General features: G+C 71.8%; 61 protein-coding genes and 1 pseudogene (1 of these 62 cut by a window edge). 36 read left to right on the top strand and 26 right to left on the bottom strand.

The window, feature by feature from the left end; all coding sequences use genetic code 11:
- Positions 1–306: the 3' end of a DEAD/DEAH box helicase gene (locus MFF21_RS09835; protein ID WP_238310976.1), read on the top strand. It extends 1,164 nt beyond the left edge of the window; the window shows 306 of its 1,470 coding nt (coding positions 1,165–1,470); its start codon lies beyond the left edge, outside the window; the stop codon is at positions 304–306.
- 74 nt (positions 307–380) lie between these two features.
- On the opposite strand, the gene MFF21_RS09830 is transcribed toward MFF21_RS09835, so the two are convergent.
- On the bottom strand, positions 381–884 hold the full coding sequence (locus MFF21_RS09830; RefSeq protein ID WP_238310975.1) for a pyridoxamine 5'-phosphate oxidase family protein: 504 nt from the start codon (positions 882–884) through the stop codon (positions 381–383).
- Positions 885–1,034: 150 nt separating this feature from the next.
- Between MFF21_RS09830 and MFF21_RS09825 the strand changes: the two genes are divergently transcribed.
- From MFF21_RS09825 to mobA, 3 genes are all read left to right on the top strand, one after another.
- On the top strand, positions 1,035–1,340 hold the full coding sequence (locus tag MFF21_RS09825; RefSeq protein ID WP_238310974.1) for a hypothetical protein: 306 nt from the start codon (positions 1,035–1,037) through the stop codon (positions 1,338–1,340).
- 139 nt (positions 1,341–1,479) lie between these two features.
- Positions 1,480–2,610, top strand: a complete 1,131-nt coding sequence (locus MFF21_RS09820; RefSeq protein ID WP_238310973.1) for an Mrp/NBP35 family ATP-binding protein — start codon at positions 1,480–1,482, stop codon at positions 2,608–2,610.
- Between the two features lie 7 nt (positions 2,611–2,617).
- A complete protein-coding gene (gene mobA / locus MFF21_RS09815; RefSeq protein WP_283206521.1) occupies positions 2,618–3,217 on the top strand; it encodes a molybdenum cofactor guanylyltransferase MobA in 600 nt (199 codons plus the stop codon).
- Positions 3,218–3,291: 74 nt separating this feature from the next.
- On the opposite strand, the gene MFF21_RS09810 is transcribed toward mobA, so the two are convergent.
- The 8 genes and pseudogenes from MFF21_RS09810 to MFF21_RS09775 all read right to left on the bottom strand — a co-directional run bounded on the left by MFF21_RS09810 (position 3,292) and on the right by MFF21_RS09775 (position 9,991).
- The gene (locus MFF21_RS09810) at positions 3,292–5,289 is read right to left on the bottom strand and encodes a methyl-accepting chemotaxis protein (protein ID WP_238310972.1); all 1,998 of its coding nucleotides are present in this window, start codon (positions 5,287–5,289) and stop codon (positions 3,292–3,294) included.
- Positions 5,290–5,578: 289 nt separating this feature from the next.
- Complete coding sequence (locus tag MFF21_RS09805) at positions 5,579–6,040, bottom strand: peptidylprolyl isomerase (RefSeq protein WP_238310971.1); 462 nt, start codon at positions 6,038–6,040, stop codon at positions 5,579–5,581.
- Between the two features lie 210 nt (positions 6,041–6,250).
- A complete protein-coding gene (gene tolA, locus MFF21_RS09800) occupies positions 6,251–6,730 on the bottom strand; it encodes a cell envelope integrity protein TolA (protein ID WP_373324977.1) in 480 nt (159 codons plus the stop codon).
- Positions 6,731–7,282 carry a peptidylprolyl isomerase gene (locus MFF21_RS09795; protein ID WP_238310970.1) on the bottom strand — a complete coding sequence of 184 codons (552 nt, stop codon included), beginning with the start codon at positions 7,280–7,282 and terminating at the stop codon, positions 6,731–6,733. It abuts the gene before it with no gap.
- 53 nt (positions 7,283–7,335) lie between these two features.
- A complete protein-coding gene (coaD, locus tag MFF21_RS09790) occupies positions 7,336–7,836 on the bottom strand; it encodes a pantetheine-phosphate adenylyltransferase (RefSeq protein WP_238311235.1) in 501 nt (166 codons plus the stop codon).
- Positions 7,837–7,896: 60 nt separating this feature from the next.
- On the bottom strand, positions 7,897–8,808 hold the full coding sequence (locus MFF21_RS09785; protein ID WP_238310969.1) for a metallophosphoesterase family protein: 912 nt from the start codon (positions 8,806–8,808) through the stop codon (positions 7,897–7,899).
- 93 nt (positions 8,809–8,901) lie between these two features.
- Positions 8,902–9,378, bottom strand: a pseudogene (locus tag MFF21_RS09780) (VIT1/CCC1 transporter family protein); the annotation flags it as partial.
- A gap of 205 nt (positions 9,379–9,583) precedes the next feature.
- On the bottom strand, positions 9,584–9,991 hold the full coding sequence (locus MFF21_RS09775; RefSeq protein ID WP_373324976.1) for an exopolysaccharide production protein YjbE: 408 nt from the start codon (positions 9,989–9,991) through the stop codon (positions 9,584–9,586).
- A 239-nt stretch (positions 9,992–10,230) separates the two neighbouring features.
- Between MFF21_RS09775 and MFF21_RS09770 the strand changes: the two genes are divergently transcribed.
- The 3 genes from MFF21_RS09770 to lpxK are packed head-to-tail and all read left to right on the top strand — an operon-like array spanning position 10,231 to position 13,321.
- Positions 10,231–11,004, top strand: coding sequence for a lysophospholipid acyltransferase family protein (locus tag MFF21_RS09770; RefSeq protein WP_238310967.1), 774 nt, complete (start codon positions 10,231–10,233; stop codon positions 11,002–11,004).
- Positions 11,001–12,305: a 3-deoxy-D-manno-octulosonic acid transferase gene (locus MFF21_RS09765; protein WP_238310966.1), complete on the top strand. Its 1,305-nt coding sequence runs from the start codon at positions 11,001–11,003 to the stop codon at positions 12,303–12,305. The genes MFF21_RS09770 and MFF21_RS09765 overlap by 4 nt, the downstream gene beginning before the upstream one ends.
- A gap of 14 nt (positions 12,306–12,319) precedes the next feature.
- Positions 12,320–13,321, top strand: coding sequence for a tetraacyldisaccharide 4'-kinase (gene lpxK / locus MFF21_RS09760; RefSeq protein WP_238310965.1), 1,002 nt, complete (start codon positions 12,320–12,322; stop codon positions 13,319–13,321).
- Here the strand turns inward: lpxK and MFF21_RS09755 are convergent.
- A complete protein-coding gene (locus tag MFF21_RS09755; RefSeq protein ID WP_238310964.1) occupies positions 13,318–13,539 on the bottom strand; it encodes a DUF2093 domain-containing protein in 222 nt (73 codons plus the stop codon). The two genes, lpxK and MFF21_RS09755, sit on opposite strands and share 4 nt — an antisense overlap.
- Before the next feature lie 141 nt (positions 13,540–13,680).
- Between MFF21_RS09755 and MFF21_RS09750 the strand changes: the two genes are divergently transcribed.
- The 6 genes from MFF21_RS09750 (at position 13,681) to hydA (ending at position 19,276) form a co-directional block, all read left to right on the top strand.
- Positions 13,681–14,082, top strand: a complete 402-nt coding sequence (locus tag MFF21_RS09750; RefSeq protein ID WP_238310963.1) for a cytidine deaminase — start codon at positions 13,681–13,683, stop codon at positions 14,080–14,082.
- Positions 14,079–14,888: a purine-nucleoside phosphorylase gene (locus tag MFF21_RS09745; RefSeq protein WP_238310962.1), complete on the top strand. Its 810-nt coding sequence runs from the start codon at positions 14,079–14,081 to the stop codon at positions 14,886–14,888. Before MFF21_RS09750 ends, MFF21_RS09745 begins: the two co-directional genes overlap by 4 nt.
- Positions 14,889–14,901: 13 nt before the next feature.
- The gene (gene deoC, locus MFF21_RS09740) at positions 14,902–15,630 is read left to right on the top strand and encodes a deoxyribose-phosphate aldolase (RefSeq protein ID WP_238310961.1); all 729 of its coding nucleotides are present in this window, start codon (positions 14,902–14,904) and stop codon (positions 15,628–15,630) included.
- A complete protein-coding gene (gene deoA / locus MFF21_RS09735; RefSeq protein ID WP_238310960.1) occupies positions 15,627–16,937 on the top strand; it encodes a thymidine phosphorylase in 1,311 nt (436 codons plus the stop codon). The genes deoC and deoA overlap by 4 nt, the downstream gene beginning before the upstream one ends.
- A gap of 82 nt (positions 16,938–17,019) precedes the next feature.
- Complete coding sequence (locus tag MFF21_RS09730) at positions 17,020–17,748, top strand: aspartate/glutamate racemase family protein (protein ID WP_238310959.1); 729 nt, start codon at positions 17,020–17,022, stop codon at positions 17,746–17,748.
- Between the two features lie 103 nt (positions 17,749–17,851).
- On the top strand, positions 17,852–19,276 hold the full coding sequence (gene hydA, locus MFF21_RS09725; protein ID WP_238310958.1) for a dihydropyrimidinase: 1,425 nt from the start codon (positions 17,852–17,854) through the stop codon (positions 19,274–19,276).
- A 259-nt stretch (positions 19,277–19,535) separates the two neighbouring features.
- On the opposite strand, the gene MFF21_RS09720 is transcribed toward hydA, so the two are convergent.
- Complete coding sequence (locus MFF21_RS09720) at positions 19,536–20,507, bottom strand: GlxA family transcriptional regulator (protein WP_238311234.1); 972 nt, start codon at positions 20,505–20,507, stop codon at positions 19,536–19,538.
- 75 nt (positions 20,508–20,582) lie between these two features.
- Between MFF21_RS09720 and MFF21_RS09715 the strand changes: the two genes are divergently transcribed.
- Positions 20,583–21,242, top strand: coding sequence for a DJ-1/PfpI family protein (locus MFF21_RS09715; protein ID WP_238310957.1), 660 nt, complete (start codon positions 20,583–20,585; stop codon positions 21,240–21,242).
- Positions 21,243–21,661: 419 nt separating this feature from the next.
- Here the strand turns inward: MFF21_RS09715 and MFF21_RS09710 are convergent, their stop codons facing one another.
- The gene (locus MFF21_RS09710) at positions 21,662–21,916 is read right to left on the bottom strand and encodes a hypothetical protein (protein WP_238310956.1); all 255 of its coding nucleotides are present in this window, start codon (positions 21,914–21,916) and stop codon (positions 21,662–21,664) included.
- A gap of 189 nt (positions 21,917–22,105) precedes the next feature.
- Between MFF21_RS09710 and MFF21_RS09705 the strand changes: the two genes are divergently transcribed.
- The gene (locus tag MFF21_RS09705) at positions 22,106–22,330 is read left to right on the top strand and encodes a hypothetical protein (RefSeq protein WP_238310955.1); all 225 of its coding nucleotides are present in this window, start codon (positions 22,106–22,108) and stop codon (positions 22,328–22,330) included.
- Between the two features lie 27 nt (positions 22,331–22,357).
- On the opposite strand, the gene MFF21_RS09700 is transcribed toward MFF21_RS09705, so the two are convergent.
- The 3 genes from MFF21_RS09700 to mgtE form a co-directional block, all read right to left on the bottom strand.
- Positions 22,358–23,032, bottom strand: a complete 675-nt coding sequence (locus MFF21_RS09700) for a metal ABC transporter permease (RefSeq protein WP_238310954.1) — start codon at positions 23,030–23,032, stop codon at positions 22,358–22,360.
- A 180-nt stretch (positions 23,033–23,212) separates the two neighbouring features.
- Complete coding sequence (gene lanM / locus MFF21_RS09695; protein ID WP_373324989.1) at positions 23,213–23,623, bottom strand: lanmodulin LanM; 411 nt, start codon at positions 23,621–23,623, stop codon at positions 23,213–23,215.
- A 143-nt stretch (positions 23,624–23,766) separates the two neighbouring features.
- Positions 23,767–25,134, bottom strand: a complete 1,368-nt coding sequence (gene mgtE, locus MFF21_RS09690) for a magnesium transporter (RefSeq protein WP_238310952.1) — start codon at positions 25,132–25,134, stop codon at positions 23,767–23,769.
- A gap of 306 nt (positions 25,135–25,440) precedes the next feature.
- Here mgtE and pqqA (MFF21_RS09685) point away from each other — a divergent pair, with 306 nt between their 5' ends.
- Positions 25,441–25,530 carry a pyrroloquinoline quinone precursor peptide PqqA gene (pqqA, locus tag MFF21_RS09685; protein ID WP_091970034.1) on the top strand — a complete coding sequence of 30 codons (90 nt, stop codon included), beginning with the start codon at positions 25,441–25,443 and terminating at the stop codon, positions 25,528–25,530.
- A gap of 56 nt (positions 25,531–25,586) precedes the next feature.
- A complete protein-coding gene (gene pqqA, locus MFF21_RS09680; RefSeq protein ID WP_109951178.1) occupies positions 25,587–25,676 on the top strand; it encodes a pyrroloquinoline quinone precursor peptide PqqA in 90 nt (29 codons plus the stop codon).
- Positions 25,677–25,849: 173 nt separating this feature from the next.
- Here pqqA (MFF21_RS09680) and ldtR read toward each other — a convergent pair whose 3' ends face one another.
- From ldtR to MFF21_RS09665, 3 genes are all read right to left on the bottom strand, one after another.
- Positions 25,850–26,362, bottom strand: a complete 513-nt coding sequence (ldtR, locus tag MFF21_RS09675; RefSeq protein ID WP_238310951.1) for a transcriptional regulator LdtR — start codon at positions 26,360–26,362, stop codon at positions 25,850–25,852.
- Between the two features lie 163 nt (positions 26,363–26,525).
- Entirely contained in the window at positions 26,526–26,999 is a 474-nt protein-coding gene (locus tag MFF21_RS09670; RefSeq protein ID WP_238310950.1) for a DUF6163 family protein, read from the bottom strand.
- 14 nt (positions 27,000–27,013) lie between these two features.
- Positions 27,014–28,075, bottom strand: coding sequence for an enoyl-CoA hydratase/isomerase family protein (locus MFF21_RS09665; protein WP_238310949.1), 1,062 nt, complete (start codon positions 28,073–28,075; stop codon positions 27,014–27,016).
- 191 nt (positions 28,076–28,266) lie between these two features.
- Between MFF21_RS09665 and hemB the strand changes: the two genes are divergently transcribed.
- From hemB to MFF21_RS09645, 4 genes are all read left to right on the top strand, one after another.
- Positions 28,267–29,319: a porphobilinogen synthase gene (hemB, locus tag MFF21_RS09660; protein ID WP_238310948.1), complete on the top strand. Its 1,053-nt coding sequence runs from the start codon at positions 28,267–28,269 to the stop codon at positions 29,317–29,319.
- The gene (locus tag MFF21_RS09655) at positions 29,312–29,698 is read left to right on the top strand and encodes a hypothetical protein (RefSeq protein WP_238310947.1); all 387 of its coding nucleotides are present in this window, start codon (positions 29,312–29,314) and stop codon (positions 29,696–29,698) included. The genes hemB and MFF21_RS09655 overlap by 8 nt, the downstream gene beginning before the upstream one ends.
- Positions 29,699–29,779: 81 nt before the next feature.
- Positions 29,780–30,259 (top strand): RDD family protein, encoded by a 480-nt coding sequence (locus tag MFF21_RS09650; protein WP_238310946.1) that lies wholly within the window; start codon positions 29,780–29,782, stop codon positions 30,257–30,259.
- Between the two features lie 124 nt (positions 30,260–30,383).
- Positions 30,384–31,130 (top strand): arginyltransferase, encoded by a 747-nt coding sequence (locus MFF21_RS09645; protein WP_238310945.1) that lies wholly within the window; start codon positions 30,384–30,386, stop codon positions 31,128–31,130.
- 10 nt (positions 31,131–31,140) lie between these two features.
- On the opposite strand, the gene MFF21_RS09640 is transcribed toward MFF21_RS09645, so the two are convergent.
- Together MFF21_RS09640 and MFF21_RS09635 are read right to left on the bottom strand one after the other, a co-directional pair.
- A complete protein-coding gene (locus MFF21_RS09640) occupies positions 31,141–35,196 on the bottom strand; it encodes a Pls/PosA family non-ribosomal peptide synthetase (RefSeq protein WP_238310944.1) in 4,056 nt (1,351 codons plus the stop codon).
- 202 nt (positions 35,197–35,398) lie between these two features.
- Positions 35,399–35,995, bottom strand: a complete 597-nt coding sequence (locus tag MFF21_RS09635) for a histidine phosphatase family protein (RefSeq protein WP_238310943.1) — start codon at positions 35,993–35,995, stop codon at positions 35,399–35,401.
- A 114-nt stretch (positions 35,996–36,109) separates the two neighbouring features.
- On the opposite strand from MFF21_RS09635, the gene MFF21_RS09630 reads away from it, so the two are divergent.
- Positions 36,110–37,090 (top strand): polyphosphate kinase 2 family protein, encoded by a 981-nt coding sequence (locus MFF21_RS09630; RefSeq protein ID WP_373324975.1) that lies wholly within the window; start codon positions 36,110–36,112, stop codon positions 37,088–37,090.
- A gap of 279 nt (positions 37,091–37,369) precedes the next feature.
- Positions 37,370–38,542 carry an AAA family ATPase gene (locus tag MFF21_RS09625; RefSeq protein WP_238310941.1) on the top strand — a complete coding sequence of 391 codons (1,173 nt, stop codon included), beginning with the start codon at positions 37,370–37,372 and terminating at the stop codon, positions 38,540–38,542.
- 3 nt (positions 38,543–38,545) lie between these two features.
- Here MFF21_RS09625 and MFF21_RS09620 read toward each other — a convergent pair whose 3' ends face one another.
- Positions 38,546–39,109 (bottom strand): helix-turn-helix domain-containing protein, encoded by a 564-nt coding sequence (locus tag MFF21_RS09620; protein WP_238310940.1) that lies wholly within the window; start codon positions 39,107–39,109, stop codon positions 38,546–38,548.
- A gap of 114 nt (positions 39,110–39,223) precedes the next feature.
- Here MFF21_RS09620 and MFF21_RS09615 point away from each other — a divergent pair, with 114 nt between their 5' ends.
- Entirely contained in the window at positions 39,224–39,907 is a 684-nt protein-coding gene (locus MFF21_RS09615) for an MOSC domain-containing protein (protein ID WP_238310939.1), read from the top strand.
- A gap of 6 nt (positions 39,908–39,913) precedes the next feature.
- Here MFF21_RS09615 and fabI read toward each other — a convergent pair whose 3' ends face one another.
- The 3 genes from fabI to MFF21_RS09600 form a co-directional block, all read right to left on the bottom strand.
- Positions 39,914–40,774, bottom strand: a complete 861-nt coding sequence (fabI, locus tag MFF21_RS09610) for an enoyl-ACP reductase FabI (RefSeq protein WP_238310938.1) — start codon at positions 40,772–40,774, stop codon at positions 39,914–39,916.
- 137 nt (positions 40,775–40,911) lie between these two features.
- Complete coding sequence (locus MFF21_RS09605) at positions 40,912–41,853, bottom strand: DnaJ C-terminal domain-containing protein (protein WP_238311233.1); 942 nt, start codon at positions 41,851–41,853, stop codon at positions 40,912–40,914.
- Between the two features lie 165 nt (positions 41,854–42,018).
- Positions 42,019–42,582 carry an RT0821/Lpp0805 family surface protein gene (locus tag MFF21_RS09600; protein ID WP_373324974.1) on the bottom strand — a complete coding sequence of 188 codons (564 nt, stop codon included), beginning with the start codon at positions 42,580–42,582 and terminating at the stop codon, positions 42,019–42,021.
- Between the two features lie 91 nt (positions 42,583–42,673).
- On the opposite strand from MFF21_RS09600, the gene pdxH reads away from it, so the two are divergent.
- Complete coding sequence (gene pdxH / locus MFF21_RS09595; RefSeq protein ID WP_283206518.1) at positions 42,674–43,315, top strand: pyridoxamine 5'-phosphate oxidase; 642 nt, start codon at positions 42,674–42,676, stop codon at positions 43,313–43,315.
- A 3-nt stretch (positions 43,316–43,318) separates the two neighbouring features.
- Here the strand turns inward: pdxH and MFF21_RS09590 are convergent, their stop codons facing one another.
- On the bottom strand, positions 43,319–43,690 hold the full coding sequence (locus MFF21_RS09590; protein ID WP_238310937.1) for a response regulator: 372 nt from the start codon (positions 43,688–43,690) through the stop codon (positions 43,319–43,321).
- 294 nt (positions 43,691–43,984) lie between these two features.
- On the opposite strand from MFF21_RS09590, the gene MFF21_RS09585 reads away from it, so the two are divergent.
- From MFF21_RS09585 to MFF21_RS09565, 5 genes are all read left to right on the top strand, one after another.
- The gene (locus MFF21_RS09585) at positions 43,985–44,707 is read left to right on the top strand and encodes an SDR family NAD(P)-dependent oxidoreductase (protein WP_238311230.1); all 723 of its coding nucleotides are present in this window, start codon (positions 43,985–43,987) and stop codon (positions 44,705–44,707) included.
- Positions 44,700–45,845 carry a hypothetical protein gene (locus MFF21_RS09580; RefSeq protein WP_238310936.1) on the top strand — a complete coding sequence of 382 codons (1,146 nt, stop codon included), beginning with the start codon at positions 44,700–44,702 and terminating at the stop codon, positions 45,843–45,845. Before MFF21_RS09585 ends, MFF21_RS09580 begins: the two co-directional genes overlap by 8 nt.
- Complete coding sequence (locus MFF21_RS09575) at positions 45,842–46,300, top strand: NUDIX hydrolase (protein WP_238310935.1); 459 nt, start codon at positions 45,842–45,844, stop codon at positions 46,298–46,300. Before MFF21_RS09580 ends, MFF21_RS09575 begins: the two co-directional genes overlap by 4 nt.
- A complete protein-coding gene (locus MFF21_RS09570; protein ID WP_238310934.1) occupies positions 46,297–46,761 on the top strand; it encodes a TIGR02301 family protein in 465 nt (154 codons plus the stop codon). The genes MFF21_RS09575 and MFF21_RS09570 overlap by 4 nt, the downstream gene beginning before the upstream one ends.
- 165 nt (positions 46,762–46,926) lie before the next feature.
- The gene (locus MFF21_RS09565) at positions 46,927–47,178 is read left to right on the top strand and encodes a hypothetical protein (RefSeq protein WP_238310933.1); all 252 of its coding nucleotides are present in this window, start codon (positions 46,927–46,929) and stop codon (positions 47,176–47,178) included.
- A 63-nt stretch (positions 47,179–47,241) separates the two neighbouring features.
- Here the strand turns inward: MFF21_RS09565 and MFF21_RS09560 are convergent, their stop codons facing one another.
- The gene (locus MFF21_RS09560) at positions 47,242–48,594 is read right to left on the bottom strand and encodes a dihydroorotase (protein WP_238310932.1); all 1,353 of its coding nucleotides are present in this window, start codon (positions 48,592–48,594) and stop codon (positions 47,242–47,244) included.
- A gap of 92 nt (positions 48,595–48,686) precedes the next feature.
- Here MFF21_RS09560 and ygfZ point away from each other — a divergent pair, with 92 nt between their 5' ends.
- From ygfZ to MFF21_RS09530, 6 genes are all read left to right on the top strand, one after another.
- Positions 48,687–49,544 (top strand): CAF17-like 4Fe-4S cluster assembly/insertion protein YgfZ, encoded by an 858-nt coding sequence (gene ygfZ, locus MFF21_RS09555; protein ID WP_238310931.1) that lies wholly within the window; start codon positions 48,687–48,689, stop codon positions 49,542–49,544.
- Positions 49,545–49,550: 6 nt separating this feature from the next.
- A complete protein-coding gene (locus tag MFF21_RS09550; protein WP_238310930.1) occupies positions 49,551–50,177 on the top strand; it encodes a DNA-3-methyladenine glycosylase I in 627 nt (208 codons plus the stop codon).
- Positions 50,178–50,224: 47 nt separating this feature from the next.
- Positions 50,225–50,812, top strand: a complete 588-nt coding sequence (locus MFF21_RS09545; RefSeq protein ID WP_238311229.1) for an HD domain-containing protein — start codon at positions 50,225–50,227, stop codon at positions 50,810–50,812.
- 3 nt (positions 50,813–50,815) lie between these two features.
- Entirely contained in the window at positions 50,816–51,328 is a 513-nt protein-coding gene (locus tag MFF21_RS09540) for a tyrosine phosphatase family protein (RefSeq protein WP_238310929.1), read from the top strand.
- A gap of 133 nt (positions 51,329–51,461) precedes the next feature.
- Positions 51,462–51,752, top strand: a complete 291-nt coding sequence (locus tag MFF21_RS09535) for an exodeoxyribonuclease VII small subunit (RefSeq protein WP_238310928.1) — start codon at positions 51,462–51,464, stop codon at positions 51,750–51,752.
- Positions 51,753–51,843: 91 nt separating this feature from the next.
- The coding region (locus tag MFF21_RS09530; protein ID WP_283206517.1) for a 1-deoxy-D-xylulose-5-phosphate synthase N-terminal domain-containing protein at positions 51,844–52,105 on the top strand (262 nt) is incomplete at its 3' end.

Here is a 52,105-nt window from a genome sequence, read left to right as displayed (position 1 = left end):
AGCCGCACCCGCAGCCGGGGCCGGCGCGGGGAGAGCGGGCGCGCCCCCGCCCGCACCGAGAACGGCGGCGCGCGCTCCAGCCGGGGCCGTCGCGGCAGCGCGCCTGCCCGCCGTCCCGAGGCCGAGCCCGAGACGCCGGCCGTGGTCGAGGCGGTCAGGGACGGGTATCGCCCGCCGCGTCCGGCGGAGAACCGCTCCCGCGGCCGCCGGCACGATCACGAGGACGACGGCGACACGCCGATCGGCCTCGGCGCCCATGTCCCGGCCTTCCTGCTCCGCCCCACCGGCATGAAAAAAGGGAAGTGAGCCTCCGAGGCTCCCTTCCCTTCGTGACCGCTCGCCGCTGAAGCGCTTCGCGCGACGCGGCGGCGTGCGGATCCTCAGGCCAGATTGACCTTCTTCACCTCGGTCTTGGGGCTCTCGCCGGTGAGCGTGGCTTTCACGTAGCCGTAGAGGTGGACCATCGTGCTGCTGGGGCTGTCCCAGTACTCGCCCTTCTCCGGATGGACCCGGATCAGCGCCACCTCGGGATCGTCCTTGCCCTTGGGGAACCAGGTCTTCAGGCTCTCCTGCCACTTCGCGTCGATGGTGGCCCGGTCCTTCACGATCTCGGCCTTGCCCGCCACCGAGACGTAGTTCTGGCTGGAGGGATCCGCGTAGGACAGGTTGATCTGGTTGTCGCGGCTGATCTCGGCCGTCTTGGGCGAGTGCAGCTTGGTGAAGAACCACAGGTCGCCGTTCTCGTCGGCCTCGTTGTTCCACATCGGGCGGCTGTTGAGCGTGCCGTCGGGATCGGCGGTGGTCATCATCGCGATCTTCACGTCCTTGATCAGCTCGAACAGCTTCTTCGCGCCCTCGTGGTCGCGGTGGTTGCCCTGATGCATGAAAGCGGTCTCCTGCGCGTCGCGTGACTTTGCCGAAGTCGGGCGCGGCGGCGCGTTCGCGCGCCTTGCCCCGAAGTCGTCCCGACAACGGGCGAGGCGGGGCTTGGTTCAGCCCCCGCCGAGGGGTGGGCGATACGGGAGGGAGAATCGATGGGCGGCAGAGGGTCGCGGCTGCGCTGCCTCATCCCGCAGTGCCTTGTGGGGATTGGCCTCGTCCTGGGGCCAGCGCCGGCCCTCGCAGAGGTGCGCTACGGGCAGGGCGTGCGCATCGGCGGCCACGATGTCGCGAACCGCCGCTCTCGCAGCGTGCATATCGCCCGGGTGCGGAGGTTGCCCGGCCCGCCCGGCTGCCGCCATGTCCGCAACGGCTCCTACCGGCGCGGGGACGGCTCGCTGGTGCGGGGGCGGATGGAGGTCTGCAACCTCGTGGCGATCCCGCCCGGACCGCGGCGCTGAGCCGGGCGTCCCACCGGCCGCCGCCGCGCCGAGGGCCGACGGCTCTGGGGTCGGGGGTCTGGTGTTCTGGGACCGCTTGGTTACATGCAGGGGATGACCCGGCCGGGCGCTCCCGGCCCGTGCCCGTTGGAGAAGTACCTTGGCGATCAGCCGCGACGACGTGATCAAGGCGCTCGAAGGCGTCGCGGTCGATGCGGGTGGCACCTCCCTGCCCGGCTCCGGCCGTCTCTCGCAGGTGGTGGTCGACCCGACCAACCGCGTGATGTTCTCGATCCTGGTCGATCCGAGCGAGGCCCCGCGCTTCGAGCCGATCCGCCGCCAGGCCGAGGGGCGGGTGCTGGCGCTGCCCGGCGTCTCCGGCGTCTTCGCGAGTCTCACGTCGGAGCGCGGGCCGAACGCTCCGGCGCCCCAGGCCCCGCGGCGATCGGGCGGCCCCGGCGCCCCGCAGCCCCCGCGCCCTTCCGGCCCGGCCCTGCCCGGCGTGCGCCACATCATCGCGGTCGCTTCCGGCAAGGGCGGCGTCGGCAAGTCGACCACCGCCTGCAATCTCGCCCTGGCGTTGCACGCGCAGGGGCTGAAGGTCGGCCTGCTCGACGCCGATATCTACGGGCCCTCCATGCCGAAGCTGCTCGGCATCGGTGGCAAGCCCCGGGTGATCGAGGACAAGCTGCTCGAGCCGCTCACCGGCTTCGGCCTCAAAGTGATGTCCATCGGCTTCCTGATCGATGCCGACACGGCGATGATCTGGCGCGGGCCGATGGTGCAGTCGGCGATCACCCAGATGCTGCGCGAGGTCGCCTGGGGCGAGCTCGACGTGCTCGTGGTGGACATGCCCCCGGGCACGGGCGACGCCCAGCTCACCATGGCTCAGGCGACGCCGCTCTCAGGCTCGGTCATCGTCTCGACGCCGCAGGATCTCGCCCTGATCGATGCCCGCCGGGGCGTGGCGATGTTCCGCAAGGTCTCGGTGCCGATCCTCGGCGTGATCGAGAACATGGCGACCTTCGTCTGCCCGAATTGCGGCCACACCTCCCACATCTTCGGCCATGGCGGCGCCCGGCTCGAGGCCCAGCGCCTCGACGTGCCCTTCCTCGGCGAGGTGCCCCTCGACATGACGATCCGCGAGACCTCGGATGCGGGCCGTCCCGTCGTGGCGACGGATCCGGACGGGCCGCATGCCAAGGTCTATCGCGCGATCGCGGCCAAGCTCTGGTCCAACCTGACCGGCGCCTCCGCCACCCGGGCGGCGCCGCGCATCGTCATCGAGTGAGGCGCGCGTGGCCCCGCCGGTGCTGGGCCTGATCCTGGCCGGCGGCCAGGCGCGGCGGATGGGCGGGGGCGACAAGCCCCTGCTGCGGCTCGGCGGCCTCACCCTGCTCGAACGCATCTGTGCGCGGCTCGGGCCGCAATGCGGCGCGGGACTGGCCCTCAGCGTCCATGGCGAGGCGGGGCGGTTCGCCGGGTTTCCGGGGGCGATCCTGCCTGACCCGCTGCCGGGCCGGCTCGGGCCGCTTGCGGGCATCCTGGCGGGGCTGGAGCAGGCCGCCGCGCAAGGGATTTTCGAGATCGTCAGCGTGTCGGGTGACGCCCCCCTTCTGCCGGGGGACCTCGTCGCGCGGCTGCAAGCGGTGCGTCCCGAGGGCGGCATCGCGCTGGCGGCTTCGGGCGAGCGGCGGCACCACACGATCGCCCTCTGGCCCGTCTCGCTCCGGGGCGACCTGCGGCGCTACCTGGATGCTGGCGAGCGCCGGGTCGGCGGCTTCATCGCCCGTCACGAGGCGGCGGTGGCCTCCTGGCCGGTCGATCCGGTCGATCCCTTCCTCAACCTCAACACGCCCGAGGATCTGGCGATGGCACAGGCGCTGGATCTCGGCTGAGAGCCGCGGCGCCCGACCACCTGGGGCAATCGGGCGGGCGTTCCCGGTCTTCGAGGCGGCGGGTTTCCCTCGCCTCACGCGGCCTGGATGTCGCGCAGGAAGCCGTCGACCTCGCGCTTGACGGTGAGGGACTGCGTGGCGAGCTCGGCGGCGGCACCGAGCACCTGGGTCGCGGCGCTGCCGGTCTCGCCCGAGGCGGCGAGCACCCGGGCGACGATGGCCGAGACGTCCTGGGTCCCGCGGGCGGCCTCGCCGGCATTGCGCGAGATCTCGTTGGTCGCGGCGGCCTGCTCGGTCACCGTGGCCGCGACCGCCTCGCTGATCTCCTTCATGGTCGCGATGGTGCGGCCGATCTGCTGGATCGCGGTGGCGGCCTGGCCGGTGGTGGCCTGGATCGCCGCGATCTGGTCGCCGATCTCGCTGGTCGCCCGGGCGGTCTGGCCGGCGAGTTCCTTGACCTCGGCGGCCACCACCGCGAAGCCCCGGCCCGCCTCGCCGGCCCGGGCCGCCTCGATCGTGGCGTTCAGGGCGAGCAGGTTGGTCTGGCCGGCGATGGCCGAGATCGTGGTCACGGCGGCGCCGATCTGCTCCGCGGCGGCGCCGAGGCTGACCATGGCGGCGTTGGTGATCTCGGCCTCGTGGGCGGCGTGGTTGGCGACGTCGTTGCTGCGGATCACCTGCCGCTCGATCTCCTGCAGGGAGGAGACCATCTCCTCGGAGGCGGCGGCCACGGTCTGGACGTTGACGGCGGTCTGCTCGGCGGCGGCGCTGGAGGCGACGGCCTGGCTGTTGGTGTCGTCGGCGACCTGGGTCATGGAGCGGGCGGTGGCATCGAGCTCCGTGGCGGCGGCGGTGACGATCTCCAGGGATCCGGCGACGCGCTGCTGGAAGGTCTTCACGAGCTGGTCGACCCGGTCGGCGCGGCGCTGGCGGGCGGATTGCTCGGCGACCTGAGCGGCTTCGAGTTCGACCCGGGCGATGGCGTTCTGCCGGAACACTTCCACGGCCTGGGCCATCTCGCCCATCTCGTCGACGGCGTCGCGGGAGGGGACGTCGACGGCGTTGTCACCGGCGGCCAGGCGCTTCATGGCGGCGGTCATGCCGGCGACGGGGCCGATGATGCTGCGGGCGATCAGGAAGGCCAGGGCGGCGCCGAGAGCCAGGGCAACGGCGATCAGGCCGAGCTGCACGGTGCGGGCGGTGCCCACCTGCGCGGTCGTCTCCGTCGCGATCGCTTCCACCGCGTTCTGGATGTTGTCGCGCACGGACGCTCCGGCTTCCGTGATCGCCGTCGTGCGCGGCGTGATGCCCGTATCGTACACGGCCTGGCTCTCGCCCAGGGCCGCGGTGGTCGCCCGGAACGCGGCGGCGTAGCCGGCGAGGGCCTGTTCGACGGTCTTGATCGGCTGCGCGAAATCGCCGTCCGGATCGAGGCCGCGCAGCGCCTTCAGGGCGCCTTCGGCCTTGCCGATATTGGCGGCGAAGGTGGCCGGCCCCTTCGGATCCTGGGTCGCGAGGAAGCGCCAGTTCGCGACCCGGACGAGCAGCACGGCGCTCTCCGCTGCTGCGGCCTGCCCGATCTGGGCATCGCTGCCGCGGGCGCGCATCTCGGTCAGGAGCGCGCCGGTGGCCCGGGTCAACTCGTCACCGCCCGTGAAGAGCTTGTTCTTCGCGTCGAGGATGGTGGAGCCGGCGGTCCCGAGACGCTGGACCTCGCCCTTGAGCTCGTGGGCGCTGTCACGCAGCTGGACATAGATCCGCAGTCGTTCCTGCGACACGGCCGTCGCTGCGAGATTCGCGCTGACGTCTTCCAGGGATTGCCGGGTCTTTTCCAGCTCGGCGAGCCGCTCCGGCTTGGGCGAGGACCAGTAATCCTCCGTCTGTGCGATGAGCCGGGCCGTAAGGCTGTTCACGGTGAAGATGGAGCGGGCGACCCCCTCGAGGCGGCTGCGCTCGTCGTACTGGCTCACGACGCTGCCGAGCTGATGCTGCGCGAAGCCGCCGAGCCCGACGGCGATCACCATGAGGCTGCCGAAACCGGCGTAGAGGCGCGAGCGTATGCCGAGATTCATGGGAGGTCGCTTTGCTGATGCGGTGACCTCTGTTTGCAAGGGCTTATCTAAGAACCACTTAAATTTGCCGCAGAGTACAATGTAGAATCGTAACGTTGTTTCCCTTAATAATTGCGTTTGATTTATAATATCTCGCAAGAGTTGTGTCTGGACACGGTGACGGGTGGGCCTGGCCTTGTGCGCCGAGGGGCACCGCCCGTTGCGATCGCACCCGGAAACCACCCGCCCTCTGCCTTCGGCGAGAGGGCGGGTGGGTGACGCGTCCTGAAAGCCGGCCGCGGTCTCTCGTTCAGGCTGCCGCGACGGTCGCCTTCACGATCCGGTCGGGCTCGCGCACGGGCTCGCCGCGCTTGATCGTGTCCACGACCTCCATGCCTTCCACGACCTTGCCCCACACGGTGTACTGCTTGTCGAGGAAGCGGGCGTCGCCGAAGCAGATGAAGAACTGCGAGTTCGCCGAGTGCGGGAAGTTGGTGCGGGCCATGGAGCAGGTGCCGCGCACATGCGGCTCGTCGTTGAACTCCGCCTTCAGGTCCGGCAGCTCCGAGCCGCCCGAGCCGGTGCCGGTCGGGTCGCCGGTCTGGGCCATGAAGCCGTCGATGACCCGGTGGAACGGCACGCCGTCATAGAAGCCCTGGGCGGCGAGCGTCTTGATCCGCTCGACGTGGTTGGGGGCCAGATCCGGCCGGAGCGCGATCACGACGCGGCCCTTGGTCGTTTCCAGAACGATGGTCTCGTTGTTCTCTGCCATGTCGTCACGACTCCTTTTGTTCTTGAACGTCGTTCGTTGCGGGGAAGCCGCTTCGGCGGCCGGCCCGCGCCTGTCTCGTCCCCGATCCGAGGGACGCGTCTGTCGGCGGCCCGCCGGGAGATGGCAGGCCGATCCAGGCCACGCCCCCGTCTACGTGCTGGGGCCGGTCGATCTCAAGCCCTGAACCGTCCGAGGCCGCGGCCGGGTCCCTCACAGGTCCCTCCCCCGCGGCCCTTCGTAGACGAAGCGCAGGGCGATCGGCCGCCCCGCGATGGCGCCGCCGAGCCCGGGCGTGACCCGGGCCGGGGTGCAGCGCCGGATCGCGGAGAGGGCGGCCTCCTCGAGGAGCGCCCGGCCGCGGGCATCGGCCGGCGCCTGCGCGAAGGTGATCCGCGGAGGGCCGATCACGGAACCGTCCCGGCGCAGGCTGAAGCGCACGGTGATCTCCGTGCGCTCGAACCGGGCGAGTCCCTCCGGTGCCCGCCAGCAGGCTGCGAGCCGGGGATAGAGCTGCTGCAGGGTGTCGGCCGGGGCCTCTCCGCCCGGCGATACCGGCACCTGCACGGTGCCGCGCAGGGTCTCCGGCAGGGGCAGCGGGGGCTGGTAGAAGCCCCGGGCCTCGGCGCTCAGGCCGATCAGGAGCGGCAGGGCGGCCCGGAGGGCGGGTCTCCCGTGCCGCTCCCCGGGCACCTACTTGGCGCCTTCGGCGAGCTGCATCTTCACGATCTTGTCAGGGTTCTGGACCGTCCCCCCCGGCGCGCCGCTCGCCGCCTTCTTGATCTTGTCGACCACGTCCATGCCGCTCGTGACGACGCCGACCACCGTGTACTGGTTGTTCAGGAAGGGCGCGTCGGCGAGGCAGATGAAGAACTGCGAATTGGCGGAGTTCGGATCCTGCGAGCGGGCCATGCCCACGGTGCCGCGCTTGAACGGGGCGGAGGAGAACTCGGCCGGGATGTTGGGCAGGTCGGAGCCGCCGGTGCCGTTGCCCTTCGGATCGCCGGTCTGGGCCATGAAGCCGTCGATCACCCGGTGGAACTTCAGCCCGTCATAGAAGCCGCGCTTGATCAGCGTCTTGAGCTGCTGGGCGTGCTTGGGGGCGATCTCCGGGCGCAGCTCGATGGTGATGCGGCCGTCCTTGGTGTCGAGATAGACGGTGTTGGCATCCGCGGCCCGTGCGGGCGCGGACAGGCCGAGCCCGGCGGCGAGGGCGAGCGCGAGGACGGCGTGGCGACGGTTCATGCGGCGTCTTCTCCTGTCGATCCGCCATGTCCAAGCGGTCGTTGCGGTGAGGCTCACGATTTCGCGAAGCGGGCGGCGAGGCGTTCGGCCACGATCCGCGGCACGAAGGGCGAGACGTCCCCGCCCATGGCCGCGATCTGGCGCACCAGGGTGGCCGTGATCGGGCGCACGCCGGTCGAGGCGGGCAGGAACACGGTCTGCACCTCCGGCGCCATGGCGCCGTTCATGCCGGCGAGCTGCATCTCGTAGTCGAGGTCGGTGCCGTCGCGCAGGCCGCGGATGAACAGGCTGGCGCCGCAGCGGCGGGCGGCTGAGACGGCGAGGTCGTCGAAGGTGATGATCTCGAGGGCCGCGCCCTCGGCCTGGGCGAGCGGCGCGCAGGTCGCCCGCAGCAGCTCGGCGCGCTCCTCCGCCGAGAAGGTCGGTGCCTTGCCCGGATGCACGCCGATGGCGAGCACGATGCGGGGCACCAGCCGGCAGGCCTGGCGGACCACGTCGAGATGGCCGTTGGTGACCGGATCGAAGGAGCCGGCATAGAGCGCGGTGCGGGTCATCGCCGACAGCGCGTAGAGCATTTTGCGGGCGCAGGGAACAGCCGCGCCGCCGATCGGGTCTCACCCCAGCGTCAGCGGGAAGCTCGCGAGCTCGGCGATCGCGCCGGCTTCGTTCAGGCCCCGTTCGATCGCGCGGATCCGGTAGCGGCCGCCCGCGGCGGCGCCCGTGGGAGCGATCGTGTAGAGATAGTAGGAGGCTCGCCGGTTGAAATGCGCGCTGCGGGCCGAGGCCGAGGGGGCGCCGGCCACCGGCACCCGGCTGCCGCGGGGCCCATCGACATAGGCGAGCATGCCCCGGTGGTTGTGGCCGTGCAGGACGAGCTCGGCACCGGCCCGGCCGATCATCGCCGTGAAGGCGGCGGCGTCCTTCAGCTCGCGCCCCGGCGCGGCGCCGCCGGGATGGGGCGGATGGTGGATCATCACGACCCGGCAGGGCGGCGCGGCCTCGGCGCCGAGGTCCAGCAGCAGGCGCTCGGCGGCCGCGATCTGGGCCGGCCCGAGCCGGCCCGTGGCGGCGAAGGGTTTGGTGGGGATCGCCGAGGACAGGCCGATCAGGGCGAGGGGCCCGCGCCGGCGCAGATAGGGAAAGTGGCCGGTGCCGCCGGCATCCGCTCCCGTCCAGGGGCCGCAGGCCGCGAGAAGGCCCTCCAGGGAGCCGCGGACATAGGCGTCGTGGTTGCCGGGTACGAAGCTGACCCCCTCGGGGCCGCCCAGCGCTTCCAGGAAGATGCGGGCCGTCTCCCACTCGTCCGGCAGCCCGAGATTGCACAGGTCGCCGGTACAGGCGATGTGGTCGCAATCCTGCCGCCGCAGGTCGGCGACGAGGGCGGCGAGCAGGTCCATGTCGTGGACCTTGCCGCGCCCCCGCCGCCAGTTGACGTAGCCGGTGGCCCGCTTGCTCAGGAGCTGGCGCAGCCGCGGCCGGGGCAGCGGCCCGACATGCGGGTCGGTGAGGTGGGCGAGACGGAACATCGGGTCCGGATCGGGCCGCGGGCGGGAACGGGATTGCCCGCAATCGCGGCGGATGCGCCGCGCGTCAACCGTCCCGGCTGCGTGAACGCGGTTCTAGGCGTTCCCGATCAGGACGCCGGCCCCGAGGACCAGGGCGCCGCCGAGCACCACCTGGAGGGCGGCGCGGACGAAGGGCGTCGCCATGTAGCGGGTGCGCACCGCGGCGATGGCGACGAGCTCCACCAGCACGACCAGGATGGCGAGGCCGGTCGCCAGGCCGAAGGCGTTCGGCCAGGAATCGGGGATCGCGTAGGGCAGGGTGTGGCCGAGGCCGCCGAGCGCCGTCATCACGCCGCAGACGATGCCGCGGGTGAGCGGGGACCCGCGCCCGGTCACCGCCCCGTCATCCGACAGGGCCTCGGTGAAGCCCATGCTGATCCCGGCGCCGATCGAGGCGGCGAGACCGACCAGGAAGGTCGCCCCGTTGCTGTGGGTGGCGAAGGCCGCGGCGAAGATCGGCGCCAGGGTCGAGACCGAGCCGTCGATCAGTCCGGCCAGGCCCGGCTGGATATATTGCAGCACGAAGGCGCGCTGCTTCTCGGCACGCTCCACGGCGGACAGAGGGAGGGAAGGAGCGGACAGGAGCATGAGGGAACCTCTTTAGAACAATTCCAGATATACACTTTGGAATCGTTCCAGACAAGAGTTCTTGCTCGGGTCCGGCCCCCCGACACGAAAAGCCCGCCGCGGCCGGAGCCGGGCGGGCGAACGCGTCACAGGTGAGAGGCGGAGCGGATCAGCAGTCGTCGCCGCCCTTGCTCGCCTGGGTGCCGACATCCTGCTGGGCGCCGGTGCTGTTCATGGCGCCGACGGTGCCGGGCGCGGCGGGCTGCTGGCCGCCGGCGAGATTCTTGCTGCCGGGATCAGAGCCTTCCTTCTGGTTGCCCTTGTCGCCGACCTGCTGATTGGCACCCACGTTGTTCATGGCACCGACCGTGCCGGGGGAGCCGGGCTGCTGGCCGCCGGCGATGTTCTTGCTGGACTGGTCCGTGTCCGAGCTCTTCGCGTTGGTCTGCTCGTTCGGGCTCTTGCCCTTGGTCGAGCCGGTGCTGCACGGTGCGGCGAAGGCCGTGGACACGGAGAGCAGGAGCGCCGCGGCGCCCACGCCGATCGAAAGCTTCTTCACGAGTTTCCTCCGAATCATTTGAACTGCGGGAAGAATCGGAAAAGCGGAGGTCCGGTTCCCCAAAAGGCCGGGTGAAAGACGGGAATCTTTTACCAGGTTTTGTGGCAGAGGACGGCCGTTGCGCCGCCAAGGGGTTCGGGGATAGACAGCCGCCGATCTCCGCGGACTCGCCGCGGGGCCCCCTCCCCGGTCACCGGATCCACCTCCGACCACGGCCGGCGCGGGCGCCGGATCGCCTCAGGAAACGACGCTCCCGCATGGGCGTGATCAAGACCATCGGCCGCACCCCCCTCGTCCAGCGCCTGCTCGCACGCGTCGCGTCCCGCTATCTCGCCTGGGTGCGGCGCTCCAACCGGTTCACCGTGGTGCCGGGGGACGCCTATGCCCGGCTCGACGCGATCGGGCCCTTCATCGCCGGGATGTGGCACGGCCAGCACATCATGGTCCCCTTCCTGCGCCGGCCCCAGGATCGTGTCGCGACGATCATCTCCCGCTCGCCGGACGGCAACATCAACACCATGGCCCTGGAGAGGCTCGGCATCCGGGTGATGCGCGCCTCCGGCGCCCGCGGCCGGGTGGTGCGCGACGTCCGGGCCAAGGGCGGTGCCGAGGGCCTGCGCGCCATGGTGAAGGCGTTGAAGGGCGGCGAGACCGTCGCCTTCTCGGCCGACGTGCCCAAGCTCTCCCGCATCTGCGACGCGGGCATCATCATGCTCGCCCGTTTCTCGGGCCGTCCGATCGTGCCCGTCGCCGTGGTGACGAGCCGGCACATCCGCTTCAACAGCTGGGACCGGGCCTGCCTCGGCCTGCCGCACGGGCGCGGCGCCATGGTGTTCGGCGAGCCGATCCACGTGCCCCGCGAGGTCGAGCCGGCGGAGGTCGAGGCCCTGCGCCTGAAGGTTCAGGCCGAGATGAACCGGGTGCACGATCACGCTTATGCCCTGGTCGGCCGTCAGGATCGGGTCGGTTACCGCGGCCATGCCGAGCCGCCGGCCGCCCTGGAGAACGACGGCTTGAGGAATCCCGCGTGAGGGTCCCCCCGATCCCGGTCACGCTCCGGGCCTATCGCTGCGGCCTGACCCTCGGCGAGCCGGCCATCGCGGGCCTGCTCGCCTGGCGCTCCCGCCGGGGCAAGGAGGATCCCGGCCGCCTTCCGGAGCGGCGCGGTCGCCCGGGCCGGGCGCGGCCGGTGGGCAATCTCGTCTGGATGCACGGGGCGAGCGTCGGCGAGGCCCTGTCGCTCATCGGCCTCGTCGAGGGCATGATCGCCCGCGGCCTGTCGGTGCTCGTCACCACCGGCACCAAGACGGCGGCCGAGCTGCTCGGCACCCGCCTGCCGGCCGGCGCCGTGCACCAGTACATGCCCCTCGACGCGCCGCGCTGGGTGAGCCGCTTCCTCGATCACTGGCAGCCCGACCTCGCCGTGATCGCCGAGTCCGAGCTGTGGCCGAACACCATCCTCGGCCTTCACGAGCGCAGGATCCCCCTCGTCCTCGTCAACGGCCGCATGTCCGAGCGTTCGGCCAAGGGCTGGGGGCGCTCCCCGCGCACGGCCCAGGCGCTGCTCTCCCGCATCGCCGTCTGCCTCGTGCAGACGAACGACGATGCCGCCCGCTTCGCCCGGCTCGGCGCCCCGCGCATCAGCGTCGTCGGCAACCTGAAATACGATTCCGCCATGCCGCCGGCGGATGCCCAGCAACTCGCCTATCTCGGCGACCTCGTCGGCAGGCGCCCGGTCTGGGTGGCGGCGAGCACGCATTCGGGCGAGGACGCCCTCGTCGCGCGGGCCCATGCCGCGCTGAAGGAGCGCCTGCCCGGCCTGCTCACCATCATCGTGCCCCGCCATCCCCGCCGCGGGGACGAGGTCGCCGCCTGCGTCGCGGCCGAGGGCCTGCGGGCGAGCCGCCGCTCCAAGGGCGGGCGGCCGCACGGCCAAGTCGAAGTCTATATCGCGGACACGATCGGCGAGGTCGGGCTGTTCTACCGCCTGAGCCCCCTCGTCTTCCTGGGCGGCTCGCTGGTGCCGCACGGGGGCCAGAATCCGATCGAGCCGGTGCGCCTCGAGGCGGCGGTGCTGCACGGCCCCCATATCGGCAACTTCCTCGAGCCCTATCGCGCCCTCGACGCGGCCGGGGGGGCCCTGGCAGTCACCGACGCGGCGGAGCTGACGACCGCGGTCGGCGATCTCCTGTCGGATCCCGCCCGCATGGCGGCCATGGCCGAGCGCGGGCATGCCGCCCTGGCCCCCCTCGAAGGCGCCGTCGCTCGGACGCTCGCCGTGCTCGACCCCTATGTCGCGCAGATGAAGCTCGCGGCCCGGGGCCTCTCGTGACCGGGGCCTGAGGGGTGAGGCCGCCCCGCTTCTGGTCGGCCCCGCCCGGGCACCCGGCGGCGCGCCTGCTCGCGCCGCTCGGTGCGGCCTACGGCGCGCTGACCGCCGCGCGGATGGACCGCCCCGGGATCGCGGCCCCCTGCCCCGTGCTCTGCGTCGGCAACTTCACCCTCGGCGGGGCCGGCAAGACGCCGACCGCCCTCGCCCTGGCGGATCTCCTGCGCGAGGCCGGGCTGCGACCGGCTTTCCTGAGCCGCGGCTATGGCGGCCGTCTGCCCGGTCCCGTCCGTGTCGTGCTGGAGCGCCACCGGGCGGAGGAGGTGGGCGACGAGCCGCTGTTGCTGGCCCGGGCGGCCCCGACCGTCGTCGCGCGGGACCGGCCCGCCGGGGCCCGGCTCTGCGCCGGGCTCGGCGCGGACGTGATCGTGATGGATGACGGCCTGCAGAATCCGAGCCTCCTCAAGGATCGGGCGCTGGCCGTGGTCGATGCGCAGGTGGGGCTCGGCAACGGCCTGCCCTTTCCGGCCGGCCCGCTCAGGGTGCCCCTGGCCCGGCAATGGCCGCACGTGACGGGCCTCGTGCTGATCGGCGAGGGCGCCGCCGGTGCGGCGGTGGCGGCCGAGGCGCAGGCGCGCGGGCTGCCGGTGCATCGCGCCCGCCTGGAGCCGGACGCGCCGGATGCCTTCGCCGGACGAAGGGTCTTCGCCTTCGCGGGAATCGGGCGGCCGGAAAAGTTCTTCGGCACCCTCGCCGCCGCCGGCGCGGAGATCGTCGGGCGCCGGCCCTTCCCGGACCATCACCCCTTCCGCCAGGCCGAACTGGCCTCCCTCGCCGAAGCGGCGGCGCGGGCGGGGGCGGCTCTCGTCACCACCGAGAAGGATGCCCTGCGCCTGCCGCCGGGCTTCCGGGAACGCGTTGCCGTGCTCGCCGTCAGGCTGCGCTTCGAGGATCGGCAGACCCTCCACGCGCAGCTCGCCGGGCTGAGCGGGTGGAGGAAAAGCGCTGCGTCGCCTTAGGCTTCGCCGGCTTCCTTCATGCGCTGCATCACCGCCTCCGGCGTCGCGTAGGCCTCCTGGCGGTCGACGCTCCAGTAGCGCAGGTCATCGAGGGGGATGGCCTCGCCGGTGACCGCGCAGCGCACGAAGCTGCCGGGCTTGATCACGCGCATGGTGCCGTCGCCGTACTCGACCTTGGCCTCGCCGGCCGGCGTTCCGCGGTCGTATCGACCGAGCATGGGCTGACTCCGTTCCGGATGAAAGGATCTCGCGAGGGTTCATAGGTCCCGGCCGAGGGCTTGTCGATGCGGCTCTCGACAGGGGCGCCGACGGCGGGCCAAACATCCCTCGTCGGAGCGTGTTGCCGAGGTGAGGAGCCGATGACGGAAGAGGTCGCCGCCCTGTTCGAGGCGGCTCGGGCGGCCCGCGCGCGGGCCTATGCGCCCTATTCGCGTTTTTCCGTCGGGGCGGCCGTGCTCGATGGGGAGGGCCGCATCCATGCCGGCTGCAACGTCGAGAACGCCGCCTATCCCGTCGGCACCTGCGCCGAGGCCGGTGCCATCGCCGCCATGATTGCCGGCGGCGGTCGCGCGATCCGGGCCATCCTCGTGCTCGGCGACGGGGACGCCCCGGTCACGCCCTGCGGCGCGTGCCGCCAGCGCATCCGCGAATTCGCCCGGCCCGAGACGCCGATCCACGTGGCCGACCCGAACGGCCTGCGCCTGTCGCTCACCCTCGACGCGCTCCTGCCCCACGCCTTCGGCCCGGAGAATCTCGCGTGAGCCCGGAAGCGGCCCTCGCCCGTGTCCGGCAGGCGGGGTTTTCCGGCGACTATGCCTGTGCCCTCGTCTGCGGCACCGGCCTCGGTGCCCTGGTCGAGGGGATCGAGGCGCCGCGCACCCTCCCCTACGCGGAGATCCCCGGCTTTCCCCCGCCCGGCGTCAGCGGCCATGCCGGCAGGCTGCACGAGGGCCGCATCGCCGGGCGCGCGGTGCTCGTCTTCGAGGGCCGCAGCCACGCCTACGAGCGCGGCGACCCGGCGGCGATGCGTCGGCCCCTGGCCCTGGCCGCCGCGCTCGGGACGAAGGCCCTGCTTCTCACCAACGCCGCGGGCTCGCTGATGCCGCAGGCCGGCCCGGGCGGCCTCGTCGCGCTCTCCGACCATCTCAACCTGTCGGGCATGAACCCGCTGATCGGCGAGCCGAGCGACGGGCGCTTCGTGCCCATGGTCGATGCCTACGATCCCGCCCTGCGCGCGACCCTTCAAGAGGCGGCACGGGCCTGCGGCCTGTCCCTGCCTGAGGGGGTCTATGCCTGGTTCTCGGGTCCGAGCTTCGAGACCCCGGCGGAAATCCGGATGGCCGGCCGCCTCGGAGCCGACCTCGTCGGCATGTCGACGGTGCCGGAGGCGATCCTCGCCCGCTTCCTGGGCCTCCGGGTCGCCGCCGTCTCGGTGGTGACCAACTTCGCCGCCGGCTTCGGCGCGGGCGATCCGCACCATGCCGAGACCAAGGCGGTGGCGGCGCGGGCGGGGGCGGATCTCGCGCGGCTGGTCGCCGCCTTCGTCGCGCGGCTGCCGGCCCCGTGATACGAGGGCGCCGATGACGAACGCTCCCGACATCGCGGCCCGCGCGCTGCCCCTCCTCGACCTCACCGATCTCGGCGAATCCTGCACCGAGGCGGCCGTGGCGGCCCTGTGCCGGGACGCGGCCGCCGGGCGTGTCGCGGCGATCTGCGTCTGGCCGGCCTTCGTCGCGCAGGGGGCGCGGGCGCTGACGGGGACGGGAATCGGGATTGCGACCGTGGTCAATTTCCCCGCCGGGGACGAGGATCCGGACCCGGTGGTGGCGCAGACGCGGGCCTGCCTCGCGGACGGGGCCGGCGAGATCGACCTCGTCCTGCCCTATCGCGCCCTTCTGCGCGGCGAGGAGGCGACCGCTTGCCGGATGGTCGAGGCCGTGCGGGCGGCCTGCGCCGGAGCCTGCCTCAAGGTCATTCTGGAGACCGGCGAACTCCGCGACCCGGAGGTGATCGCCCGGGCGAGTGCCCTCGCCCTCGCGGGCGGGGCCGACTTCATCAAGACCTCCACTGGCAAGAGCCCGGTCTCGGCGACGCCCGAGGCGGCGGAGGCGATGCTGACCGTGCTGAAGGCGCACGGCGCGGGCGGGCTCAAGGTCTCCGGCGGCCTCCGCACGGTGGCGGATGCCGCCCTCTATCTCGCTCTCGCCGACCGGATCAGGGGGCCGGGCTGGGCGGGCCCCGATACCTTCCGCATCGGGGCGAGCAGCCTCTACGCGGCGCTGGTCGATGCGCAGGAGACGGCACGATGAGGCTCCCGCAGGAGATCATCCGGGACAAGCGCGACGGCAAGGCGCTGGCCCCGGAGGAGATCGCCGGCTTCATCGCCGGGCTCACCGAGGGCGCGGTGACCGAGGGCCAGGCGGCGGCCTTCGCCATGGCCGTGTTCTTCCGCGGCCTCTCCCTCGACGAGCGGGTGGCGCTGACGCAGGCCATGACCCGCTCGGGCACGGTGCTGAACTGGGACCTGCCCGGCCCTGCCCTCGACAAGCATTCCACCGGCGGGATCGGCGATGCGGTCAGCCTCGTGCTCGCCCCGATGGTGGCGGCCTGCGGCGGCTACGTGCCGATGATCTCCGGCCGCGGCCTCGGCCATACCGGCGGCACCCTCGACAAGCTCGAGAGCATCCCGGGCTACGACGCCACCCCCGGCCTCGACCGCTTCCGCGCCGTCACCCGGGAGGCGGGCTGCGCCATCATCGGCCAGACCGCCGACCTCGCCCCCGCCGACAAGCGGCTCTACGCCATCCGCGACGTGACCGGCACGGTCGAGTCCCTCGATCTGATTACGGCTTCGATTCTGTCGAAGAAGCTGGCCGCCGGGCTCGATGGCCTGGTGATGGATGTGAAGACCGGTTCGGGGGCCTTCATGGAAGACCGAGAGGCCGCCCGCGCCCTCGCCCGAAGCATCGTCGCGGTGGCGAACGGCGCCGGCTGCCCCACCGTGGCGCTGGTGACGGACATGGACGCGCCGCTGGCCTCCGCCGCCGGCAACGCCGTGGAGGTGGCCTATTCCATCGACTACCTGACCGGGGCGCGGCGCGAGCCGCGCTTCCACGCGGTCACCCTGGCGCTCTGCGCGCAGATGCTGGTGACGGGCGGCCTCGCCGCCGATGTGGCGGAGGCCGAGGGCAGGCTGGAGGCGGCCCTCGCCTCCGGCCGGGCGACCGAGCACTTCGCGCGCATGGTCGCGGCCCTCGGCGGCCCGCCGGATCTGGTCGAGGCGCCGCAGCGGCACCTGCCGCGGGCACCGGTGATCCGGCCGGTTCTTCCGGAACGGGCGGGCTTCGTCGCCGGGGTGGCGACCCGGGCGATCGGGCTCGCGGTGATCGGCCTCGGCGGCGGCCGCACCCGGCCGCAGGACGGTATCGACGGGAGCGTCGGCTTCTCCCGCCTCGCCCGCCCCGGCGACGCGGTCGGGCCGGAGGCACCCCTCGGCCTCGTCCATGCCCGCGACGAGGCGGCGGCGGAGCGGGCGGCGGCGGCCCTGCGGGCGGCCTACCGGCTCGGCGAGGCGGCGCCGGAGATCGGCCCGGCGGTGCTCGAACGGATCGGGTGAGGCGCCTCCGCCGGTCGGGGCGGACGGACCTCGCCGGGTCCGTGCACGCTCCTTGCGTCGCCCGGCGCCGGAAACGAGCCCCATGCGCATCCTGCTCATCAATCCGAACACGTCCCCGGCCGTGACCGCGCTGCTGGCCGGCCATGTCCAGGCGATGTCCGGCGACGAAGCCGCCTTCGTGCCGGTGACCGGCCGATTCGGCGCCCGCTACATCGCCAGCCGGGCGGCCTCGGCGGTGGCCGCCCATGCTGCCCTCGACGCCCTGGCCGAGCACGGCGCCGGCTGCGACGCGGTCTATCTCGCCTGTTTCGGCGATCCCGGGCTGTTCGCCCTGCGCGAGATCGCGCCGGTCCCGGTGGTCGGCATGGCGCAGGCCGCTTGCGAATGCGCCTGCGCCCAGGCGGACCGCTTCGGCATCGTCACCGGCGGGGCCCTGTGGGGGCCGATGCTGACGGAGCTCGTGGCGGGGCTCGGCCTCGCGGAGCGGCTGTCCGGCATCCGCACCGTGGCGCCGACGGGGGGCGAGATCGCCCGGGATCCGGAGGCTGCCCTCGGCCTCCTCGCCGCGGCCTGCCGGGCCTGCGCGGAGGAGGACGGCGCCGGGGCCGTGATCCTCGGCGGCGCCGCCCTGGCCGGCCTCGCCGGGCGGATCCAGCCCGCCGTGCCGGTCCCCGTGCTCTGCTCCGTGGAGGCCGGCACCCGCGCCGTCCTGGCCGCGGCGCGGGCGGGCGCTTCGCCCCGGACCGTTCATCCCGCGACCGAGAGCGTCGGCCTCGGCCTGGGCCTCGAACGCCTGCTGGCCGGCCGGTGAGCGCGCCAGGGAGGGCAGCGCCCCGTCCGCAAACGAGCACTCGAAACACGCGGCCCGGCTGAGTAGCTTCCGCCCGCGCCCGAACCCTGAGACGAAGAACAGCATGCCCGAATTCGACCTCGCGATCCGCGGCGGCACCGTGGTGACCGCCGCCGACACCTTCCCGGCGGAGATCGGCATCCGCGACGGGCGCATCGCGGCGGTGGCGAGCCGCGTCGGCGACGCCGCCCGCACTATCGATGCGGGCGGGCTGCTGGTGCTGCCCGGCGGCATCGACAGCCATGTCCATATCGACCAGCCCTCCGGCCCCGGCATCGTCATGGCCGACGACTTCGCCTCGGCGACGCGGGCCGCGGCGGCGGGGGGCAATACCTGCGTGATGCCCTTCGCCCTGCAGCCGCGGGGCGAGTCCCTGCGGGAGGTCGCCGCCGCCTACCGGGCCAAGGCGGAGGGGCGCTGCCACATCGACGTGGCGATCCACCTGATCGTCTCCGACCCGACCCCGGCGGTGCTCGGCCAGGAGCTGCCGGCGCTGATCACCGCCGGCTACACTTCCTTCAAGGTGTTCATGACCTATGACGACCTCGTCCTGAACGACCGCCAGATCCTGGAGGTGTTCGAGGTCGCCCGCCGCGAGGGCGCCCGGGTGATGGTGCATGCGGAGGGCTACGACACGATCCGCTACCTCTCCGAGCGGCTGGAGCGCAGCGGGCAGACCGGCCCCTACGGCCACGCCCTGTCCCGGCCCCAGCCGGTGGAGCGCGAGGCGGCCCACCGCGCCATCACCCATGCGGAGCTCGTCGACCTGCCGATCGTCATCGTCCACGTCTCCGGCGAGGAGGCGATGGAGCAGATCGCCTGGGCCCAGGGCCGCGGCCTGAAGATCCATGCCGAGACCTGCCCGCAATACCTCACCCTCACCGCCGAGGACATGAAGGGCCTGGGCGCGGAGGATCCGATCGCGGGGGCGAAATACGTCTGCTCGCCGCCGCCGCGGGACGCGGCGAGCCAGGCGGCGATCTGGTCCGGCCTGCAGCGGGGCGTGTTCGACCTGGTCTCCTCCGACCATTGCCCGTTCCGCTACGACGATCCCCAGGGCAAGCTGAACCCGAAGGGGCGGACCTCCTTCCGCTGGATCCCCAACGGCCTCCCCGGCATCGAGACCCGGCTGCCGCTCCTGTTCTCGGAGGGCGTCTCCAAGGGCCGGATCTCCCTCAACCGCTTCGTGGCGCTGACCGCGACCAACCACGCCAAGCTCTACGGGCTCTATCCCCGGAAGGGCTCGATCGGGCCGGGCTTCGATGCCGACCTGACCCTGTGGGACCCGAAGCGGCGGGAGACCATCACCCAGAAGAACCTCCACCACGGCTCCGACTACACGCCCTGGGAGGGCTTTGCCGTGACCGGCTGGCCGGTGATGACCATCGCCGGCGGCCAGGTGATCGCCGAGGAGGGCCGCATCCTGTCCGAACCCGGACGCGGCCGCGTGCTCGACCGGACCATCGACCGCGCCGGCCCCTTCGCCTGAGGGCGGCGGGGCGAGGCAGAAGGGTGGAGCATTCGGATCTCGAGGGCCGGGATCTGCACTCGGCGTCGTCTGCTCGTCCGAACCTTCCCGGCGGTTCGTCCGATCAGGAGGGGGGCGTGACGCTCGAGGCTGAGCGTCGGCATCACGGCAATGTCGGCGATCCGCCGCATGTGGCCTTTCTACGTCCGACCCATTCGGGACAGCACGTGATCCCGATTCCGATCCAAGACGCGGCCCTCGCATGTCCTTGCGGGTCGTCTCACATATGGAAGCGGTCGCGGTAGGCTTGTGGGACAATCCCGAGGTGCCGCAGGAAGGCGCGCCGCATGGTTTCGGTCGAGCCGAAACCGCATCGGGCGGCGGCTCGCGTGACGCTTACCCCCTCCTCCAGATGCCGCCGGGCGCCCTCCACCCGGATCAGCTCGACCCCCTCGGCGGGGGTACGGCCCGTGCCCGCGCGGTAGTGTCGGCAGAACGTGCGAAGGCTCATGCCGGCTTGATCCGCCAGCGTTGCCAGCGACAGGTCGCGGTCGAGATGCGCCGCGATCCAGCCGTGCAAGGCCTCGAAGGTCCCGTCGGCCGACTGGAGCGCGAGCGCGGTGCTGAACTGCCCCTGCCCGCCCGGACGCTTGAGAAACACCACGAGTTGGCGTGCCACGGCCAGCGCAAGCGCCCGGCCATGGTCCGCTTCAACCATCGCCAAGGCCAGGTCGATCCCCGCCGTCACGCCCGCCGACGTCCAGATCGAACCGTCCCGCACGAAGATGGGCTCGGGATCGAGGAGGACGGCGGGGTAGCAAGCCCTGAACTCGGCGCAGCGCTGCCAGTGCGTCACCGCCCGGCGTCCGTCCAATAACCCCGCTTCGGCGAGGAGGATCGCACCGCTGCAAACGGAGGCGGTCCGGGTCGCGAGCGGTGCGCGTCGGCGGATCCAGTCGATCAGTTCGCCATCGCGCCGCGCAGCGTCCACGCCGTATCCGCCCGAGACGATGAGCGTCCCGATCGCGTCCCCGCAGATCCGAGCGTTCTCGGTCTTCAGGCCGATGCCGGAGCTGGTGACGATGTCGGACTCGAGGGAAACGAGGGCGATCTCGTAGGGCTCGGGCGTCCCGCGGGGTGTCAGGTCGTTGGCCGTGGCGAAGACCTGCGCCGGACCGGTCACGTCCAGGATCTGTGCCCTGCCGAAAACAAGGATCTCGACACGATGGGGAGGCCTTCGGACGATTGGCATGAAACGAGCGATGATTGGCGCGATTGCCAACTCGTCCCGCGATAAGGTTCCTCCGTCAAGAGGAGGAACGAATCCATGACGCTTCGCTTCGGTATTCTCTGTTTCCCCGGCGTCCAGCAACTCGACCTGACCGGCCCCTACGAGGTCTTCGCGTCCGCCGAGGGCGCCACGGTCCATCTCGTCTGGAAGAGCCTCGAACCGATCCGATCGGCGACGGGCCTGATGCTGATCCCCGACACGACCCTTGCCGAAGCCCCGGATTTCGACGTCCTCTGCGTGCCGGGCGGTAGTGGAATCAACGCGCTCCTGACGGACGAGACGGTGCTAGCCTTCCTCCGGGACAAGGCATCGCGGGCACGGTTCGTCACATCCGTCTGCACGGGATCGCTCGTGTTGGGGAAGGCGGGGCTTCTGGCCGGCCGGCGCGCCACCACGCACTGGAACGCGCTAGACTTCCTGCCTCGCTTGGGCGCGACCTCGGTCGAGCAACGCGTCGTGCAGGATGGCTCGCTCATCACCGCCGGCGGCGTGACCTCGGGCATCGACTTCGGACTGATCGTCGTCGCGGAGCTGATGGGTCGCGAGGAAGCCGAGACGATCCAGCTCGCGCTGGAATATGCGCCGGCACCCCCCTTCGACGCCGGTCTTCCGAGCACGGCCCCGCCTTCGATCGTCGAGGCCGCAAGAGTCCGCATGGCCGGGTCACGACGGGAGCGGGAGGCTCTGCTCGGCTGACCGAAGACGGGCGCCGGAAGGTCCGTTCTTGTACGTTGAAACCGAAGAGGACCGTCCGGACTCCGCTCATGACAGCCACTCTGCATCTGCTCCGCCGTCAGCCGCGCGGCGAGCCTGAGTGGTTCCCGACAGAAGGGATTTGTCTTGCCGCGATGCTGGCCGTCGAATGACCGTCTCGGCCATCCGGCCGTGATGGGCGCTGCTCAGGCTTCGCGTTTTCCGGTCGCTCCACGACCGGCGGCGGGGAGTCTGCGGCGAACCGGGTCGTCCCCTCGTCCGGTGGGTTGCCAGTATCAGGCATCCCTTCGAACACGTGAGAGGCGTGCGTTCTCGCGCCGTCGATCCGCACCCTGCGGGGCAAAAAGAGGGGTCGGCTCCGGAGAGCCGACCCGTCGGGACGAACGTCTTTGGCCGCGCTGTCAGCGGGCGTGGTGCGTGCGCAGGTGGCCCGAACGGCCGACCGAGCCGGTCGCCACCTCGTTGCCGAAGGGGGCGGCGAGGTCGCTGCGCGCGGTGGTGGCGTAGCCCTGCCCGATCAGCGGGCTCGCCGCCGTGCCGAGGGCGGCGGCGGCGGGGATGCCGGCGGGGGCGGTGAAACTCTGGGCCAGGGCGGCGCCCGGCACAGCGAGGCCGGCGGCCAGGGCGAGGGCGGCGATCGTGCTGCGTGCGGTCATGGAAAAGCTCCGTCGTTGGCATGGCCCGTCTCGAGGCGGGCCGTCTTGTGCGATGAGGCGGAGATGGGGCGCCGTCCCGCGGCTCGACGTGCGCCGCAGCACATCGGAATCGGGCCGCGCCGGCCGCTTTCCACGGAACCCGCCCGGGTCCCGCCGCCTATCCCGGAAAGGGCGCAGCGGAGTCGCGTGATGGGCGAGACGAAACGGAACGGCCTGGAAACCTATGCCAGGGAAGCGGATCGCCGCAGCGGCCGGGACGAACCGTCCCCCGGACCGCATTCCCCGCCGCCGCCGCAGCGCCGCGAGGACGAACCCGAGGCGGGCGGCTACGAGCGCCATCCCCGGGACGAGGGGGGCGAAAGCCGCCGCCGGACGGGCGACGGCAATGCCAAGGGCGGCTACGGCGCCGGTTGAGCCGGCGCCCCCCCCCGCAGGTGCGGCTCACATCGGCGGGGTCAGGCCGTCCTTGCCGACCGCGACGAGCTTGCCGGTGAGTGTGTCGCCCTCCTTGGCGGCCACCACGAAGATCTTGCCGCCCGGCGTCAGGATCGCCTTGTCGGCCGGCTCGAAGGCGACGATCGGCGCCTTGGGCGGCACCACGATCGTCTTCGAGCCCTCCTTGTCGTAGGTGACGGTGAGGGTCTTCTCGCCCTCCCCGCCCTGGCTCGCCTTGACCGTGCCGTTGGTCATGGCGCTCTTGACCTTGGGGGCGCCGGAGGCGGCCTTCACGGTGCCGTTGGTCATGGCGCTCTTCACCTTGTCGCCGCCGGCCGTCTGGTCGGTGATGGCGTCCCAGGCGTAGTGGCCCTCGCCGGTGCCGCGCATCGATTCAGGGAAGATCACCACCTCCAGGGCGGTCGGCGGGTTCTCGCCCTTGGTCGCCGTGCCGATGAAGACGCCGTCCTTCACGGCGTCGAGGCTCGACTTGACCACCCAGGCGTAATTGGCCCCGTCGAGGGCCACCGTCTCGGACTTGCCGTCGAGGGTCTTGATGGTGACCGAGCCGGCTTCCGCCTTCTCGATAGTGCCGCGCACCCGCTCCAGCTGGGGCGCGGCGAGCGCCGAGCCGGTGAGCGCGATCAGGCCGGCCAGGGCCGCGGTAAGGGAACGTTGCATCTCGATAATCCCCGTTCGGTTGCCCGGGGAGTTATGGAGCGGCGGATCGGCGCGAACAGACTTGCGTGCAAGCGAATGGCGGGCAATCGAGCTTATTTTCCGCTTACGATCCCGTGAGCGGACGCGAAAAGGCCGCCCCGGATCCCCCCGGAGCGGCCCGCATCGCCCGTCTCGGGACGCTTACTTGATGAGCTTGACCAGAGCCTTGCCGGCCGGAGTCTTCAGCTCCTTGGCGTCCAGGGTGCCGTCGTTGTCCGGATCGGCTTCCTTGAACAGGGTCTCGACCAGGGCGAGGTATTCCTTCTTGTCGAGGGTGCCGTCGTTGTCCGGATCGGCCTTCTTGAGGTCGGCGGCGCTGAGGCGGCCCTTCAGCTCCTTCACGTCGAGGGTGCCGTCGTTGTCGGGATCGAGCTTGGCGAAGGTCGCCTCCGCGGCGGCCTGGACCTCCTTGAGGTCGATCGTGCCGTCATTGTCGGTGTCGATCTGCTTGATGATGCTCGCCGCGCCCTTCTTGGCGAAGGCCGGGCCGGCCGCGGCCGGCAGAACCAGGGCTGCAGCGGCGAGGAGAAGCACGTTCCGGTTGATCTTCATCATGCGTTCAACTCTCCCATACTGGGGGATGATCGGGACGCCATCGAGAGGCGCGGCAGCGTAGCCGCACCGTCAAATGGAACACAGACCCGATCTTGCAATGCGGCAATGCCGGTCGGGTAAACCCGGCAAGGCAGGCCGGCTCACAGCAGGGTGCCCCTCAGGATGAGCAGGGCCACCGTGAAATAGATGACGAGGCCGCTCACATCGACGAGCGTGGCCACGAAGGGTGCCGAGGCGGTCGCCGGATCGAAGCCGAGGCGCTTCAGGGCGAAGGGCAGCATCGAGCCGGCCATGGAGCCGAAGGTGACGATGCCGACCAGCGCCGCGCCGACGGTGGCCGCGACGAGGGCCCAATGCGGCCCGTAATCGTAGAGGCCGGCCTTCTGCCAGATCACGATCCGCGCGACCGCGATCAGGCCGAGGATCGCGCCGAGCGTCACGCCGGTCGGCAATTCGCGCAGGGCCACGCGCCACCAGTCGCGCAGGCGCACCTGTTCGAGCGCCAGGGCCCGGATCAGCAGCGAGGTCGCCTGGCTGCCGGAATTGCCGCCCGAGCTCATGATGAGCGGGATGAACAGGGTGAGGACGATCGCCTTCTCGAGCTCCCCCTGGAAGCCCTGCATGGCCGAGGCGGTGAGCATCTCCGACAGGAACAGCACGCAGAGCCAGCCGGCCCGCTTCCCGATCATCGTGAGGAAGCCGATATCCATGTAGGGCTGGTCGAGGGCGGCCATGCCGCCGAAGCGCTGCACGTCCTCCGTCTGCTTGGCGACCATGGCGTCGATGATGTCGTCCACCGTGACGATGCCGATGACGTGGCCGACCGAATCGACCACCGGCAGCGCCAGCAGGTCGTATTTCGAGATCAGCCGGGCCGCCTCCTCGCGGCTCGCATTGGGCGAGACGCTCAAGGGGCGCATCCCCGGGGCGACGCTGAGCACGCTGTCCATGGGCTCGCCGGAGATGAGGCGGCGCAGGGGCACCGACTTGGCGAGCACCTGGGTGCGCGGGTCGAGCACGAAGATCGCGTAGACCGTCTCGCGGGTGCGCTCCACCTGGCGGACATGGGCCAGGGTCTCGGCGACCGTCCAGGTCGCGGGCACGCTCACGAACTCGGTGGTCATCAGCGAGCCGACCGTCTCCTCGCCATAGGCGCTGAGCCGGTCGATCGTGCCCCGGGTCTCGGCGTCGAGGCGCGCCCGCAGGTCGGAGCGGCCGGGCTCCTCGATCTCGCGGAAGAGGTCGGTGACCCGGTCGGCCGACATGCCGGAGAGATAGGCGCCGACCCGGTCGCGCGGCAGCATCTCGACGATGTCGGCCGCCTGCTCCAGCTCCGGCTGGTCCAGCACCTCCACCGCCTTCTCGTGGGGCAGGCTGACCAGGATCGCCGCGGCGACCTCGGGCGCCTCCTCGTTCAGGGCCTCGACGATGTCGGCGGCCCGTTCGTCCGCGAGCCGCGCCGCGAGCACCGAGGGATCGATTCGGTTGGTGGCAGGACTCTCGCTCATCGACTCGGCACTCGTCTGCGGGATTCTGGCGGCTCCGCACGGCCATGGTCGCGTGCCGATTGCAACCCCCCGCCTGCGGCCGTCAGGCGGCGCCGCATGTCGTGCGTGGGTTAAAAACCGGCGATATCGTCCCCATATCCTTGGTCGGTAAGGGGAAATTTGGTTCCAAACGGTGTGTTGGAGGCGGGTGCGACCCCGGAATCTGCACTTTCTCGCCGATCTGTGAGAAATATAAGTGTCGCGTCCACTTGAGTTGCGCCCAACAGATCGCCTATGTTTTCCCCGTCAGCACGAAGGAGATCCGCCATGAAGTGGTCTGCCCCGGTCGTTCAGGAAATCTGCGTCGGCATGGAAGTCACCAGCTACGAGTCGGCGGAGATCGACACCTTCAACTGAGGTGTCCGGGCCCCCGGGCCCGATCCTTCATCCCCTCTTAACGCAGGAGAAACGTCATGAAGTGGTCTGCTCCGATCGTCCAGGAAGTCTGCGTCGGCATGGAAGTCACCAGCTACGAGTCCGCCGAGATCGACACCTTCAACTAAGAAGGTCGTCGCCGGGCTTCCGGTGAACGGGGCGCCTCCCGCGAGGGGGGCGCCTTTTTCATGGGCGCTGCCCGTACATGAAAAAGCGGCGAGGGCCGGACGCTTCCCGGCGTCCGGCCCTCGCCGCTTCCGGGGACACGCGCGGGGCGCGTCCCGGATCCGAAGCCCGCAGATCAGAGCTTGTAGCGGATCTGGTCGGTCCAGAAGCGCTCCAGGCGGCCGAGGGCCTGGTTGAGCCGGCCGAAATCGTCGTCCGAGATGCCGCCGATCGGCTGGATCGTGCGGGAATGCTTGTCGTAGAGCCCGCGGATGATCTCGTGCACCTCCCGGCCCTTCTGGGTCAGGCTGATGCGCACCGAGCGGCGGTCGGTCTTGGAGCGGGCGTGATGCAGGTAGCCCGCCTCGACCAGCTTCTTGACGTTGTAGGAGACGTTGGAGCCGAGATAGTAGCCCTTCGAGCGCAGCTCGCTCGCGGTGAGTTCCTTGTCGCCGATATTGTAGAGCAGCAGGGCCTGGACGCTGTTGACGTCCTCGCGGCCGCGGCGCTCGAACTCGTCCTTGATCACGTCGAGCAGGCGGCGGTGCAGCCGCTCGACGAGATGCAGGGCCTCCAAGTAGGCGCCGGGGGCGTTGGCCTGATCTTCGGTGGAGTTGGTGTCGATCACCTTCGCAGTCTGGGATTTCATGGGACGCCTCTGTCGATCTGTTCGTTCCGGCTCCGTGCTGTTCGGCGCCGCTTATGGGGCCAAGCTAGGGTCCGCGAATGAAAGGCGGTTTAAGCGACAGGATGAATTTGCGATTTACCTCTCTCGGTAAATGCAAAATGAAACCATCTCCGTAACACTCCGTTCACCGGATCTCGCGCGCCGCCGCGAAAGAAATGACAAAGTATATCGCCACGAAGACTGCCTGCGCGATCACGAAAGGCAGCGACATCGGCAAGAGCTGCGGCGTGGTGAGCGCCAATGTCAGGGTGCTCGTCGCCGCGAGCAGCCAGACCACCCCGCCCCAGGCGCTGGTGAGCCACAGGCCGATGGCGGCCACGAAGTCGATCACCGCGAGATAGACGATCACCGCCTGCCGCCCGAGCGGCTCCGATTCGAAGGGACGCCCGCCCGGCAACACGTCCAGGATCTCGGCCCAGGTCGCGAGCCCCTTGGCGATCCAGACCAGGGCGGCGATGCGCATGAACCAGACCAGCACCGTGTCCCACTGGGTCTGCTGCTTGCTCGGCGAACCCTCGATCCGGTCGTCGGCGCTCTCCCAGCCGCGGGCGCGTCCGCGCCCGTCCCGGGTGGTCGCGACCTTGTTGAGACCCCGCAAGGCTTCCCCTCCCCTCAATCGAAACGCGGCTCTGCGGATGCGAGCGGCCCGAAGGCGGCGGCGATCCCCTGCGGGTCGACCGCGTCGAGCCGGTCGGGCTGCCAGCGCGGCGCGTTGTCCTTGTCGACGATGACGGCGCGCACGCCCTCGTAGAAATCGGATCCGCGCATCACCCGGTCGCAGAGCCGGTACTCGGTGAGCATCGCCTCGGCAAAGCTCAGGCCGGGGCCGCGCCGCATCTGCTCGAAGGCGATCGACAGGCTGGTGGGCGAGCGGGTGCGGATCAGCGCCGCGGTCTCGCCCGCGAAGGCCGAGCCCGCCTCCGCCGCCGCGTCGAGCCGGGCCAGCACCGCGGCGACGCTCTCCGCGCCGAAGCACTCATCGATCAGGGCGCGCTCCTGACGGAAGATCTCCGGCTCGGGGGGCGCGGCCCCGAAGCGCTGGAGGGCCGCCTCGACGGTGGGCGCCTCGGCCAGGGCCGCGACGAGGGCCTCGAAATCCTCGGCCTTCGCGAAATGGGTGGCGAGCCCGGCTTCGAGGGCGTCTCCGGCGCCGATCCGGCCCCCGGTGAGGGCGAGATAGGTGCCGAGCTTCCCCGGCAGCTGGGGCAGGGCGTAGGTGGTGCCGACATCGGGGAAGAAGCCGATCCCCGTCTCCGGCATGGCGAGCAGGTATTTTTCCGAGGCCACCCGGTAGCGCCCGTGCAGGGAGATGCCGACGCCGCCCCCCATCACGATGCCCTCGACCAGGGCGATATAGGGCTTGGGAAAACGCTTCACGGCGGCGTCGAGGCGGTACTCGGCCTCCCAGAAGGCCATGACCTCCTCGTGCCGCCCGGCCCGGCCGAGCTCGTAGATCTTGCGGATGTCGCCGCCCGCGCAGAAGGCGCGCCCGCCGGCCCCGCGCACGGCGACGCGGGTGATCGCCGGATCGGCCGCCCAGGCCTCGAGCCGGCCCCGCATCGCCTCGACCATGGGCAGGGTGAGGGCGTTGAGCGCCTTCGGCCGGTCGAGGGTGACGAGGCCGAGGGCGCCCCGCCGCTCGAACCGGATCTCCGCATCCACCTGTTGCGCCATGCTGTCGGCCTCCCGGATCGCTGCTTAGAGCCCCGGCCGATCCCATGGCAATCGGGCGCGCTGCGACCCTGCGCCCGGGGCCATCCCTGCGGCGATCCGACCGCGCCCCTGCGTGCCGACCGGTTTCGGGAGGAAATCCGGATGTGCTAGGCCCCGCCTCGCCGCGCCTTCCGCGGCCCGGAGATCCGAGCATGCCGAACGAACCGCGCCCGCTCGCCGTCGAGACCGCGCGCGAGGCCGCGCCCGGCGCGAGTCCCCTCGGCATCACCCAGCGCCCCCGCCGCAACCGCAAGGCGGACTGGTCGCGCCGCCTGGTGCGCGAGCATACCCTGACCGTGGACGACCTGATCTGGCCGCTCTTCGTGATCGAGGGCGAGCGCCGCCGGGAGCCCATCGCCTCGATGCCCGGCGTCGAGCGCCTGAGCGTCGACGAGATCGTGCGCGAGGCCGAGCGGGCCGCCCGCCTCGGCATCCCGGCGATCTCCTTCTTCCCCTATACCGATCCCTCCTTGCGCGATCCCACCGGCTCGGAGGCCCTGAACCGGGACAACCTCGTCTGCCAGGCCGTGCGGGCGGTGAAGAAGGCCGTGCCCGAGATCGGCGTGATGACGGACGTCGCCCTCGATCCCTATACGAGCCACGGCCATGACGGGCTGATCGAGGACGGGGCCATCCTCAACGACGAGACCGTGGCGGTGCTGGTGGAGCAGAGCCTGATCCAGGCCGAGGCCGGCACCGACATCATCGCCCCCTCCGACATGATGGACGGGCGCGTGGGCGCGATTCGGGCCGGGCTCGACCGGGCCGGCTACCGGGACGTCCAGATCATGGCCTATGCCGCCAAATACGCGAGCGCCTTCTACGGGCCGTTCCGCGACGCGATCGGCACCAGCGCGGCCCTCGTCGGCGACAAGCGCACCTATCAGATGGATCCCGGCAACGGCACGGAGGCCCTGCGCGAGGTCGCCCTCGACCTCGACGAGGGGGCGGATTCGGTGATGGTGAAGCCCGGCCTGCCCTATCTCGACATCATCCGCCGGGTGAAGGACGCATTCGGCGTGCCGACCTTCGCCTATCAGGTCTCCGGCGAGTACGCGATGATCGAGGCCGCCGCCCGCAACGGCTGGCTCGACGGCGAGCGCGCCATGACGGAGAGCCTGCTCGCCTTCAAGCGGGCCGGCGCCGACGGCGTCCTCACCTATTACGCGCCGCGGGTGGCCGAGCGCCTGCTCGGCCGTGCGTGAGATCCTCCGGGCCGGGCTCGCCGTCGCGGCCCTGACGAGCCTCCTCTCCGCCTGCGGCAGCGGCGTCGATCCCCGTCGGGCCGAGATCTGCCGCCAGGCCGTGCCGGCGCTCGCGCCGGCCGGCGCGGTGCCGGAGCTGCTCCGGGTCGGCGCCGGGCCGGGCAAGCAGACCGTCCGGGTCGATTACCGCGTCGCCGGGCGGGGCGAGGCGGCGGGCAAGGCGCGCTGGGTCCTGTGCGGCTTCGGGCCGGGCGACGAGCTCGCCGGCGTCGCGACCGAGGGCGGCCCGCTGGGCGGCGCCGCCCTGTACCTGCTGAAGCGCTACTATCTCGGCAGCCCCGAGGCCCGGAGCGCGGCGCCCGGCCTCCCGTCGCGATGAGGCGGGCGGGATCTTGAGCGGGGCCGTCCGGCCCCCCATGTCCTGGCCGACGACGATTTCGTCCGCGCCGAGGACGCCGCCATGACGAACCCCCAGCACGGCTACGCCGAACGCTACGAGACCTACGCCCCCGCGATGCCCGTGCCCTATGTCCGGGCGAGCCTCGGGGCGCGCTTCGTGGCCTATCTCCTCGACATCGTGTTCATCTTCGGCTTCACGGCGCTCCTCGCCACCGCCATCGCGGTGCTGGGCGTGGTGACCTTCGGCTTCGGCTGGACGCTGTTCGCGATCCTGCCGGCGAGCGGGATCCTCTACAGCGCCCTCACCGTGGGCGGCGCCCGCCAGAGCACGCTCGGCATGCGCATGATGGGCCTGCGGGTGGTCGCTCCGGAAAGCGGGCGGCCGGTCGACGTGATCACCGCGGCCGTGCACGCCCTCCTGTTCTACCTGGCGATCTCGACCTTCCTGCTCTGGTGCCTGGACATCCTGTTCGGCCTGGTTCGCTCGGACCGCCGGCTGGGGCACGACCTGCTCCTCGGGCTCGCGGTGGTGCGCCCCTGAGGGCCCCGCGCCTCAGAAATTGCTGTCGCATGGCCTTCATGGCCAGTTGAGCGCGGCCGCGACAGCGCTACACTCAAGGGCAGGCCGGCGCCCGAGCCGCCGGCTATCGAGGCCAGCCCCGAGCGTGACGAGCCATCCGCGCGACACCCCGCAATTCTACCTCACGGCCCCCTCCCCCTGCCCGTATCTGCCGGGCCAGGAGGAGCGGAAAGTGTTCACCCATCTCGTCGGCCGACGGGCCCGCGACCTCAACGAGATCCTGACGCAGGGCGGCTTCCGCCGCTCGCAGACCATCGCCTACCGCCCGGCCTGCGAATCCTGCCGCGCCTGCGTCTCCGTGCGGGTCGTGGTGGACGACCTGACGCTCACCGGCAGCCAGAAGCGCATCCTCCAGCGCAACGCCGACCTCGTCGGGACGCCGGAGCCCAACCGCCCGGCCTCCGAGCAATACGCCCTGTTCCGCCGCTACCTCGAGGCGCGGCACGGGGATGGCGGCATGGTCGACATGACCGTGCTCGACTACGCGATGATGATCGAGGACAGCCATGTCGACACGCATCTCGTGGTCTACCGGCCCCGGGGGCCGGACACGGCGATCAACGGCCGCGGCAAGGGCGCGCCGGTGGCGGTCTGCCTGACCGACGTGCTCGCCGACGGCCTGTCGATGGTCTACTCGTTCTACGATCCCGAGGAGGCGAGCCGCAGCCTCGGCACCTACATGATCCTCGATCACGTCCAGCGGGCGCGCGCCCTCGGGCTGCCCTACCTGTATCTCGGCTACTGGGTCGAGGGCTCCCGCAAGATGGACTACAAGGCCCGCTTCCGCCCGCAGGAGCGCCTGATGCCCCAGGGCTGGGTGCGGGTGGAATAGGCCCCTCCCGTCACGCCGCCTTGGCGTGCACCACCGGCACGGCCGGCGCCCCTTCCCACTCCGAATGGCTTGGCAGGGACTCGCCCTTCATCACGATGGTGAGGGGGCGCAGCCGCGCGTAGTCGCCGACCCGGGTGTCGTAGAGGACGGTGGAGAAGGCGCCGACCGAGACCCCGCGCCCGACCTCGACCCGGCCAACCTTCATGATGCGGTCCTCGTAGAGATGGGTCTGCAGGGCCGAGGTGCGGTTGATCGCCGAGAAGTCGCCGATGCGCACGCAGTCGAACTCGGTGATGTCGGTGGTAAGCATGCACACCCCCTGGCCGACCTTCACCCCGAGCAGGCGCAGCACCCAGGGCAGGAAGGGCGTGCCCATCAGGTGCTCCAGCAGCACCTTGCCGGCGAGGCCCCAATAGGCGACGGCGATGGCCTCGGTGCGCATGGCCCACCAGGACCACATCGGCCGCATGCCCGGCCGGTAGACGCCCATCAGCAGCCATTTCAGGGCGATGACGGTGGAGGTCTGGATCAGGGCGATGATCACGCTCGCGGCCACGAAGGAGACGGCGAGGCCGGCCCAGTCGCGCTCCAGGATCGCCGGGTAGAAGTACCAGTCGATCGCGCAGATCGCGAGGGTCAGGTAGAGCATCGGCGAGAACGAGGTCGCGAAGGCCTCGAACACGCCCCGGCGCAGCTTCGGCCACACGCCCGGCTCGTAGGTCTGGGCGGTGGAGCCGAGATCGACCTTCTGGCGCACGGGCAGCTTGATCGGGGGCGAGCCGAACCAGGTCTCGCCCGGCGCCATCTCGGCATTGGCCGGCGGCTTCGACTTGATGCCGATCAGCACGTCGTCGGGGATGTCGGCGCCCGGGGGCACCACGCCGTCATTACCCACGAAGACGCGGGCGCCGGTCCTGACCTCGTGCAGGTGCATCCAGCCCCGGCGGATCTCCTCTTCGCCGAACACCACCTCGTCGGCGATGAAGTTCTTGAAGCCCACCTCCGCGAGGTCGTGCCGGCTGCCGAGATTGGTCGAGATCTCGGCGCCCTTGCCCATCCGCGCGCCCATCAGGCGGTACCAGGCCCGCATGTAGACGGTGGCGAAGAGGGAGGAGAGCGTCTCCAGCGTCACCTCGCTCGCCAGCGCCACCAGCCACTTGCGCAGGTAGAAGCCCGACCAGATCGAGTAGGTGCCCGCGCGCCGGCGCGGCAGCACCGCCCAGCGGATGCCCGCGATGAGCAGCACCGTGCCCGCCGTCATCAGCATGGCGGTGGGCCAGGTCAGCAGCGGCAGATAGGCGTGGTAGTCGATATCGGTGATCTCGGAGAGCTGGTCCGAGATCTGGTCGAAGAGGTAGAAGGCCGGGAAGATCGGCAGCAGCCCGACCGCGGGAATCGCCGCGAGCAGGAAGGCATAGGCCGCGGTGAAGGCGGCCCGCCGCGCCGGGCTCGCGGTGGCGGGCTCGGGCAGATCGGCGAAATTGACGGTGCCGACGCGCCGGCCGGGCGAGCCGTCCCAGGATTCGGCGGTGCCGACCTCGGTGCCCGCCGGCACGGTGGTGAGGTCGGCGAGTTCCGCATGGTCGCCGATCACCGTGTTGGCGCCGACGACGCAGGAGCTGCCGATGGCCACGTCCTCGCCGATCGTCGTGTGGCCGATGACGAGCTCGTTGCCGACCACCTCGGCATTGGCGATGACGAGCCGGCCCCCCAGGGAGGAGCCACGGCCGATGCTGAGCAGGTCCGGCGCCCCGACATCGATGTCGGAGATGAGCACGTCCGGGCCGATCTTCGCCCCGAGCAGGCGGAGATAGGCGGTGATGGCCGGCGAGCCCTGCAGCCACTTGATGTGCACCAGGGGCGTCAGGCGCTGGGTCAGCCACCAGCGGAAGTAATAGCTGCCCCAGAGCGGGTAGCGCCCCGGCCGGGTCCGGCCGAGGATTAGCCACTTCGCCGCGACGGCGATGCAGGCGGTGACGAAGTTGATGCCGATATAGACGAGCAGCAGGACGCCGAGCTCGGCCCAGAAGCCGAGGCTGCCGCCGGTCAGCAGCAGGTAGGTCACGAAGATGCCGAGCCATTGCGCGGTCGCCAGCGCGATCACGAAGGGCAGCGCCACGGCCTGGGCCAGCCCGCAGAGCACCCGGCGCAGGAGCGGGGGCGCGACGAATCCGAGATCGCGGATCGCCGCCTGCGCGCCCACCCCGCCCGTGCGCTCGATCAGCGCCTGGGCCATGCTGCGCAGCGTCCGCTTGGCGTAGACGTCCTGCAGGGTGATGCCGGCCAGCGCCGGGATCTCGCGCACCGCGCCGACGAAGCGGGCGGCGAGCAGCGAATGCCCGCCGAGATCGGCGAAGAAATCCGCCTCGAAGCCGATGGGCTGGTTGCCGAAGACCTGATGCGCGGCGGCGAGCAGGGCGGCCTCGGTCTCGTTCTCCGGCGGCTCCTGCTCGCCCTCGGTCGCGGCCACGGTGAGGGGCGCGATCCGCAGCGCCTTGCGGTCGACCTTGCCCGAGGTGAGGCGCGGCAGCGTCTCCACGCTCTCGAAATGGCCCGGCACCATGTAGGGCGGCATCTCGCGGGCCAGCGTCCGGCGCAGGGCGGGCAGGTCGAGGGCGGCGCCGCGCTCGGGCACGAGGAAGGCCACGAGCCGGTCCACGCCGTCGTCCTGCCGCAGCACCACGGCGGCCTGGTTGATGCCGTCCTGCGCCCGGATCCGCGCCTCGATCTCGCCGAGCTCGACCCGGAAGCCGCGGATCTTGACCTGATCGTCGATGCGGCCGTGGAAGAGGATGTTGCCCTTCGCGTCGAGGGAGACGGCGTCGCCCGAGCGGTAGAGCACGGGATCCGCCCCGTCGGAGGGGTAGGGATTGGCGACGAATTTCTCCGCCGTCAGCTCCGGGCGCTGCAGGTAGCCGCTGGCGACGCCGGGGCCGCCGATCAGGAGCTCGCCCTGCTCGCCGGGGCCGAGCAGGTTCAGCCCCTCGTCGGCGACGTAGATCGTGTAGTTCGGAATCGGGCCGCCGATGGTGACGGGCTCGCCCGGCCGCATCTGCGCGGCGGTGGCGACCACCGTGGCCTCGGTCGGGCCGTAGGTGTTGAAGAGCTGGCGCCCGTTCACGGCCCAGCGGGCCACCAGGGGCTCGGGCAGGGCCTCGCCGCCGAGCAGGACCAGGCGCACGCTCTCCAACTCGCCCGGGATCATGGCGAGCAAGGTCGGCACGGTGTCGAGCACCGTGATCGCGTTCTGCGCGATGATCGCCGGCAGGCTCTCCACGTCGCCCATCATGGCGGGGCTCGCCACGAACAGGGTCGCGCCGACGAGATAGGGGACCCAGATCTCCTCCATGGAGAGGTCGAAGGCGACCGAGGCGCCCTGGAACACCACGTCGTCCGCGCGCATGCCGTAGAGCGCGTTGCCGGAGCGCAGGAAGTGGCAGATGTTGGCGTGGCTGATGACGATGCCCTTGGGCACGCCGGTCGAGCCCGAGGTGTAGATCAGGTAGGCCGGGTGCTCCCGGGTCAGGCCCCGGGCGCGCAGGTCCGGCGCGGGGGCGCCGCCGGCGGCCTCCAGGAGCGCGGCGGTGGTGACCAGGGGCGTGCCGGCGGGGGCGGCCGGGCGCAGGGCCTCCGAGACGAACAGCGCCTTGGCCTCGGCATCCTTCAGGCAGACGGCCACACGGTCGGCCGGGGCCTCCGCGTCGAAGGGCAGCCAGGCGGCGCCCGATTTGGTGATGCCGATCTGGGCGACCAGCAGCTCCGGCCCGCGGGCCATCCAGAGGCCGACCACGTCGCCGGGGCCGAGGCCGCGGGCGGCGAGCGCCGCCGCGAGGGCATCCGAGCGCGCATCCACCTCGGCATAGGTCAGGGCGGTCCTGGCCGGATCCGCTCCGTCGATCAGGCAGGGATGGTCCCCCCGCGCCGCAGCGCTCGCACGGAAGATCTCGGGCAGCAGCTCGTCGCGGACCAAGTCCGGGCGCACGGGGCCGCGCAGGAAGGCGCGCCCTTCGAGAATCGATCCGGAATCCGCCTGCCGAGTCCGGCTCTTCTCGGCGAGACTGCTCATGCACTGCTCCGCTGACGACCCACGCAGGATCGCCGCTCGTCGATCTGCGCCACCGTGCCGATGGAGATGTCCGTTGCGCTTGGCCGGATTGAGACGGCTTCGTGCCCGCTCCGCGGCATCCGCAACTCGGAGCGCCTCGTAGCATCTTCCCGGGGTAGCTTGAACCGGGCTTGAATGCCATCCGCATCTCGCCCCGTTCCGGCTACGCCCAGCGCCACCCCTCCGCCTCGAGGACGAGCACGACGCCCTGGCGGATGCCCACCCGCGGGGCCGCCTGGGCGTCGAGATGCCCGAGGGCATAGAGCAGGGCGCGGGCGGTGCCGCCGTGGCCGACCACGACGCTCGGCCCGTCGAGCTCCCGCAGGAAGGCGCCGACGCGCTCGGCGAGCATGGCGTAGCTCTCCGCCCCCTCCCCCGCGGGCCGGAAGCCCCAGCGGTCGCGGTCCCGGCCGGTGGCGCCCCGGGGATCGGCCTGGCGTACCTGCGCCCAGGTCAGCCCCTCCCAGATCCCGAAGCCGAGCTCCTTGAGCCGGTCGTCCGTGTCGAAGCCCTCGGGGGGCAGGGCCAGGGCTCTGCGCAGGGCCGTCATGGTCCGGCGGGCGCGCAGGAGCGGGCTCGCCACGAAGCGGGCCTGCCCGAGCGCGTCGCCGGCGACGGCGTGCAGGCGGCGGGCCGCCTCCCCCGCCTGGGCGAGGCCGATCGGGTTCAGATCGATGTCGCGATGGCCCTGAAGCCGCCTTTGCGCGTTCCAGTCCGTCTGCCCGTGGCGGACGAACCAGATCGTCGGGTAGCGTGTCACCGTCCGGCTCCGTCCAGGGCCGGCCGTCGGGTCCACTCGGGGCTCACGCGACGATCTCCGATGTTGCAGGCCGCCCCCGGCCTCAGATGTCTCGATGGAGAGCAGTCTTTCCCCATGGCCAAGAAGCACGGCAAGCATGCAGCGCACCCAAAGCCGGGAAAAGTCCATGCAACAGGGTCGCAGGTGCCCGGCGATCCGCCCTCTTCCGCGCGCTGGGCGCGGAGCGCAAGCGCCCTCGCCGAGGAAGCCCCGGAGCTGATCGGGGGCCATCGCCCGGCTCTGGTCACCGCGGCGCCGGGGATCGTGACGGTGGAGCCGGGGCGGCCCTTCGACCTGTCCGCCGTCGATCCGGAGGCGGTCGGCGATGTCGAGAAGGATGCGGCCAAGGCCCTGCTCGAGGCGGCCCGCGCCCGGATCGAGGCCGCCCAGGAGAAGCTCTACGCCGAGCATCGCCGCAGCCTGCTCGTGGTGCTGCAGGCCATCGACACCGGCGGCAAGGACGGGACCGTCCGCAACGTGTTCCAGGGGGTGAATCCCCAGGGCTGCCGGGTCTGGTCCTTCAAGGTGCCGAGCGCCGAGGAGCTCGATCAGGACTTCCTCTGGCGCTACCACGCCCGGGTGCCGGGCCGCGGGCTGATCGGCGTGTTCAACCGCAGCCATTACGAGGACGTGCTGGTGGTGCGGGTGAAGAAGCTCGTGCCGGAGGCGGTCTGGCAGGAGCGCTACGGCCTCATCAACGATTTCGAGCGGCTGCTCACCGCGTCGGGCGTCACGATCCTGAAGTTCTTCCTGCACATCTCGAAGGACGAGCAGAAGAAGCGCCTGGAAGCGCGGCTCGCCGATCCCGAGAAGCGCTGGAAGTTCGACCCCGCCGACCTCGTCGAGCGGAAATCCTGGGACGCCTATCAGGGCGCCTTCAACGACGCGCTCCAGCGCTGCTCCACGCCCTACGCCCCCTGGCACGTGGTCCCGGCCAACCGGAAATGGGCGCGCAACCTCGCCGTGGCGCGCACCATCGCCGACACCCTGGAGGCGATGGACCCGCGCCACCCGGCCGCGCCCGCGGAGCTCGACGGCCTCGTCGTGCCCGACTGAGCGCGGGGCTCACCGGATCGCGTACATCGCGCCCGGCGGGAACAGGGGCGGGTCGCCGAGCCGCGTCGCGTCGAGGCGCGGCTTCAGGGCGGGATCGGCTTGGCAGGCGCCGGGCCGTCCCAGCCGGGGAAGCAGGCGGTCCGGCTGAAGCCCGCCCCCTCCACCGCCCGTCCCGCCGGGGCGAGCGCGTAGTTGCAGGCCCGGGGTCCTCCTGACGGCCGCCCTTGCCAAATCGCGGCGGCTCGCCTTCGATCGGCCCTGCCTTGCTGCGGGGACGCCATGCTCACGGTCCGGGAGATCGCCGTCGCCGGCTACCGTTCGCTCAAGGGGATCCGGTTCCCGGTCGGCGCCTTGAGCGTGTTCGTCGGCGGCAACGGCGTCGGCAAGACCAATCTCTATCGGGCGCTGGAGCTGCTGCAGGGCGCGGCGACCGGACGGCTGACCCGCACGATCGCGGCGGAGGGCGGGATGGAATCCGCGCTCTGGGCCGGCCCGCGCCGGGCTAAGGACCGCGCCCGCGTCAGGCTCACCGCCGAACTCTGCGACGACGAGACCGGCCAGGGCTTCCTCTACGCGGTCGAGGTTGGCCTGGTCCCGCAATCGATCGACGGCTGGGGCAACGTGACCGTCCTCGGGGCCGGCTTCGCCCTCGAGCCGCAGGTGAAGACGGAACGCCTCACCCTCACCGCGGGCCGGCGCCCCCTGATCCTCCTCGACCGCGACGGCCCCACGGGCTTCGTGCGCGGCGAGGGCGGGGCCAAGCGCCCCTTCGGCGTCGCCATCCTCCCGAGCGAGACGGCGCTCGCCGCGCTCCAGGACGCCGTGGCCTTCCCGGAGCTCCAGATCCTGCGCCAGGCGCTGCAGGACTGGCGTTTCCACCACGGCTTCCGCTCCGACGCGGCCTCACCCCTGCGCCGGCCCTGCCTCGCGGTGACGACGCCGACGCTCGCCTCGGACGGCGCCGACCTCGCCGCCGTCTTCGCCACGCTCCGCCACATCCGGCAGGACAGCGCGGAGCTCGACGCCGCGATCGAGCACGCCTTTCCCGGTGCCCGGCTCATCGTGCCGGAGCCCGGCCGGGACGCCGAATTCGGGCTGATCTTTCCGGATTACCCGAAGCGCGTCTTCCAGGCCTCCGAGCTCTCGGACGGGACCCTGCGCTTCCTGGCGCTCGCCGGCGCGCTGCTGGCCTATCGGCTGCCCTCCTTCGTGGCCCTGAACGAGCCGGAGACGAGCCTGCATCCCGACCTGATGCCGGCGCTGGCGCGGATGATCGTCCTGGCCGCGCGCCGCACGCAGGTCTGGCTGGTCACGCATTCCGAGCCGCTCGCCGCGGCGATCGCCCGGGAAGGCGGCGTGCGGCCGCATGTGGTGATCAAGCGGGCCGGCGAGACCTGGATCGAGGGGCTGCGCCTCGCCGGGGACTTTTCCGAGGACGACGAAGGCGCCTGAGGCTCAGCCGGCGGCGATCATCACGAGGACGGCCGCGGGATCCGGGCCGAGCCGGCGCAGGCGGTGGGGCAGGCCCCCGTCATAGGTGGCGCAATCGCCCGCCTGCAGGGTGACGCGGCGGTCGGCCACGGCGAGCTCGACGCGTCCCCGCAGGACATAGGCGATCTCCTGGCCGCCATGGCTCGGTCGGTCCGCATCGTGGAAGGCGTCCCCCGGCTCGACCAGGTAGAGCGCGGCCGCCCGCCCATCCCGGGCCGGCACGAGGGCGTGGACGGCGTAATCGGGCTCGCGCACGCCCATCTCGCGCACGCCCGTCTCTCGCACGCCCATGGCTTCCGCACCGCGCACGACGACGACCTCGTCCGCCTCGATCCGCTCGCCGAACAGCGAGGCCATGTCCGCGCCCAGAGCCGTCCCGATCGCCTCCAGGGTGGCGAGGGAAGGCGCCTTTTCCCCACGCTCGATCCGCGACAGGTGCCCCTTGTGAACGCCGACCGCCTCGGCGAGCGCGTCGAGGGTGAGGCCACGACGGCGGCGAAGGGCGCGGATGCGGCTGGCAACGGACATCGCGCGACAAAGCCTCAGGGGCGGTCTCCTGGCAACCATCGCGCAGGGAGACAACTTCGCTCCACTAAACAACATGTTGTCTTGGACTTACACCGTCTCTGGGAGGAGCGGGCGATGGATGTTGCGATTCGTGCGGTCCTGGTCGGGCCCGTTGCCCCGCTGGGGCGGAAGGGCACCCCGAGCGGGATCGCCAAGGCGCCGGTCTCGGATCCCGTCGCGATCGGCCCCCTCGGCCTGTCCGGCGACGCGCAGGCCGACGCGCGCCATCACGGCGGCCCCGAGAAGGCGGTGCATCACTACGCGCTGGACCATGCGGCGGCCTGGCGGGCGGAGCTGCCCGATCCGCCGGCCCTGCTCGGGCAGCCGGGGGCCTTCGGCGAGAACCTGTCCAGCCTCGGCCTGACCGAGGCGGAGATCTGCATCGGCGACGTGTTGCGCGCCGGGGGCGCCCTGCTCCAGGTCAGCCAGGCCCGTCAGCCTTGCTGGAAGCTCAACGAGCGCTTCGGGGTGCCGGACATGGCGCGCCGCGTGCAGGCGAGCGGGCGCACGGGCTGGTATTACCGGGTGCTGGAACCGGGCATGGTCGCGGCGGGGGATCGCCTGCGGCTGGTGGAGCGGCCCTGCCCGTCCTGGCCGCTCGCCCGGCTGCTCCGCGTGTTCTACGTCGACCGGCTCGACCGGGCGGCCCTCACGGAGATCGCGGCCCTCGCGCCCCTGTCGGAATCCTGGCGGCAGCTCGCCGCCCGGCGGCTGGAGAGGGCCGCCGTGGAGGATTGGAGCGCGCGCCTCGACGGGTGAGGCGGATCAGTCCCGGTCGAGGGAGAGGTCGGGGGCGTCCGGGTTCTTCATGCCGACGACGTGGTAGCCGGCATCCACGTGCAGGATCTCGCCGGTCATGCCCTTCGACATGTCGGAGACGAGATAGGTCGCGGTCTCGCCGACCTCCTCGATGGTCACGGTCCGGCGCAGGGGCGCGTTGTACTCGTTCCACTTCAGGATGTAGCGGAAATCGCCGATGCCGGAGGCGGCCAGCGTCTTGATCGGGCCGGCCGAGATCGCGTTGACGCGGATGTTCGAGGGGCCGAGATCGGCGGCGAGGTAGCGCACGGAGGCCTCGAGCGCCGCCTTGGCCACGCCCATGACGTTGTAGTGGGGCATCCACTTCTCGGCGCCGTAATAGGTCAGCGTCAGCAGCGAGCCGCCGTTCTTCATCAGCGTCTCGGCCCGCTGGGCGATGGCCGTGAAGGAGTAGCAGGAGATCAGCAGCGACTTGGTGAAGTTGCCCTCGCTGGTCTCGACGTAGCGGCCCGTCAGCTCGTCCTTGTCGGAGAAGGCGATGCAATGGACCACGAAGTCCAGGCCCTCGGGGAAGAGCTCGGCGGTGGCGGCGAAGACGGCGTCGATCGAGGCCGCGTCGGTCACGTCGCAATGGCCGACCACATGGGCGTCGAGCTCGCGGGCGAGGGGCTCGACCCGCTTCTTCAGGGCGTCGCCCTGGTAGGTGAAGGCGAGCTTAGCGCCATGGGCGGCGGCGCTCCTGGCGATGCCCCAGGCGATCGAACGATTGTTGGCGACGCCGAGGATCAGGCCGCGCTTGCCGGCGAGAAGCCCGGTTCCGGCGGCGCCGATGCCGGGGGATTTCTGAACCGGGCTCGTTTCCGACATCAAGGCACCCTGAAGCTGTCCCGCAGGCGGGCGATGCTCCGCCGCCCGTCTGCCGGGGCATCCTTAGCGGAGCCCCGACGGGGAAAAAAGCCTTAAGCGGCCTTCCTCCCGCGCCGCGGTGCGTCCGGCTCCGCGCCTCAGGCGGTGCCGGCCTTCGCCTCGCGGCGGCGGCGGGCATAGTCGGTCAGCGCCGCATCCTCGCCGTCGGGCAGGGCGATGGCCGTCGTCGCCAGCAGGTCGCCGCGGCTGCCGTCCTTCTTCGGCAGGCCCTTGCCGCGCAGGCGGAAGGTGCGGCCGGAGCCGGTCATGGGCGGCACCTTCATCTCGACGGCGCCGGTGAGCGTCGGCACGCGCAGCATCCCGCCGAGCACCGCGTCTTCCAGCGGCAGGTCGACCGTGGCGCGCAGGTCCGCCCCCTCCACCTTGAAGCGGGGATGGGGCAGGATGCGGATGGTGAGCAGCGCGTCGCCGGCCTCGCCCCGCGGGCCGCCGGAGCCGCCGAGCCCGCGCAGGCGGATGGTCTGCCCGTCGGTCACGCCCTTGGGCACCACCACATCGACGTCCCGGCCGCCGGGCAGGGTGATGCGCAGCTTCTCCTCGCTCGCCACCTGCTCCAGCGTCACGGCGAGCTCCGCCGCCACGTCCTCGCCGCGCATCGGGCCCCGGGCCCCCGCCCCGGGACCGGCGCCGCCGGCCCGGAAGGCCTCGCCGAACAGGTGCGAGAAGATGTCCTCGCCGATGCCGCCGGGGCCGCCGGCCCGGCCGCCGCCGCCGCGGGTGAAGCCTTCGAAGTCGAAATTGCCCCGGCCCGGGCCGCCGCCGAAGCCGGAAAAGCCCTCGAATCCGGTCGCGCGCGGGCGGCCCTCGGCGTCGATCTCGCCGCGGTCGAACTGCGCGCGCTTGTCCTTGTCGCCCAGGATCTCATAGGCGGTGTTGGCTTCCGCGAAGCGGTCCTTGGCCTTGGCGTCGTCCTTGTTGCGGTCGGGATGGTAGGTCTTGGCGAGCTTGCGGAAGGCCTTCTTGATGTCGGCCTCGCTCGCGCCCTTCGGCACTCCGAGAACGTCGTAGGGATTGCGCATCATCAGGTCTTCGAGAGGGGTCACGGGCGGCGGTGAGGCCGCCCAGGTTAGCATCCCACCGAGGTAGGGAATGCGTTGCTTTTTTGCAACGCTGTTCGTCGGCTCAAATGTGCGCCGCGGGATGGGACCGCACCGGCGCCCATCGTCCGCCGCGCGGCGGGCGCCTCAACTCTTGCTGGCGGGCCTGGCCTGCCCTCTGGCGCCCCCCTTCTCGTCCGGCTTGCCCTCCCCCTTGGCCGTGCGCAGGCGCCGCAGCTCCCATGCGCTGCCGGAGGGCTTGCAGCCCGTGCCGCGCACGAAGCGGCTGGTGCTCTCGCCGATCACGGAGGCGAGGAAGTCGCGGCAGACCTCGTCGTTGCTCACGTAGGGCAGGCCGGTGGGATTCACCGAGCCGCGCATCGCGGTCTCGGGATTCTCCCATTTCACCGGCCGGCCGTTGCCCTGCGGATCGAGGGCCACCGACAGGGCGGCATGGGCCCGGCGCCAATCCTCGACGCCCAGATCCTTGCCGAAGGTCAGTTCCGGCCTGGCGAGGCTGCCGGTGGTCGTGGGCTCCTCTGGCGCCGTGGCGGCGGCCTCGCTGCGGAAGGTGAGGATCGGGCCGCTGCAACCGCAGATCGATGTCGGGAGCGCCATCGCGAGAAACAGGGCCGCACCGGCGGAGGTCGTCCGGGAGCGGCGTGGGCGCACGTCGTTCCCGGGGAGGGCTTTACAGTCGCTCCGACGCATTACACCTGAACCCGCGCGATGACCCGTTCGGCCTGTCGTGCCCCCAAACGTCGGTGCCCCCGACCCGGATGCCACTGCGGAGGATGAAACCTTGGATGGGTTAAAGATCGATGAGCCGCGGCACCCTCCCGCCGAGGCGGCCGGCGACTTCACCCTGGCGGAGGATCCCTGGGCGCTCTTCGCCGCCTGGATGGAGGAGGCGCGCCTGTCGGAGCCGGAGGATCACAACGCCATGGCGCTCGCCACGGCCGGGTCCGACGGGCTGCCGGACGTGCGCATGATCCTGATGAAGGGGCTCGATCCCCGCGGCATCGTCTTCTACACCAACGTGGACTCCGCCAAGGGCCAGGAGCTCGCGCAGAACCCGCAGGCGGCGATCGTGCTGCACTGGAAGTCTCTGCGCCGGCAGATCCGCGCCCGCGGCCCCGTGAGCCGCGTCACGGCGGAGGAGGCGGACGCCTATTTCGAGAGCCGCCGCCGGGAGAGCCGGCTGGGCGCCATCGCGAGCCGGCAGTCGCGTCCGCTCGTCGACCGGGCGACCCTGATGGCCGAGGTCGAGGCCCTCGCCGCGCGATACGAGAACGGCCCCGTGCCCCGGCCGGAGAACTGGACCGGCTTCCGCATCGCCCCGGTGCAGATCGAGTTCTGGCAGAACGGCGACTTCCGTCTGCACGACCGCGTCCGCTTCACCAGGGCCGGCGCGGGCTGGGACCGGGCGCGGCTCTATCCCTGACGATCAGGCCATCAGGCCGCGGATCGCCGCGAGGATCGCCGCCTCGGTATAGGGCTTGGGGATGAACTGGCCGCGGGCCGGGACGTCCCCGGGCTCCGGCCGGATCTTCCCGGAGGTGATGACGATGCCGATCCGCGGCCAGCGCCGATGGATGCAGGCGGCGAGCTTGATGCCGTCGATGCCGAGGGGCATGTCGATGTCCGTGAGGACCACGCGCACGCCGTCGGTGCGGTCGAGATGCCGGATGGCCTCGTTGCCGTTGCCCGCCTGATGGGCCTCGAAGCCGGCCCCCTCGAGGGTTTCCACCGCGGCGCTGCGCACCACGGCGTCGTCCTCGACCACGAGCACGATCGGACGCTCTGTCGGCGTGCCCACCCGTCTTCCCTCACGCATCCGGTCGTGCCCCGACGCGGCCCGGCCGCGCCCGGGGCAAGCGTGGCCGTTCCGCCGCTCGCACGAACCTCCCCGGCCGGCAAGGGCGCCGCCGCCACAACCGAGGCGGAACGTGCATACAAGGCGAAACCGCGAACGGAACCGGCCTCTTTCGCATTGCAGCGCAGACCCTGGATTTCCGGCTAGGCGCGGCTTAGACCTGTAGGCCCCCGTCCCCTGCGGTGCCGGGGCAGCGAGGGAACGGCCTTGGCCTACTCCAACGACCGTCGACGGGTGATGCTGCTCACCGGCGCGAGCCGGGGCATCGGGCATGCCACCGTGAAGCGATTCTCCGCCGCCGGCTGGCGGGTCATCACCTGTTCGCGCCATCCCTTCCCCGAGAACTGTCCCTGGGAGATGGGACCGGAGGATCACCTCCAGGTCGATCTCGCCGATGCGCAGGACACCGTGCGCGGCGTGCGGGAGGTGGCCGAGCGCCTCGCCAAGGAGGGCGGCCTGCTGCACGCCCTCGTCAACAATGCCGGCATCTCGCCGAAGGGCCCCGAGGGCGAGCGCCTCGGGGCGCTGGGCACGACCTACGAGGATTGGGCGCGGGTGTTCCAGGTGAACTTCTTCGCGCCGATCCTGCTGGCGCGGGGCCTGTGCGACGAGCTCACCCGGGCCAAGGGCTCGATCGTCAACGTCACCTCGATCGCGGGCTCCCGGGTGCATCCCTTCGCGGGGGCGGCCTACGGCACCTCCAAGGCGGCGCTGGCCGGCCTGACCCGGGAGATGGCGGCCGATTTCGGCCCCCTCGGCGTGCGGGTGAACGCGATCTCCCCCGGCGAGATCGACACCTCGATCCTGTCGCCCGGGACCGACAAGCTCGTGCAGCAGATCCCGCAGCGCCGCCTCGGCACGCCGGACGAGGTCGCCAAGGCGATCTACTTCCTGTGCACGGAGGCCTCCTCCTACGTGAACGGGGCCGAGCTGCACATCAACGGCGGGCAGCATGTCTGACCGCGCGAGGGCGGCGCTCGCCGCCCTGGCTGCCTGGATGATCGGGGCCGGCGCGGCGACGGCCGGGCCCTCCGTCGCGATCCTCGACCTGCCCTTCGCCGCCACCGCGCTGCGGGGCCCCGGCAGCGAGACCGCGCTCTCCATCGCCACCTCGGGCCTGGTGCCCGGCACCCGCCGCAAGCCCGCGAGCGCGGATCCGAAGATCGGGCCGGAGGCGGAGGGGCCGGAGCCGCTGGCCGTGGTCTGGGGCGAGGGCGGCGGCGCGGTGCTGACGCTCCGCGAGGGCCAGGTCCGCGTCAGCCCGATCGATGCGGAGGCGGTCGAGGGCCTCACGGTGGCCGAGACCCCGCGCAACGCCGTGCCCGGCGCCCGCCGGGTGCTGGACGGGCCGCTCACCGCCTATCTCACCGGCCCGACCCGGGCCCTGGGCGGCGGCCCGGGCCAGGCCGCCGGCCTCACCATCCGCGAGCGCCAGCCGATCGGGATGACCCGCGACCCGAAGCCGGTGCCGACCGCGACGGAGACCGTGGCGCCGGGCGCCGAGGCGGTCTTCGCCGCGCGCACGCCCCTGGTCGCCCGGCTCGCCGGCAAGCCGGTCCTCCTCGCCGTGGCGGTCCTGGGCGGGGGCGCCTCCGCGGCGCTCCTGATCGGCAAGGACGGGCCGGGGCACTGGGCCGTGCTCGCCCGGACCCCGCCCCAGGCCGGCGCCGGGCCGGAGGGCGCGCCCCTCGCCTTCGCCGCCGCCGGCGACTTCACCGGCAAGGGCCGCACCCAGCTCGCCGCCGTGCGCGCCCCCGACGGCGCCGGCATGCTCCAGCTCTGGGAGGTCGCGCCGGAGGGCTTCCGCCTGCTGCACGAGGCTCCGGGCTACACCGCCGCCCGGGGCGAGGCCCCTCTCGCCGCCGCCGTCGAGACCGGATCCGTGCCGCTGCTCGCCCTGCCCTCGGCCGATCGCAGCGCCCTCGCCCTGGTCTCCCTGAAGGACGGGGTGAGCGAGCGCGCCCGCATCCCCCTCCCCGCCCCGGCCGCGACCGGCCTCGCCTCCCTCGGTCGGGGGGACGCGGCCCGCCTCCTGGTCGGGCTCGCCGATGGGCGCGTCGCCGTGGTCGATCCCGGCCTTGCGGGGGCGGCACGGTGAACGAGGAGGCCCGCACCTTCCCGAGCCGGCCGTTCCTCGGCGTCTCGATCGCGGTGATCCGGGACGGCCGCGTGCTGCTCGCGGCCCGCGCCAACCCGCCGATGCGCGGCGTCTGGACCCTGCCCGGCGGCCTCGTCGAGCCCGGCGAAGCCCTGGCGGAGGCGGCGCTGCGCGAGCTTCGGGAGGAAGTCGGGGTCGAGGCGGCGGTGGTCGGCCCGAGCCTGACGCCCACCGAGATCATCCTGCGCGCGCCGGACGGCCGCGTGCGCCACCATTACGTGGTGCATCCCCATGCCGCCCTCTGGCGCGGCGGCGAGGCGATGCCCGGCCCGGAGGCCCTCGGCGTGCGCTGGGCGGAGCCGGAGGAGGTGCTGGCCCTGGAGACCACGCCGGGCCTGTTCGAGACCCTGCGCGAGGCCTTCGCCCGGGTCGCCGCGGCGGAGGTCGCGGCATGAGCGCGCGTCTCCCGGCGCTCCTGCTGCTCGCGACCCTCGCCGCGGCCTGGCCGGTGGCGGAGGCCGGCGCGCAATGGCGCAACGCCCCGACCCGGCAGGGCGGCAAGGCCCCGGCCCCCGAGAAGGACAAGGAGCCCCCGCCCCCGGCCGAGCCGCCGCCGGCCCCCTATGACCGCGACCTGATGCGGCTCGCGGAGGTGATCGGCTCCCTGTCCTTCCTGCGCAGCCTCTGCGCCGCCCAGGATGCGGAGGAATGGCCGGCGCGGATGAGGGCGCTCCTGGAGACGGAGGGCGTGACGCCGAACCGGCGCGACCGCCTCGCCGGGGCCTATAACCGCGGCTATCGCGGCTACGCCCTCACCTATCGGATCTGCACCCCCTCGGCCGGCGAGGCCACCGCCCGCTTCCTCGCGGAGGGCGACCGGCTGTCCCATGCCATTGCCGGGCGCTTCGGCGGATGACGGCCCTGTGGCGCCCGGGCCACATGTGGCGGGCCTGCACGAATTCCTGCAGGTTTGAGCGGTCGCGTTAACCGATCCGAAATTACCGGCTGGCCCGCCCGGGGGCGCTCGCGTATCGTGCAGGTGTTCGGCCGGCCCAGTCCGGCACAGAAACGTGCCAGAGCCATGAATAACGACGCCCCCGCGCCCTTCGACGCAGACGCCAACGACAAGCGCGTCGCGCTCGGTCTCGTGACGGAAGCCTTCGCGGAAGGCTGTCTCGACGGGCTCGACGGCGACTGCATGGCCCAGGCCGCCCTCTTCGCCGCCTTCCAGGAACTGGTGGCGACCTATGGCGAGGAGGCGACCGCCCGCTACGCCGAGGGCCTGCCCGAGCGCATCCGCGAGGGCGGCTTCACCACCACCCTGCAGCATTGAGGCCGGCGCGGTCGGGTTTGAGAGGCCGCGACCCGCGGGCGTGAGCGCGCGACGCCGTGCCCGCTAGCGGGCGGCCGGCACCGCCTCCTCGAACACCACCGCCTCGCCGCGCGCGGGCGTTTCCAGAGCGCCCTGCCACATCACCGGCAGGCCGCGCACCACCGTGCCCACCGGCCAGCCGGTGACGGTGACGCCGTCATAGGGCGTCCAGCCGCATTTCGAGGCGATCCACGCGTTGCGGATGGTCTCCCGGCGCTTCAGGTCCACCACCGTCACGTCGGCATCGTAGCCGACCGCGAGGCGGCCCTTGCGGGCGATGCCGAACAGGCGCTTCGGCCCGGCGCTGGTCAGGTCCACGAAGCGGGCGAGCGACAGGCGCCCGGCCGCGACATGGTCGAGCATGACCGGCACCAGGGTCTGCACCCCGGTCATGCCGGAGGGGGAATCCGGATAGGGCTTGGCCTTCTCCTCCAGCGTGTGCGGCGCGTGGTCGGAGCCGAGCACGTCGGCGATCCCCTGGCTGAGCCCGTGCCAGATCCCGTCGCGATGGGCGGCGTCGCGCACGGGCGGGTTCATCTGCACCAGGGTGCCGAGCCGGGCATAGGCCTCGCTGCCGTCCAGGGTCAGGTGGTGCGGCGTCACCTCGACGCTGACGAGGTCCTTCGCGCGGGCCAGGATCGGCATCTCGTCGGCGGTCGAGATGTGCAGGATGTGGATGCGGGCGCCGGTCTCGCGGGCCAGCGCGATCAGGCGCTCCGTCGCCTTCACGGCGGCCTCGGGCGAGCGCCAGACCGGGTGCGAGGACGGGTCGTTCGGGACCCTCAGGCCCTTGCGCTCCCGCAGCATCGGCTCGTCCTCCGAATGGAAGGCGGCGCGGCGGCGGATGCGCGACAGGATCTCCCGCACCCCGGCATCGTCCTCCACCAGCAGCGAGCCGGTGGAGGAGCCGATGAACACCTTGATGCCCGCCGCCCCCGGCAGGCGCTCGAGCTCGGCGACCTGATGGGCGTTCTCGTGGGTGCCGCCGACCCAGAAGGCGAAGTCGCAATGCATGCGGTGATGGGCGCGGGCGACCTTGTCGGCCAGCGCGTCGGCGCTGGTCGTCTGCGGATGGGTGTTCGGCATCTCGAACACGGCGGTCACGCCGCCCATCACCGCGGCGCGGGAGCCCGATTCCAGGTCCTCCTTGTGGTCGAGGCCGGGCTCGCGGAAATGCACCTGGCTGTCGATCACGCCGGGCAGCAGATGGAGCCCGCGGCAATCGCGCCGCTCGGCCGTGTCGGCGCGGGACAGGTCGCCGATCGCCGCGACGCGGCCCGCCCGGATGCCGAGATCGGCCTCGTGGGCGCCGTCATGGTTGACCAGCGTGCCGCCGGCGAGGACGAGATCGAACGGGGCTTCCGAAGGGGTTCCCATGCCGGGGCTCCTGCAAGCGTTGAGAGCGGCTGCGGGGCGGCTTATGTCAGCCCTTCGCGGCGCGCAACGCCGCCCGTTCGAGAGGAGCCCGCATGCCCATCGCCCTGCTGCCGGACCGCGCCCTGGTCGCCGTGTCCGGTCCGGACGCGACGGACTTCCTGCAGGGGATCCTCACCTGCAACGTCGAGACCCTGCCCGAGGGGGAGGCCCGGCTCGGGGCCCTGCTCACGCCCCAGGGCAAGATCCAGTTCGACTTCCTGCTGTCGAGGACGCCGGAGGGCTACCGCTTCGACCTCGCCGCCGAGCGCGTGCCCGATTTCCTCAAGCGCCTGACCCTCTATAAGCTGCGGGCGAAGGTGACGATCGCCGCCGAGCCGACCCTCGGGATCGGCGCCGCCTGGGACGGGGCCGCCCCCGCCGCTGAAGTCTCGGCCCCGAAGGACGGGCGCCTGCCCGCGCTCGGCGACCGCCTCTATTTCGCGGAGGGCGCCTTCTCGGCGGATGCCACGGAGGCCGATTACCACGCCCACCGCATCGCCCTGGGCGTGCCCGAGGGCGGGCGCGACTTCGCCTTCGGCGACGCCTTCCCGCACGAGGCGCTGATGGACCAACTCGGCGGCGTCGATTTCCGCAAGGGCTGCTATGTCGGCCAGGAGGTGGTCTCGCGCATGCAGCACCGCGGCACCGCCCGCACCCGCATCCTGCCCCTGGTCTATCGCGAGGGCGCGGCGCCGGCCTTCGGCAGCGAGGTCACGGCGGGGGGCAAGAGTCTCGGCAGCACCGGCAGCGGCGCCGGGGCGCGCGGGCTCGCCGCGATCCGGCTCGACCGCCTCGCCGACGCCCTCGCCGCGGGCGAGACCGTGCGGGCGGGGGGCCTGCTCGCGGCGGTGGAGAAGCCGGCCTTCGCCCGCTTCGCCTTCCCCGAAGACGCCGCCGCGCCGGCCGGCTGAGCCGCGATGAGCGACAGCGACGGTCTCCTCGCCACCCATCCCGACGGCTGCCCCCGCTGCGGGTGGGCGGGGCTCGACCCGCTCTACGTGGCCTATCACGACACGGAATGGGGCGTGCCGGAATACGGCGCCCGCGCCCTCTACGAGAAGCTGATCCTCGACGGCTTCCAGGCCGGGCTGTCCTGGATCACGATCCTGCGCCGGCGGGAGGGCTTCCGCAGGGCCTTCGCCGGGTTCGACCCCGAGGCCGTCGCCCGGTTCGGGGCGGCGGATGTCGAGCGGCTGATGCAGGACACCGGCATCATCCGCAACCGCGCCAAGATCGTCGGCACGATCAACGGCGCCCGGGCCTGGCTCCGGATTGAGGAGGCGGGGCCGGGTTTCTCGAAGTTTCTCTGGGACTTCTGCGACGGCGTTCCCATCCAGCCTCAGCCGAGGAGCCGGGCCGACATCGCTACCGAGACCGAACTCTCGCGAACGATCTCCAAGGCCTTGAAGGCGCACGGATTCCGCTTCGTCGGGCCGACCATCGTCCATGCCTTCATGCAGGCGGTGGGGATGGTCAACGATCACCTCGTCGGCTGCCACCGGCACGCGGCCTGTGCCGCCCTCGGCCGGGAGCGTCCCCGGTGAGCGCCCGTCCGTCCCGGGCCAAGCCCCCGCCGCGGGCCTGGCAGCGCATGCTGTCGGGCCGCCGCCTCGACCTGCTCGACCCCTCCCCGCTTGACATCGAGATCGCCGACATCGCCCACGGGCTCGCCCGGGTCGCCCGCTGGAACGGGCAGACGGAGGGGCCGCACGTCTTTTCCGTCGCCCAGCATTCCCTGCTGGTCGAGGCGATCGGCGGGGCGCTCGTCGGCGCGGCCGGGCCGGCGCCGCGCCTGGAGCTGCTGCTGCACGACGCCCCGGAATACGTGATCGGGGACATCATCTCCCCCCTGAAGGGGGCGATCGGCGACGCCTACAAGAGTGTCGAGCGCCGGCTGCTCGTCGCGATCCGGCACCGCTTCGGCCTGCCCGCCCCCGAGCCGGCCCTGACCCGGCTCGTCAAGAAGGCCGACCGCATCGCGGCCTATCTGGAGGCGACGCGCCTGGCCGGATTCGCGCCCGCGGAGGCCGAGCGCTATTTCGGGCGGCCGAGCCCGATGCCGGACAGCCTCGCCCGCGAGATCGAGGCGCTGACGCGGAGCTGGCCGACGGCGCAGGCTCAGGAGCGCTACCGGGATCGCTTCGAAGCCCTGAGCGCCACGCTTCGAAGCGCCGCCTGAGCCATGCCGAGCCTATATGTCTGCTCCCTCTCGCGTCTCCCGGAGACCGCGGCCTCCATCCGCCCAAGCCACCTCATAACCCTGACCACCCCCGGCACGGTGGTGGAGCGGCCGGCCGCGATTCCCGCCGAACGTCATTTGACGATCAATCTCAGCGACATCGTCGCGCCCCTCGACGGGCATGTCCTGCCCGAGACGGCGCATGTGGAGCGCTTCCTCTCCTTCGTGTTCGCCTGGGAGCGGCAGGCACCCCTGCTCATCCATTGCTATGCCGGTATCAGCCGCTCGACGGCCGCCGCCTTCATCGCTGCCTGTGCGCTGTGCCCGGCGCGGGACGAAGCGGAGCTCGCGCGGGAGTTGCGCGGGCTCTCGCCCTCGGCGACGCCGAACCCGCGTCTCGTCCAGCTCGCCGATGCCCATCTCGGCCGGGAGGGCCGGATGGTCGCCGCCATCGCCGCGATCGGGCGGGGGGAGGAGGCGTTCGAGGGCAGCCCGTTCCGGCTCACCCTGGCCTGATGCGGACGCGATCCGACTGTGACGCAAAGGCCGCCCGCCCCTGCCAAATCCCGTCAACCGAATTGCGCGCGACCGCCCCGGGGTTGTGTCGCCGCTCCGCGCCCGTCATAACCCGCCAAAAGGGGTGAACAGGATGACGGCCGCTCGTTCCGCCGCGCAGGCGCCCGCGTCCGAGGCGGCGCGGATAGATTCGGACTCCGCCGACCTGCCGTTCGAGAGGGCTCTCGAACAGCTCGAGGATATCGTGCGCCGCCTCGAGAAGGGCGACGTGCCCCTCGACGAGTCGGTGGAAATCTACGAGCGCGGTGAGGCCCTCAAGCGCCATTGCGAGGCTCTGCTGCGCAAGGCAGAGGCGCGCATCCAGCGGATCACCCTGGGGCCGGATGGCCGCGCCGCCGGGGCCGAGCCCCTCGACGTGGGCTAGAGACCAGCATGGGCATCGACCCGATCCTTCCCGTCCTTCCGAGCCGGCAGAGCGAGGCCGGCTCTTCTCGATTTCCGGCGTGAGGCATCCATTGGCACTCGTTGACACCTCGATATTGGAGGGGCTTGAGACGCCGGATGCGCTTCGGCGTGTTCCGGAGGGCGAGCTTCAGGGGATCGCGGATGCGGTCCGTGCGGAGATGATCGACGCGGTCTCGGTGACCGGGGGTCATCTGGGCTCGGGTCTGGGCGTGGTCGAGCTGACGGTGGCGCTGCATCACGTGTTCGACACGCCCTATGACCGGGTGGTGTGGGATGTCGGGCACCAGTGCTACCCGCACAAGATCCTGACCG

The sequence above is a fragment of the Methylobacterium organophilum genome (assembly GCF_022179465.1).
Classification (GTDB): Bacteria; Pseudomonadota; Alphaproteobacteria; order Rhizobiales; family Beijerinckiaceae; genus Methylobacterium; species Methylobacterium organophilum.
This window is presented reverse-complemented; position numbering and strand designations above follow the sequence as displayed.

Bases quoted from the DNA above. Each gene is read 5' to 3' on its own strand.
- MFF21_RS09830 (WP_238310975.1), bottom strand. From the start codon at position 884: ATGCATCAGGGCAACCACCGCGACCACGAGGGCGCGAAGAAGCTGTTC.
- MFF21_RS09825 (WP_238310974.1), top strand. From the start codon at position 1,035: ATGGGCGGCAGAGGGTCGCGGCTGCGCTGCCTCATCCCGCAGTGCCTT.
- MFF21_RS09810 (WP_238310972.1), bottom strand. From the start codon at position 5,289: ATGAATCTCGGCATACGCTCGCGCCTCTACGCCGGTTTCGGCAGCCTC.
- MFF21_RS09805 (WP_238310971.1), bottom strand. From the start codon at position 6,040: ATGGCAGAGAACAACGAGACCATCGTTCTGGAAACGACCAAGGGCCGC.
- MFF21_RS09795 (WP_238310970.1), bottom strand. From the start codon at position 7,282: ATGAACCGTCGCCACGCCGTCCTCGCGCTCGCCCTCGCCGCCGGGCTC.
- coaD (WP_238311235.1), bottom strand. From the start codon at position 7,836: ATGACCCGCACCGCGCTCTATGCCGGCTCCTTCGATCCGGTCACCAAC.
- MFF21_RS09785 (WP_238310969.1), bottom strand. From the start codon at position 8,808: ATGTTCCGTCTCGCCCACCTCACCGACCCGCATGTCGGGCCGCTGCCC.
- MFF21_RS09775 (WP_373324976.1), bottom strand. From the start codon at position 9,991: ATGATTCGGAGGAAACTCGTGAAGAAGCTTTCGATCGGCGTGGGCGCC.
- MFF21_RS09770 (WP_238310967.1), top strand. From the start codon at position 10,231: ATGGGCGTGATCAAGACCATCGGCCGCACCCCCCTCGTCCAGCGCCTG.
- MFF21_RS09755 (WP_238310964.1), bottom strand. From the start codon at position 13,539: ATGCTCGGTCGATACGACCGCGGAACGCCGGCCGGCGAGGCCAAGGTC.
- MFF21_RS09750 (WP_238310963.1), top strand. From the start codon at position 13,681: ATGACGGAAGAGGTCGCCGCCCTGTTCGAGGCGGCTCGGGCGGCCCGC.
- deoC (WP_238310961.1), top strand. From the start codon at position 14,902: ATGACGAACGCTCCCGACATCGCGGCCCGCGCGCTGCCCCTCCTCGAC.
- deoA (WP_238310960.1), top strand. From the start codon at position 15,627: ATGAGGCTCCCGCAGGAGATCATCCGGGACAAGCGCGACGGCAAGGCG.
- MFF21_RS09730 (WP_238310959.1), top strand. From the start codon at position 17,020: ATGCGCATCCTGCTCATCAATCCGAACACGTCCCCGGCCGTGACCGCG.
- hydA (WP_238310958.1), top strand. From the start codon at position 17,852: ATGCCCGAATTCGACCTCGCGATCCGCGGCGGCACCGTGGTGACCGCC.
- MFF21_RS09720 (WP_238311234.1), bottom strand. From the start codon at position 20,507: ATGCCAATCGTCCGAAGGCCTCCCCATCGTGTCGAGATCCTTGTTTTC.
- MFF21_RS09715 (WP_238310957.1), top strand. From the start codon at position 20,583: ATGACGCTTCGCTTCGGTATTCTCTGTTTCCCCGGCGTCCAGCAACTC.
- MFF21_RS09710 (WP_238310956.1), bottom strand. From the start codon at position 21,916: ATGACCGCACGCAGCACGATCGCCGCCCTCGCCCTGGCCGCCGGCCTC.
- MFF21_RS09705 (WP_238310955.1), top strand. From the start codon at position 22,106: ATGGGCGAGACGAAACGGAACGGCCTGGAAACCTATGCCAGGGAAGCG.
- MFF21_RS09700 (WP_238310954.1), bottom strand. From the start codon at position 23,032: ATGCAACGTTCCCTTACCGCGGCCCTGGCCGGCCTGATCGCGCTCACC.
- lanM (WP_373324989.1), bottom strand. From the start codon at position 23,623: ATGAAGATCAACCGGAACGTGCTTCTCCTCGCCGCTGCAGCCCTGGTT.
- mgtE (WP_238310952.1), bottom strand. From the start codon at position 25,134: ATGAGCGAGAGTCCTGCCACCAACCGAATCGATCCCTCGGTGCTCGCG.
- pqqA (WP_091970034.1), top strand. From the start codon at position 25,441: ATGAAGTGGTCTGCCCCGGTCGTTCAGGAAATCTGCGTCGGCATGGAA.
- pqqA (WP_109951178.1), top strand. From the start codon at position 25,587: ATGAAGTGGTCTGCTCCGATCGTCCAGGAAGTCTGCGTCGGCATGGAA.
- ldtR (WP_238310951.1), bottom strand. From the start codon at position 26,362: ATGAAATCCCAGACTGCGAAGGTGATCGACACCAACTCCACCGAAGAT.
- MFF21_RS09665 (WP_238310949.1), bottom strand. From the start codon at position 28,075: ATGGCGCAACAGGTGGATGCGGAGATCCGGTTCGAGCGGCGGGGCGCC.
- hemB (WP_238310948.1), top strand. From the start codon at position 28,267: ATGCCGAACGAACCGCGCCCGCTCGCCGTCGAGACCGCGCGCGAGGCC.
- MFF21_RS09650 (WP_238310946.1), top strand. From the start codon at position 29,780: ATGACGAACCCCCAGCACGGCTACGCCGAACGCTACGAGACCTACGCC.
- MFF21_RS09640 (WP_238310944.1), bottom strand. From the start codon at position 35,196: ATGAGCAGTCTCGCCGAGAAGAGCCGGACTCGGCAGGCGGATTCCGGA.
- MFF21_RS09630 (WP_373324975.1), top strand. From the start codon at position 36,110: ATGGCCAAGAAGCACGGCAAGCATGCAGCGCACCCAAAGCCGGGAAAA.
- MFF21_RS09625 (WP_238310941.1), top strand. From the start codon at position 37,370: ATGCTCACGGTCCGGGAGATCGCCGTCGCCGGCTACCGTTCGCTCAAG.
- MFF21_RS09620 (WP_238310940.1), bottom strand. From the start codon at position 39,109: ATGTCCGTTGCCAGCCGCATCCGCGCCCTTCGCCGCCGTCGTGGCCTC.
- MFF21_RS09615 (WP_238310939.1), top strand. From the start codon at position 39,224: ATGGATGTTGCGATTCGTGCGGTCCTGGTCGGGCCCGTTGCCCCGCTG.
- fabI (WP_238310938.1), bottom strand. From the start codon at position 40,774: ATGTCGGAAACGAGCCCGGTTCAGAAATCCCCCGGCATCGGCGCCGCC.
- MFF21_RS09605 (WP_238311233.1), bottom strand. From the start codon at position 41,853: ATGCGCAATCCCTACGACGTTCTCGGAGTGCCGAAGGGCGCGAGCGAG.
- MFF21_RS09600 (WP_373324974.1), bottom strand. From the start codon at position 42,582: ATGCGTCGGAGCGACTGTAAAGCCCTCCCCGGGAACGACGTGCGCCCA.
- MFF21_RS09585 (WP_238311230.1), top strand. From the start codon at position 43,985: ATGCTGCTCACCGGCGCGAGCCGGGGCATCGGGCATGCCACCGTGAAG.
- MFF21_RS09580 (WP_238310936.1), top strand. From the start codon at position 44,700: ATGTCTGACCGCGCGAGGGCGGCGCTCGCCGCCCTGGCTGCCTGGATG.
- MFF21_RS09570 (WP_238310934.1), top strand. From the start codon at position 46,297: ATGAGCGCGCGTCTCCCGGCGCTCCTGCTGCTCGCGACCCTCGCCGCG.
- MFF21_RS09565 (WP_238310933.1), top strand. From the start codon at position 46,927: ATGAATAACGACGCCCCCGCGCCCTTCGACGCAGACGCCAACGACAAG.
- MFF21_RS09560 (WP_238310932.1), bottom strand. From the start codon at position 48,594: ATGGGAACCCCTTCGGAAGCCCCGTTCGATCTCGTCCTCGCCGGCGGC.
- ygfZ (WP_238310931.1), top strand. From the start codon at position 48,687: ATGCCCATCGCCCTGCTGCCGGACCGCGCCCTGGTCGCCGTGTCCGGT.
- MFF21_RS09550 (WP_238310930.1), top strand. From the start codon at position 49,551: ATGAGCGACAGCGACGGTCTCCTCGCCACCCATCCCGACGGCTGCCCC.
- MFF21_RS09545 (WP_238311229.1), top strand. From the start codon at position 50,225: ATGCTGTCGGGCCGCCGCCTCGACCTGCTCGACCCCTCCCCGCTTGAC.
- MFF21_RS09540 (WP_238310929.1), top strand. From the start codon at position 50,816: ATGCCGAGCCTATATGTCTGCTCCCTCTCGCGTCTCCCGGAGACCGCG.
- MFF21_RS09535 (WP_238310928.1), top strand. From the start codon at position 51,462: ATGACGGCCGCTCGTTCCGCCGCGCAGGCGCCCGCGTCCGAGGCGGCG.